Annotated in this window: 41 protein-coding genes and 2 tRNA genes (2 of these 43 only partly in view); 17 read left to right on the forward strand and 26 right to left on the reverse strand. The window is 70.0% G+C overall.

Going from position 1 to position 57,671, the window contains the following annotated elements; translation table 11 throughout:
• Positions 1-847 carry the 5' portion of a PAS domain S-box protein gene (locus QHF89_RS10525; RefSeq protein WP_136965553.1) on the reverse strand. The gene continues 62 nt to the left of window position 1, outside the view, so 847 of the gene's 909 nt are visible here — the first part of the coding sequence; it begins with the start codon at positions 845-847; its stop codon lies beyond the left edge, outside the window.
• A 411-nt stretch (positions 848-1,258) separates the two neighbouring features.
• Between QHF89_RS10525 and QHF89_RS10530 the strand changes: the two genes are divergently transcribed.
• On the forward strand, positions 1,259-1,987 hold the full coding sequence (locus QHF89_RS10530; protein WP_136965552.1) for a hypothetical protein: 729 nt from the start codon (positions 1,259-1,261) through the stop codon (positions 1,985-1,987).
• A gap of 54 nt (positions 1,988-2,041) precedes the next feature.
• On the opposite strand, the gene alaS is transcribed toward QHF89_RS10530, so the two are convergent.
• Both alaS and QHF89_RS10540 read right to left on the reverse strand, forming a co-directional pair.
• The gene (gene alaS, locus QHF89_RS10535) at positions 2,042-4,774 is read right to left on the reverse strand and encodes an alanine--tRNA ligase (protein ID WP_136965551.1); all 2,733 of its coding nucleotides are present in this window, start codon (positions 4,772-4,774) and stop codon (positions 2,042-2,044) included.
• A 30-nt stretch (positions 4,775-4,804) separates the two neighbouring features.
• Positions 4,805-6,880: a TIGR04551 family protein gene (locus tag QHF89_RS10540; RefSeq protein ID WP_284720337.1), complete on the reverse strand. Its 2,076-nt coding sequence runs from the start codon at positions 6,878-6,880 to the stop codon at positions 4,805-4,807.
• Between the two features lie 515 nt (positions 6,881-7,395).
• Here QHF89_RS10540 and QHF89_RS10545 point away from each other — a divergent pair.
• The 3 genes from QHF89_RS10545 to QHF89_RS10555 all read left to right on the forward strand — a co-directional run bounded on the left by QHF89_RS10545 (position 7,396) and on the right by QHF89_RS10555 (position 18,729).
• Entirely contained in the window at positions 7,396-9,381 is a 1,986-nt protein-coding gene (locus QHF89_RS10545; RefSeq protein WP_136965549.1) for an OmpA family protein, read from the forward strand.
• Between the two features lie 172 nt (positions 9,382-9,553).
• A complete protein-coding gene (locus QHF89_RS10550) occupies positions 9,554-14,194 on the forward strand; it encodes a VIT domain-containing protein (protein ID WP_284720338.1) in 4,641 nt (1,546 codons plus the stop codon).
• Complete coding sequence (locus QHF89_RS10555; protein WP_136965547.1) at positions 14,191-18,729, forward strand: VIT domain-containing protein; 4,539 nt, start codon at positions 14,191-14,193, stop codon at positions 18,727-18,729. Before QHF89_RS10550 ends, QHF89_RS10555 begins: the two co-directional genes overlap by 4 nt.
• Positions 18,730-18,813: 84 nt before the next feature.
• On the opposite strand, the gene QHF89_RS10560 is transcribed toward QHF89_RS10555, so the two are convergent.
• From QHF89_RS10560 to QHF89_RS10585, 6 genes are all read right to left on the reverse strand, one after another.
• Positions 18,814-19,674 (reverse strand): SIR2 family NAD-dependent protein deacylase, encoded by an 861-nt coding sequence (locus QHF89_RS10560; protein ID WP_136965546.1) that lies wholly within the window; start codon positions 19,672-19,674, stop codon positions 18,814-18,816.
• Between the two features lie 156 nt (positions 19,675-19,830).
• On the reverse strand, positions 19,831-20,484 hold the full coding sequence (locus QHF89_RS10565) for a hypothetical protein (protein ID WP_284720339.1): 654 nt from the start codon (positions 20,482-20,484) through the stop codon (positions 19,831-19,833).
• A gap of 356 nt (positions 20,485-20,840) precedes the next feature.
• Positions 20,841-21,575, reverse strand: coding sequence for a ferredoxin--NADP reductase (locus tag QHF89_RS10570; protein ID WP_136965545.1), 735 nt, complete (start codon positions 21,573-21,575; stop codon positions 20,841-20,843).
• Positions 21,576-21,611: 36 nt separating this feature from the next.
• Positions 21,612-23,354: a tetratricopeptide repeat protein gene (locus QHF89_RS10575; protein ID WP_136965544.1), complete on the reverse strand. Its 1,743-nt coding sequence runs from the start codon at positions 23,352-23,354 to the stop codon at positions 21,612-21,614.
• Positions 23,351-24,184 (reverse strand): S8 family serine peptidase, encoded by an 834-nt coding sequence (locus tag QHF89_RS10580; protein WP_136965543.1) that lies wholly within the window; start codon positions 24,182-24,184, stop codon positions 23,351-23,353. The genes QHF89_RS10575 and QHF89_RS10580 overlap by 4 nt, the downstream gene beginning before the upstream one ends.
• Positions 24,181-24,993, reverse strand: coding sequence for a hypothetical protein (locus QHF89_RS10585; protein ID WP_136965542.1), 813 nt, complete (start codon positions 24,991-24,993; stop codon positions 24,181-24,183). Before QHF89_RS10585 ends, QHF89_RS10580 begins: the two co-directional genes overlap by 4 nt.
• A gap of 55 nt (positions 24,994-25,048) precedes the next feature.
• On the opposite strand from QHF89_RS10585, the gene QHF89_RS10590 reads away from it, so the two are divergent.
• On the forward strand, positions 25,049-25,879 hold the full coding sequence (locus QHF89_RS10590) for a J domain-containing protein (RefSeq protein ID WP_136965541.1): 831 nt from the start codon (positions 25,049-25,051) through the stop codon (positions 25,877-25,879).
• A gap of 112 nt (positions 25,880-25,991) precedes the next feature.
• Here the strand turns inward: QHF89_RS10590 and QHF89_RS10595 are convergent, their stop codons facing one another.
• Positions 25,992-27,164: a Kelch repeat-containing protein gene (locus tag QHF89_RS10595; RefSeq protein ID WP_284720340.1), complete on the reverse strand. Its 1,173-nt coding sequence runs from the start codon at positions 27,162-27,164 to the stop codon at positions 25,992-25,994.
• A 102-nt stretch (positions 27,165-27,266) separates the two neighbouring features.
• On the opposite strand from QHF89_RS10595, the gene QHF89_RS10600 reads away from it, so the two are divergent.
• On the forward strand, positions 27,267-27,680 hold the full coding sequence (locus tag QHF89_RS10600) for a PilZ domain-containing protein (protein ID WP_284720341.1): 414 nt from the start codon (positions 27,267-27,269) through the stop codon (positions 27,678-27,680).
• Here QHF89_RS10600 and QHF89_RS10605 read toward each other — a convergent pair.
• The 3 genes from QHF89_RS10605 to QHF89_RS10615 all read right to left on the reverse strand — a co-directional run bounded on the left by QHF89_RS10605 (position 27,667) and on the right by QHF89_RS10615 (position 31,448).
• Positions 27,667-29,418, reverse strand: a complete 1,752-nt coding sequence (locus QHF89_RS10605; RefSeq protein ID WP_136965538.1) for a PAS domain S-box protein — start codon at positions 29,416-29,418, stop codon at positions 27,667-27,669. The two genes, QHF89_RS10600 and QHF89_RS10605, sit on opposite strands and share 14 nt — an antisense overlap.
• Positions 29,419-29,542: 124 nt before the next feature.
• Positions 29,543-30,781 (reverse strand): hypothetical protein, encoded by a 1,239-nt coding sequence (locus tag QHF89_RS10610; protein ID WP_284720342.1) that lies wholly within the window; start codon positions 30,779-30,781, stop codon positions 29,543-29,545.
• Between the two features lie 10 nt (positions 30,782-30,791).
• Positions 30,792-31,448 carry a hypothetical protein gene (locus QHF89_RS10615; protein ID WP_136965536.1) on the reverse strand — a complete coding sequence of 219 codons (657 nt, stop codon included), beginning with the start codon at positions 31,446-31,448 and terminating at the stop codon, positions 30,792-30,794.
• A 475-nt stretch (positions 31,449-31,923) separates the two neighbouring features.
• On the opposite strand from QHF89_RS10615, the gene QHF89_RS10620 reads away from it, so the two are divergent.
• Positions 31,924-33,528: a hypothetical protein gene (locus QHF89_RS10620; protein WP_284720343.1), complete on the forward strand. Its 1,605-nt coding sequence runs from the start codon at positions 31,924-31,926 to the stop codon at positions 33,526-33,528.
• A gap of 43 nt (positions 33,529-33,571) precedes the next feature.
• On the opposite strand, the gene QHF89_RS10625 is transcribed toward QHF89_RS10620, so the two are convergent.
• Positions 33,572-34,426, reverse strand: coding sequence for an alpha/beta fold hydrolase (locus tag QHF89_RS10625; protein WP_136965533.1), 855 nt, complete (start codon positions 34,424-34,426; stop codon positions 33,572-33,574).
• Between the two features lie 81 nt (positions 34,427-34,507).
• On the opposite strand from QHF89_RS10625, the gene QHF89_RS10630 reads away from it, so the two are divergent.
• Positions 34,508-36,319, forward strand: coding sequence for a bifunctional serine/threonine-protein kinase/formylglycine-generating enzyme family protein (locus tag QHF89_RS10630; protein WP_284720344.1), 1,812 nt, complete (start codon positions 34,508-34,510; stop codon positions 36,317-36,319).
• A gap of 84 nt (positions 36,320-36,403) precedes the next feature.
• A complete protein-coding gene (locus QHF89_RS10635; protein WP_136965531.1) occupies positions 36,404-37,678 on the forward strand; it encodes a metallophosphoesterase in 1,275 nt (424 codons plus the stop codon).
• A 1-nt stretch (position 37,679) separates the two neighbouring features.
• Here QHF89_RS10635 and QHF89_RS10640 read toward each other — a convergent pair whose 3' ends face one another.
• From QHF89_RS10640 to QHF89_RS10650, 3 genes are all read right to left on the reverse strand, one after another.
• A complete protein-coding gene (locus tag QHF89_RS10640) occupies positions 37,680-38,618 on the reverse strand; it encodes an alcohol dehydrogenase catalytic domain-containing protein (RefSeq protein ID WP_136965530.1) in 939 nt (312 codons plus the stop codon).
• A 139-nt stretch (positions 38,619-38,757) separates the two neighbouring features.
• Positions 38,758-38,832 (reverse strand) — tRNA-Glu (locus QHF89_RS10645).
• A gap of 42 nt (positions 38,833-38,874) precedes the next feature.
• Positions 38,875-38,945, reverse strand: a tRNA-Gln gene (locus QHF89_RS10650).
• Between the two features lie 438 nt (positions 38,946-39,383).
• Here QHF89_RS10650 and groES point away from each other — a divergent pair.
• The 4 genes from groES (at position 39,384) to QHF89_RS10670 (ending at position 42,984) form a co-directional block, all read left to right on the forward strand.
• The gene (groES, locus tag QHF89_RS10655) at positions 39,384-39,689 is read left to right on the forward strand and encodes a co-chaperone GroES (protein WP_136931401.1); all 306 of its coding nucleotides are present in this window, start codon (positions 39,384-39,386) and stop codon (positions 39,687-39,689) included.
• A 42-nt stretch (positions 39,690-39,731) separates the two neighbouring features.
• Positions 39,732-41,426 (forward strand): chaperonin GroEL, encoded by a 1,695-nt coding sequence (groL, locus tag QHF89_RS10660; protein ID WP_136931400.1) that lies wholly within the window; start codon positions 39,732-39,734, stop codon positions 41,424-41,426.
• Positions 41,427-41,563: 137 nt separating this feature from the next.
• Positions 41,564-42,211: a Crp/Fnr family transcriptional regulator gene (locus tag QHF89_RS10665; protein WP_136965529.1), complete on the forward strand. Its 648-nt coding sequence runs from the start codon at positions 41,564-41,566 to the stop codon at positions 42,209-42,211.
• Positions 42,212-42,216: 5 nt separating this feature from the next.
• Positions 42,217-42,984, forward strand: a complete 768-nt coding sequence (locus tag QHF89_RS10670) for an MBL fold metallo-hydrolase (RefSeq protein WP_136931398.1) — start codon at positions 42,217-42,219, stop codon at positions 42,982-42,984.
• Positions 42,985-43,112: 128 nt separating this feature from the next.
• On the opposite strand, the gene QHF89_RS10675 is transcribed toward QHF89_RS10670, so the two are convergent.
• The 3 genes from QHF89_RS10675 to QHF89_RS10685 form a co-directional block, all read right to left on the reverse strand.
• Entirely contained in the window at positions 43,113-43,889 is a 777-nt protein-coding gene (locus QHF89_RS10675; protein ID WP_136931397.1) for a PP2C family protein-serine/threonine phosphatase, read from the reverse strand.
• 178 nt (positions 43,890-44,067) lie between these two features.
• A complete protein-coding gene (locus tag QHF89_RS10680) occupies positions 44,068-45,663 on the reverse strand; it encodes an FAD-dependent oxidoreductase (RefSeq protein ID WP_136965528.1) in 1,596 nt (531 codons plus the stop codon).
• Entirely contained in the window at positions 45,663-47,201 is a 1,539-nt protein-coding gene (locus QHF89_RS10685) for a polyamine aminopropyltransferase (RefSeq protein WP_136965527.1), read from the reverse strand. Before QHF89_RS10685 ends, QHF89_RS10680 begins: the two co-directional genes overlap by 1 nt.
• Positions 47,202-47,318: 117 nt before the next feature.
• Between QHF89_RS10685 and QHF89_RS10690 the strand changes: the two genes are divergently transcribed.
• Positions 47,319-48,794: a DUF4178 domain-containing protein gene (locus QHF89_RS10690; RefSeq protein ID WP_136965526.1), complete on the forward strand. Its 1,476-nt coding sequence runs from the start codon at positions 47,319-47,321 to the stop codon at positions 48,792-48,794.
• A 317-nt stretch (positions 48,795-49,111) separates the two neighbouring features.
• Here QHF89_RS10690 and QHF89_RS10695 read toward each other — a convergent pair whose 3' ends face one another.
• Positions 49,112-50,413: a UDP-glucose dehydrogenase family protein gene (locus tag QHF89_RS10695; RefSeq protein WP_136965525.1), complete on the reverse strand. Its 1,302-nt coding sequence runs from the start codon at positions 50,411-50,413 to the stop codon at positions 49,112-49,114.
• A 58-nt stretch (positions 50,414-50,471) separates the two neighbouring features.
• Positions 50,472-50,822, reverse strand: a complete 351-nt coding sequence (locus QHF89_RS10700; protein ID WP_136965524.1) for a hypothetical protein — start codon at positions 50,820-50,822, stop codon at positions 50,472-50,474.
• A 261-nt stretch (positions 50,823-51,083) separates the two neighbouring features.
• Between QHF89_RS10700 and QHF89_RS10705 the strand changes: the two genes are divergently transcribed.
• Positions 51,084-51,710, forward strand: a complete 627-nt coding sequence (locus tag QHF89_RS10705; RefSeq protein ID WP_136965523.1) for a GNAT family N-acetyltransferase — start codon at positions 51,084-51,086, stop codon at positions 51,708-51,710.
• 47 nt (positions 51,711-51,757) lie between these two features.
• Here QHF89_RS10705 and QHF89_RS10710 read toward each other — a convergent pair whose 3' ends face one another.
• Complete coding sequence (locus QHF89_RS10710) at positions 51,758-52,495, reverse strand: lysophospholipid acyltransferase family protein (RefSeq protein WP_136965522.1); 738 nt, start codon at positions 52,493-52,495, stop codon at positions 51,758-51,760.
• A 97-nt stretch (positions 52,496-52,592) separates the two neighbouring features.
• On the opposite strand from QHF89_RS10710, the gene QHF89_RS10715 reads away from it, so the two are divergent.
• Entirely contained in the window at positions 52,593-52,982 is a 390-nt protein-coding gene (locus QHF89_RS10715; RefSeq protein ID WP_136965521.1) for an OsmC family protein, read from the forward strand.
• A 331-nt stretch (positions 52,983-53,313) separates the two neighbouring features.
• On the opposite strand, the gene QHF89_RS10720 is transcribed toward QHF89_RS10715, so the two are convergent.
• From QHF89_RS10720 to QHF89_RS10730, 3 genes are all read right to left on the reverse strand, one after another.
• Entirely contained in the window at positions 53,314-53,559 is a 246-nt protein-coding gene (locus QHF89_RS10720; protein WP_136965520.1) for a hypothetical protein, read from the reverse strand.
• Positions 53,537-53,698 carry a hypothetical protein gene (locus QHF89_RS10725; RefSeq protein ID WP_284720345.1) on the reverse strand — a complete coding sequence of 54 codons (162 nt, stop codon included), beginning with the start codon at positions 53,696-53,698 and terminating at the stop codon, positions 53,537-53,539. Before QHF89_RS10725 ends, QHF89_RS10720 begins: the two co-directional genes overlap by 23 nt.
• A gap of 144 nt (positions 53,699-53,842) precedes the next feature.
• Entirely contained in the window at positions 53,843-55,486 is a 1,644-nt protein-coding gene (locus QHF89_RS10730) for a L,D-transpeptidase (RefSeq protein ID WP_136965519.1), read from the reverse strand.
• Between the two features lie 147 nt (positions 55,487-55,633).
• On the opposite strand from QHF89_RS10730, the gene QHF89_RS10735 reads away from it, so the two are divergent.
• On the forward strand, positions 55,634-57,671 hold the 5' portion of the coding sequence (locus QHF89_RS10735; protein ID WP_136965518.1) for a PAS domain-containing sensor histidine kinase. 170 nt of this gene lie beyond the right edge of the window; the window shows 2,038 of its 2,208 coding nt (coding positions 1-2,038); its start codon is at positions 55,634-55,636; its stop codon lies beyond the right edge, outside the window.

The raw sequence follows: 57,671 nt of genomic DNA on the forward strand, positions 1-57,671 counted from the left end.
CGATCCCGTCCTTCAGGCTGCGCACCGAGATCACGCCGTGCACCTCGATGCCCATCGTGATCAGCGTCTGCGCGACGTGGGGCTGAATGCCGGTCAAGACGGCCTTGGCGCCGAGGAGCTTGACCGCATGCGCCGTGCGCACGAGCGCCTCGGCGACCTGGGTGTCGACCGCCGTGATGCCCGTCACGTCGAGCAGCACCGTCTCGGCCGCCATTCGCACGACCCCTTCGAGCAGCGTCTCCAGCACGAGCTGCGCGCGTTTCTCGTCGATGCGCCCGACGAGCGGCATGGCGAGCACGTCGTCGGCGATGGGGATGAGCGGCGCCGCGAGCTCCCTGAGCGCCTGCTCCTGCGCGTGAATGAGTTCCGCGCGCAGCACCTCGTTCCGCTCCGCGTGCTCTTCGGCGCGCCGCCGATCGGTGACGTCGATTCCGACGGCCTGGAGCGCTGCAATGTTGCCCGCTTCGTCGAAGATCGCGCGATCGATCCAGTTGAGCCAGCGCACCTCGCCCCCGGGCGTGAGCACCCGGTGCTCGAGTTCGATGACCGGCTCCTTCGGCCCGAGCCGGGCGAGTACGTCGGCGATGAGGACCCGATCCTCCTCCGGGACGAGGGGCGTGAAGTAGTGACCGACGAGCTCTTCGCGTGTCTTGCCGAAGAAGCGGCAATACGCGTCGTTCACGAACGAGAGCGTGCTGTCCAGGTTGAACTTGCAGATGAGCTCGCGCTGGTCCTCCACGAGCGCGGCGTATATCTGCGTCTTCAGGTGCAGCTCCCGCTGGAGCTCGGCGTTGCGACGCTGGAGTTCCGCGACCTGTGCAGCGAGCGAATCCGTGTCCTGGTTCATCCCCTCGACCCGTGGAAATTGGGCGACGGTAACGCGTCTTCCTTCGCCGGGCAAGACCGGTGTACGGGGGAGCCCTAAGGACGTTTAGGGAGACGCCGAGGGGGAGCGGCGGATGACCGCACCGCGTCAAGCCGTCGCGAGGAGTGCTTTCGTTGCCATTTGCAGGAGCACGGATCCGAAGAAGGACGAATTCGACGACGCCCCCCCGCGACAGCCTCCATGAATACGTCGGAAAGAGGATTGGCGCATGGGCGCGAATCGACGACAGCCCAGGCACGGCTCCTTCCGCAGATTCACCTCGATGCGCTTCGGGTGAGGGGCTGGAGAAACAGGCGTGTGGTGCGGGAGACTTGTGACGCCAGATGCAGTTTGGTAGCTTGTAGCTCAACTCTCTATCCAGGACGGATGAGCATGCGCCGAATCAAATGGGGCCAGGCGGGCTCCGTGTGTTTGCTCGCGCTTTGCGTGACCGGCTGCCTGTCGACGGGGCGGGTGCAGACCGCACAGACGCTCGGGCAAGGCAATTTCGAGGTCTCCGTCGACCCGGGCGTCATTGGTGTCGTCGGTCTTCCGACCGTGGGACCGATCCTGCACGCGGCGTTTCGGTACGGTGTGACGGACCGTATCGATCTCGGCGTGCGCGCAGGCAATCTCCTGGGCGAGATCCAATCGAAGTTCCTGCTCACACAGCCGGAAAACCCGAACCTGGCGATATCCATCGCGCCAGGGGCAGGCGTGCTCTTCAGCATCAGCCCCGTCGTGAACCTCTACGTGCCCGTGCCCCTGCTCGTGGGCTTCAAGTTCGGTGGCCCGCACGAGCTGACGCTCGGCCCGCGCATCGAAAACACCGTCACCTTCGACATGTCGAACACCGTCAGCGGCGCGCTCTACACAGGAGGCTTGGGGCTGTCGATCGGCTTCGCCGGGCAGGTGACGGATACGTTCCGCATGTTGCCCGAGCTCTCGGCCGTCGCGCCGCTGCTCATCATCGGGAGCGACGACGACGGCAGCGCGGACACGAACTCCCTCGGGGTCGTCCTCTACTCGTTCAACCTGGGGTTCCAGTTTGGCTCGCCGAGGAAGAAGTTCTCAGCGCCCGCCGCACCCCCGACGGCAAGCGCCGAGGGCGCCCGCCAGTAGCGTCCCGAGGGGGACGTCTCGCCGTCCCCCTTCCGCGCATCGAAGGGCCGGCCGTCAGCCCGTCACGAGACGCTCGACCTCGCCATACGTGGCCGCGATGGCCTCGTCGAGCTTGCCGACCTCGGGACCGCCGGCCTGCGCCATGTCGGGGCGGCCGCCGCCGCGCCCACCCACGAGGGCGGCCACGTTCTTGATGACGTCGCCGGCCTTCACCCGGCTCGTCGCGGCCTTCGAGACCATCACCGCGAGCTGCGCCTTGCCCGCTTCCACCGCGCCGACGAGCACGAGGCTCGACTCGCCGAGTTTGTCCCGAAGCTTTTCCGCGATCTCGCGCAGCGCCGCCGCCTGCGTGCCGTCGGGCATACGCCGGGCGAGGACCTTGATGCCCGAGATCTCGCGGGCCTCCGCGAGCATCGCGTCGATCCCGCCGCCCCCGCCGCCGCCGGGGCCGCCGCCCTCGATGAGCCGGCGCTCGAGCTCGGCGACCTTCTTCTCGAGCTCGCGCTCGTGCGCGACGATCTTGCCGATCTTGTCCGCGAGGTCGCCGCCCTGCGCCTTCGCGACCTGGCGCGCCTTCTGGATGTCGTCTTCCAGGCCGCGCACGTAGCCGAGCGCGTTCTTGCCCGTCGCCGCGAAGACGCGACGCACGCCGGCCGCGACGCCGCCCTCGCCCGTGATCTTGAACAGGCCGATGTCGCCGAGCGCGCGCGCGTGCGTGCCGCCGCAGAGCTCGATCGAGTCCTGGGTCATCGTCAACATGCGGACGACGTCGCCGTACTTCTCCTCGAAGATCGCGACGGCGCCGCGCTTGCGCGCCTCGTCGACGGGCAGGACCTCCGTGAGCACCGGCGCGTTCTCCAGGACCTTGCCGTTCACGAGGTCCTCGATGCGCTCGATCTCGTCGCGCGTGAGAGGCCTATTGTGCGCGAAGTCGAAGCGGAGCATGTCCGGGCCGACGCGCGAGCCCTTCTGCTGCGCGTGCTCGCCGAGCACCGTGCGCAGGGCCCAGTGGAGCAGGTGCGTCGCGGAGTGGTTGCGCCGCGTGGCCGAGCGCGCGACGTGATCGACGGTGAGCGTGACCTTCTGGCCCACGCTGACCTCGTCCGCCTCGACCACGCCCTCGTGCACGACGAGCCCGGTGAGCGGGCGCTGCGTGTCCGTGACGCGGATGCGCAGATCGCCGGCCGTGATGACGCCGAGGTCGCCGACCTGGCCGCCGCTCTCGGCGTAGAAGGGCGTCTCCTTCACGACGACCTCGACGCGCGCGCCCGCGCTCGCCCGGTCCACGAGCGCGCGGGTGAGTTTGTCCGATCCGTCCTTCGTTTCGACCGCGATGATCGCGACGACCTCGCTCTCGCCCGCCTCGCGCTCGTAGCCGGTGAAGGTCACGGGCGAGCCGAGCTTTTCGCGGGCCTGCCGGTATGCCGGGTCGACGGCGGCCGTCGGATCGATCGGCCCGTCGGCCTCGTCCGCGCCCTTGACGATCTTCTCGGCGCCCTCGAGATCAACGGCAAAACCCTGCTCGCCGCAGATGACCTGCGTCAGATCGAGCGGGAAGCCGTATGTCGTGTAGAGGTCCGCGGCCGCCGGCGCCGAGAGGGCCTTGTCGCCCTTCTCGCGCATCTCCTCGAAGCGCTCGTCGAGGATCTTCATGCCGCGCTTCAGCGTGGCGCGGAAGCGGATCTCCTCGTCCTCGGTGACGCGGGCGATGAGCTCGCGCCGATCGCGGAGCTCGGGGTAGACGTCGCCCATGCGATCCACGACGAGCAGCGCGACCTCGTGGAGGAAGGGTTTTTCGATGCCGAGCCGGTAGCCGTGCCGGATCGCGCGGCGCATGACGCGGCGGAGCACGTACTCGCGCCGTTGCTTCTCGGGCATCACGCCCTCGGCCACGAGGAAGGCGGTGGTGCGGGCGTGGTCGGCGATGACGCGCATCGAGACGTCGTCGGGCGCGAGGCTCGCGCCGTATTTCTTGCCCGCGATCTCGGCCGCGCGCTCGACGAGCGGGCGCAAGAGGTCGGTGTCGTAGTTCGACGTGACCCCTTGGAGCACGAACGAGATGCGCTCGAGGCCCATGCCCGTGTCGATGCTCGGCGCCGGGAGCGGCGTGACGGGCGCGTCTTTCTCCGCGCGGTCGTACTGCATGAAGACGAGGTTCCAGATCTCGGTCCAGCCGGAGCCGTCGAGCCGGGGCTCCTCGCCGAACCGCGCGAGGTCGACCTCGTCGCCCGTGAAGAAGTGGATCTCCGAGCAGGGGCCACACGGGCCGGTGTCGCCCATGCTCCAGAAGTTGTCCGCCATGCCGAGCCGGAGGATGCGATCGTCGCCGAAGCCCGTGACCTTGCGCCAGATCGCGGCCGCCTCCTCGTCTGCCGGGAAGGCGTTCTCGCCCTTGAACACGGTGACGACGAGCCGCTCCTTCGGGACGCCGTAGACCTTCGTGAGCAGCTCCCAGGCGCTCGTGATGGCCTCTTCCTTGAAGTAGTCGCCGAAGCTGAAGTTGCCGAGCATCTCGAAGAACGTGTGGTGGCGCGCGGTGACGCCGACGTTCTCGAGGTCGTTGTGCTTGCCGCTGATGCGGATGCACTTCTGGCTGCTCGCGGCGCGCGTGTACGCGCGGCGGTCCTTGCCCGTGAAGACGTCCTTGAACGGGACCATCCCGGCGTTGACGAACATCAACGTGGGGTCGTTTTGCGGGACGATCGGCGCGCTCGGGACGACCTCGTGGCCGCGAGAGGCGAAGAAATCGAGGAAGGTGCGGCGGATCTGATGGCTCGAGGCGGACATGGCGCCCGCCCATCTACCATGTTTCGCGCCTCAGAACATGATCCCGAGGTACCAGCGGAGCGTCATCGCCGTCTCGGTGTCGAGCGCCGGCGCGTTGCGGTTCTCCGGAGCGCTCTCGTAGCGGCTGGCCTCGCCGGGCAAGTAGTTGAAGCCGCCGAGGGGGAAGAGCACGCCGTACTGGAGCATCGTGTAGAAGCCGCCCATCTGATCGGGACGGTCGTTCAGCGCGCCGTCCTTCGCCTGGAAATACAGCGAGACGTCGAGCTCGACGCCGAGATCACGCTTGTTGCCGGGCGTCTGAATGAACTCGCTCGCGCGGCTCCAGATGAGCGCCGCGCTGCCGCCGAGGCGCTGTCCGTTCGGGTCGCGCGCGAAGTCGTACTGCACCGAGGGACGGAAGTAGTACGCGCCCTGCACGCGGCTCATGATGTTGCGCCAGAGGATGAGATCGACGCGGTAGTCCTGGTGGAAGCGACCCGTCGAGAACGTCCGATCGGCCGTGAGCTGTCGCTCCAGGCCGCCGCGCGGCGGCGCGAGGCCCTCGACGTCGGGATCCCCCGAGGCCCAGCCGAAGCCGAGGTCGAGGCGGAGTTTGTCGTCGAGGGCGCGGAACTCGGACTGCGCCGCGACGATGAAGCTCCGCACGGTCCAGCCGGTGTCCTCGGCGTCGAGCGGGTTGCTCTCGACGGTGGTGCCGCCCGCGGTCTGGAGGTTGTCGATGGTGCCGTAGGTCATCGAGGCCTCGGCCTCGAAGCGGAACTTCTTGTAGAGGAACTGGAACCAGAGGTCGGGCGTGAAGAACTGCGCGCCGCGGCGGGAGTAGCCGGCGCGGATGTTGTTCGAGGCCTGGCCGAACGTGGCGCTCGTCGCCGGATCCGTGGTGTCGTTCGCGAGGGCCTGGTTGCGGTAGGCGAAGTAGAGGCCGCCGTTGATGACCGGCAGCCCCTTGGCGAGATCGAGCCGCGCGAGCTCGGGATCCCGCCTGCGCGCGGCCATGAACACGTACTGGCTCACGTCGTCGAACTGGCCGAGATCGTAGGGCTGGCCTTGTTGCTCGCGGAGCGCGGCGCTCGTTGCTCCCTCGCTGATGAAGTCCCACGCGCCGGCGAAGTAGAGGTCGTACTTCTTGATGCCGGTCACGAACATGATCCGGTCGACCGTGCTCTGGTAGTCGGAGTCGTAGCCGTTGCCCTCGTTGTTGAGGATGCCGAGGCCCCACTGGTTCGGCATGCGACCGAAGCGGAGGAGGCCGACGGGCGTGACGTACTCGCCCCAGGCGCGCTTGACGATGATGCTGTCGACCGTGCTCGTTTGACCCGCAACGGGCGCCCACGAGGTGGTCGCGAGCGCGCCGATCGGCGCGTAGCCGCCGCGCTGGCCGACGGTGTAGCCGCCGCCGGCTGCGGGGTTGTTCCAGTAGCCCTCGGGCGTCGAGCCGAGGACGAAGTTGTCGAGGATGTCGATCTGCGAGAGGACCCGGAGGTTGTCGCTGATGTGCAGCTCCGGCGTGAGGCGGAAGCGCATGTTCGCGCCGGCCTGCGTGTGGTTCTCGCAAGGCGTGGTCCCCGTGGGATCGTCGCCGCAGAGGGTGACGGTCTGCACCTCGCCCGACATGGGGTAGTAGGCGTTGTCCGGCGGCTGCGGCCAGAGCGCGCGATCGGGCAGCTCTCGACGGCCGAGATCGAACGTATGGAAGAGCTCGGCGCGTACGCGGAAGAGGCCGTGGATCTCCAGGCTTGGTCGCGCCTGGGACCACCAGTCCTCCGCGAAGACGTCGCTCGGCCGCACGCCCACGTCGCCCGTGGGCGCAGGACGATCGGCGCCCTGGCGCGTGAGAGCGCGCGCGTCGCGATCCGGATCCGGCGTGGCAGCGACGGGCGCGGCGGGCTTCTGCGCAGGCGTGGTCGCGGGCGGCGTCGCAGGCGTGGTCGCGGGCGGCGTCGCAGGCTGCGTCGTGCCGTTCGGCGGGACGAGCGGCTCGTCTGCGGGCGCTGTCGTCGGTGCTGTCGTCGTGGTCTCCGCGGGCTTGGGCGGAGGCGGCGCCGCGGGCTGGGCGAGGGCGGACCCTGCCGCAGAGAGGCCGAAGGCGAGCGCCGCGAGCGACACTGCCGTTCTCGTTCCCGATCCGTACGAGGAGCCTAGGTACCGCGACGAAATTCGCATGGCGCGTTTGCTGCGTGTGTCGCGCCGGACGGGGCCCCGCCTTGGAATCCGCGTGCCGCGCGCTTTGGGTGTCGTAACGAGGTTCGTCTCGCCGTGCCCGCGCACGGATCGTCCGGGCGCTCGGGCAGGGGCGATGTCTCACGCCGAGCGGGTGTGGTCAACGTGGATCGGTGTTGGCCGCCTGGCCAAGGGACAGGTTCCGAGGTCCCTCGGGGAAAACCCGGCCTCCGGGTCGTCCGCGTCGTGGACGGCCCCTCCGCGACGGCCTTTCGCGCCCCCGGGCCCGCCGCGCCGGCGCAAGCCGGCCCGCGGATCGCGTCCAGTACGACCAGAACGGCTCGAAATTTCACCCGAATCCAGGATCCCCGTTGCGGCGCTCTGGACGGTCTTCTATTCCTGCAATTCTCGTGTACCGCCGTTCCCAACGTGCCGGTCTGCTGTCCGCGCCAAGAGGGTTGATGAGAACGCGACTATCGCCAAGGCTGCTGACTCTTCTGGGACTTCTCTCCGTCTCGCTCGTTCCGACCGCCGCGCTGGCCCAGGAGAGCTCCGCGGGGGGCGCCAAGGAGGGAGAGTTCTCCGTCCAGCGGTTCGAACCCGTGCCGGGCTCGAAGAACTACCTCACGGTCGCGGGCGCTCGCATGGACGCCGCGATGGGCTTCACCGCGGGCCTGATGGTGAACTACGCGAACAAACCGTTCGTGGTGAAGAGCTGTAGGGCGCAGGCGGACTGCGCCTCGCCGAACGCGCAGCTCCAGGACGTCGCGGTCATCAGCGACATGTTCACGGCCGACGTGCTCGCGTCGCTGACGCCCGTGCCGGTCGTGCAGATCGGCCTGCGCCTGCCCGTGATGTACGTGAGCGGCTCGGGCATCAACCTCGACACGGGCGGGCCCGATCCGAACGGGCTCAAGGCGTTCGGCGTCGGCGACGCGACGCTCGAAGGCAAGTTCCGCTTCTACGGCGACCCGAAGAACAGCGCCGTGGTGCTCGGCGGTGCCGTGGACGTGTCGGCGCCGCTCGGGACGATCACGGCGAAGGACAAGTACATCGGCAACAGCACGCCGATCACGGCCGGCGGTCGGCTGATCTTCGACGGCTCGTTCGGCGCGTTGTCGTTCGGCCTGAACCTGCGCGGCGTCTACCGCCCCGAGGCGCGGCTCGGCACGACGACGGTCGGTCCCTTCGAGTTCCGCTACGGCGCGGCGCTCGGCTACCGGGTGAGCCCGACGGTCCGCGTGATCGCCGAGGGCTTCGGCGGCACGAAGTTCAGCTCGCAGAACGGGACGAACTCGCTCGAGGTCGACGGCGCCCTTCAGATCACGCCGCTCAGCCTGCCGCTCGCCTTCACGGTCGGCGGCGGCGGCGGCGTGTTGCAAGGCGTGGGCGTGCCGCTCTTCCGCGCGCTCGGCGGCATCGCGTTCGTCGCGGAGGTCGGCGACGAGGACGGCGACGGCATCAACGACAAGGACGACAAGTGCCCGTCGATCGCCGAGGACATCGACGGCTTCGAGGACGACGACGGCTGCCTCGAAGACGACAACGATCAGGACAAGGTCCCCGACGTCAAGGACAAGTGCCCGCTCAAGCCGGAGACGATCAACGGCCTGAATGACGACGACGGCTGTCCCGACGAGCTGCCGGATCGCGACAAGGACGGCATCGGGGACGCGGACGACAAGTGCCCCGACGACTTCGGCAAGATGCGCGTGAAGGAGTTCTACGGCTGCCCGGACAAGGATCAGGACGGCGTCGCCGACAAGGCCGACGGCTGCCCGGATCAGCCGGAAGACACCGACGGCTTCGCCGACACCGACGGTTGCCCGGATCCGGACAACGACGGTGACAAGATCAACGACGATTCCGACGAGTGCATCGATCAGCCGGAGGTCTACAACGGCTTCAAGGACGAGGACGGCTGCCCCGACGAGTCGCCGGACTCGGACAAGGACGGCATCCCGGACGACAAGGACAAGTGCCCGAAGCAGCCGGAGAACCTCAACGGCTTCGAGGACACCGACGGCTGCCCGGACAAGGGCCCGTCGCTCGTCACGATCACGGACGACGACATCAAGATCCTCCAGCGCGTCGAGTTCGCCACGAACAGCGACAAGATCCAGGGCGCGACGAGCTTCGCCGTGCTCAACGCGGTCGCGAGCGTGCTCGAAATCCACAAGGAGATCTTCCTCGTGGAGGTCGCGGGCCACACGGACAACGTGGGCAAGACGGAGGAGAACCGGGCGCTGTCGCAGAAGCGCGCGGATGCCGTGGTCAAGTACCTGATCGACAAGGGCATCGACAAGACGCGGATCCAGGCGAAGGGCTACGGGCCCGACAAGCCGGTCGCCGACAACAAGCAGTCCGCTGGCCGCCAGAAGAACCGCCGCGTCGAGTTCAACATCCTGAAGTCGGCGAAGAAGAGCCAGGCGGCCCCCCCGCCCTGAGCAGGCTCGACGAGGAGCGGGGTGACGTCTTCGCCTCGCTCCTCGCCCCTCCCTCGCGATCCCATCTCAAAAGGAACCAAATCCCAGCTCGGGTGTCCTGGTAGAGTCTTCTCGACAGGATCGGGGGCGCGCCTGTGCCTTCGCATTCCTTTCGATGTGGAGGCACCCCAGGATGTCCTCGTACCGCGCTCGTTCGCGCCTCGCCCTCGTGGTGCTGGCGTTCTTCGCCTTGGTTTGTCCGGGGCTGCTCACCGCGTGTCGTGAACCGGAGCGCCCGCTCCTGCCACGATCCCAGACCTGGGCCGAGCTGCGGACGGTCCGCCGCGACGTCCTGGTCGCGCCGCCCGGCGAGCCGGAACGGCCTCCGTACCCGCGAGAAAGGCTCGTGGACGGCGAGGTGGTGCGGGTGCAGGAGAACGGGCTCGCGTGGCTCCGGCGCGACGGGGGCGCGACGCTGCTCATCCGAGGCCCCGCGGAGCTCGTCCTCCACGCCGACGTGATCGACATCAAGCACGGGCGTGTCTTCGTGGACACGCCCGCGACGATCACGACCGAGCTGCGGACGCCGACCGGGCCGCTGCACCTCGCGCACGTGCGGGCGAGCATCGACGTGGCGCAGAAGGACGGCGCGTCGGACGTGTACGTGCTTGCCGGCGAGGTGCGCACGGACGGCGCGGGGCGCGCGACGGCCGGCGAGCGGCTCACGCTCGAACCCCACAAGGGCGAGCCAACGGCGAAGACGTCGCCGGTGCTCACGTGGGAGGACTGGACGGGCGGCCTCGCGACGACGGATCGCTCCGCCGAACCTTCGCCGTACGGCGTGGGCACGGTGGGCGCGCGTCGCCCGGGCGAGCAAGGCGCGCCGCGCTTCCCGCTCGCGATCCAGAGGCTCGACGTGCGTGTGTCGATCCAGGACGACTTCGCGATCACCGAGGTCGACGAGGTCTTCTTCAACCCGAGCTCGGCGACGGTCGAGGGCGTGTATCGGTTCCGCACGCCCGCGGGCGCGACGCTGCACAAGTTCGGCGTGGATCGCGACGGCGTGGTGTTCTGGGGGTACGTCAAAGAGAAGGCGGCCGCCGCCGCGCAGTACCAGGCGAACGTCTACGAGGGCAGCAAGGAGGATCCGGCGCTGCTCGAGTGGGAGGCGCCGGGCGTGTACAAGGCGCGGCTCTACCCGCTCTTGCCCGGACAATCGCGGCGTGTCGTGGTGCGTTATGCCGAGTGGCTCGGACGCACGGGCGCGCGCGGTGAACGCCGGCTCTACGTGTACCCGATGGCCGCCGAGGGCGCCGAGGGGTCGCTGCCGCACATCGAGGAGTTGACGGCCACGATCGATCTCGCGCGGGCGGGCGCGCGCGAGGTGCGCACGGGCATGAGCGGCGTGCGCGAGGGCGGGACGATCACGGTGCGCGCGCAGGACTTCGTGCCGAGGGCCGATCTCGCGATCGAGCTCTTCGACGACGGCCTCGTCGCGCCACGCGGCTACACGGCGCCGCACACGATGGATCCCGAGACGGTGCCGCCGTCGGAGCGCGCGGACGCGATGCAACGCGCGAAGACGGAGGCCGACTACGTCATCGTGCCGGTGCGATCCGCGGACGTGCCGCTCGCGAAGGGCGGGCTCGATCTGGCGATCGTGATCGACACGTCGGCCGCGACGGACGCGCCGTCGCTCGCGATCGCGCGCGCGACGACGGCGGCGCTGCTCGCGCACCTCGGCAAGGACGATCGGGTGGGCGTGTTCGGCGGGGACACGTCGCTCGTGCCGGTCGTGCCGGGCAAGGAGGGGCTCGCGCCGATCGACGAGGCGGGGCGGCGCGAGGTGCTCGCGCGGATGTCGCGCATCGAGCGAGGCGGCGCGACGGATCTCGGGGCGATGTTGAGCCAGGCCGCGGCGCTGCTCGATCCGGCGCGGCGCGGCGCGGTGGTGTACGTCGGCGACGGCGCGCCCACGGTCGGCGAGCTCAGGCTGCAGGAGCTTCGCGATCGGATGGCGAAGCTGCCGAGGCCGGTGCGGATGTTCGGCGTGGGCGTGGGCGACGAGGCGGATATGGCGTTGCTCGAAGGCCTCGCGCGGGGCGGGTTTGCCGAGCGCGTGGCCGACGCGAACGCCGCGGCGCGCGTGGCGCTTCGGCTGCTCGAACATGCTGAGCGTCCGGTTTGGCTGGGCGCGCAGGTGGATCTCGGTCCGACGGTGGAGCGCATTTTCCCGCGGGATCTCGGCGCGCTCGTGGCGGACGAGAGCATCGCGGTGATCGGCCGCGTGACGACGGCGGGGCTGCCGACGTCGGTTTCGCTGACGGGGCCCGCGGGTACGGTCAAGACGAACCTGCAGGTGACACGGATCGAGGACGAGGGGGATCTGCGGCGTCGCTGGGCGGAAGGGCGCCTGATGCAGATGATGGCCGAGGCGACGGGGCGCGCGGCGATGGTGGATCTCGGCTCGCGGCACGCGATCATCACGCCGGTCACGTCGCTCTACGTGCCGACGAAGAACGAGATGACGCCGGAGGAGCGCGCGGAGCTCGAGCGCAAGAAGGGCATGGCGCGCAGCCTCGTCGAGACGAAGCGGCGGATGGGCTGGACGCCGATCATCAAGGCGGACGTCGACGACGAGGAAGAGGAAGTCAGCGTCGCGGCCGCGGAGGTCGCGGCTGCGCCGAACGCCGACAACAAGGAAGGCGGCACGGGCACGCGCGCGAAGGGCGAAGAGGGATCGATGGGGAACCCGGTCTCGCGCTCGACGGGCAACCGCTACGGCGTGCAAGGGCCCGCGGACAACGCCGATCCGCACATCGCGCGGCAAGCCGCGCTGCGTGACGCAGCCGAGTTCGGGATGATCGGCATGCTGAACACGGGCGCGGGCGGCGATCCGAACGCGCCGACGGCGCCGTGGGGGCGCGACGACTCGCTCGCGAGTGAGCCGACCTCCGCCGTCGGCAACCAGTGGGGCAACACGATCGGCGACGGGTTCGGCGCCGGCGGCCTCGGGCTTTCGGGCGTCGCCGAGGGTGGCGGCGGACGAGGCGAAGGGATCGGACTCGGTTCCATCGGGACGATCGGGCACGGCGCGGGCACGGGCACGGGGCAAGGCTTTGGCTCGGGGCAGGGCCGGCTCGGTGGACAGCACAAGAGCGCGCCGCCGAAGATCATGGAGGCGCCGATCGCGATGCCGAGCGCCGCGGCGACGGCCGCGCCGGCGGCACGTCCGCCTGTACCGCAGCCCGCGCCGTCGCTGCCGTTCGGCTCGACGAAGCAGTCGAATGCACCAGGGGATCCGCTCGCGGGCGGGGACCTGAGTGGCAAGCCGTCTGCCGGGGAGGACATCCCCAAGGCCGATGAGGATCAGAAGCCCGCGGAGAAGGCCAAGCGCGCCTCCGGCCTCACGGGCACGACGATCGTGGTGCACGTGGGCGACGTGCCGCATCAGGCGTCGCCGTGCAGCGGCGCCGCGCTCGTTCCGTTCGAGGAGCGCGTAGGCTTGTGGCGCGAGCGGTTCGGGCGCGCCGCGGGTAACGCGCAGGGCGTGCGATCGGTTTACCGCGCGGCGCTCTCGGCGTGCGAGGCGCCGACGTGGCGGGAGAGGTCGAAGCTCGTGTCGCTCATGCTCGACGCGATGCCGTCGATCGGCGCGAAGGTGTCGCTCTGGCGCGTGATGTTCACGGATCTCGGCGTGGCCGACGCGCTCTACCGCGGGATCCTCGCGCGGGTGCGCACGGCGCAGGAGATGCGCGAGCTGCACGCGGCGCTCGGCCTGAAGACGATGGATCCGAGCCTCCTCGAGAAGCTCATCAAGGACACGAAGTCTCCCGACGAGCGGGTGAAGAAGGTGCGGGAGCTCGTGGCGCAGTGGCCGGACGATTTTGCGCTCGCGCTGCGCCTGCTCGACATGCTGGAGGATGCGTCGGACGACGCGGGCGCGCGTGAGCTCGGCAGGACGTTGCGGTCGAGGCCCGACGCGGACGCGCGGGTGCGGACCGCGGTCGGCGAGCTCTACATGCGCCTCGCGGCGAAGGAGGCCGACGCGGGCAAGAAGGCCGCGTACGAGGCCGAGGCGCGGCGGTCGTTCGGCGAGATCGTGGAGTTCGCTCCCGACGATCCGGTCGCGCGGCGCAGGCTCGGCGATCTTTTGAGGGCCCACGGTTGGTACGCGGACGCGGCGCGGCAGTACGAGACGCTGGCGCGGCTCGCGCCCGACGACACGAGCGTCTCGCTCCTGCTCGCGGCCGCCGCCGAGGGCATGGGCAAGCTCGAAGAGGCGATCAAGTGGACCGAGAAGGGCGGCGCGGCCGGCGCGCCCGACGCGGAGCAGAGCCCGGCCGTGACGGCGCGCGCGTTCGCCGCGACGTACCTCGCGTGGGGCCGGCTCCTCGCGCAGAAGAACGGCAAGAAGGACGAGGAGCAGACGCTGCGCGCGCGGCTCCTGCGGGTGATCTCGACCGAACGCGCGGCCGGCAAGGCGCCGCGCGGGGCGCGGGTCTCGTTGACGTGGTCGCACCCCGAGTTCCACCCGTCGCTCTGGACGAACGGTCTCGGCACGCAGATGCCTGCGCCGGAAGGCGACGTGACGCTGGGCATCGCGCAGGTGCTCCTGCCGATGCGCCCCGACGCACGCGTGGAGGTGCGGCTCGAAGGGGAGGACGTGGAGCACGCCGCGCGGCTCGGCGCGGAGGCGATCCTGACGATCGTCTTCGACGAAGGGGAGGACGGCGAGACCATCGTGAAGCAATCGATCCGCTTCGCGCGCGGCGGCAAGCCGGTGCGGGCGTTCGCCATCTCGAAGGGTGAGGCCCGGGAGGTCGAGCCGTGAGCGACGAGCGACGAGAAGAGCAAGACGTGAACAGCACGCCCTCCGAGGAAGCGAGCAAGGCGGCCGGAGAGGCAGCCGTTCGTCCCGAAGAACCCACGGGCAGCGCAGAGGAGAGCGCGCGCGCGAGCGAAAGCGGAGACGAAACTGCGAGCGCAGGCGGAAGCGGAAGCGGAAGCGGAAGCGAAGGCGGAAGCGGAGGCGGAAGCGGAAGCGGAAGCGGAAGCGAAGGCGGAAGCGGAGGCGGAAGCGGAAGCGGAAGCGGAAGCGGAAGCGGAAGCGGAAGCGAAGGCGGAAGCGGAAGCGACGACGACGATGATGAGCACGACGACGACGCGCCCGCGGCCGCTGCGCCTGAGCCTCCGCGCACGAAAGAGCGTCGGATCATCGTGGTCACGCGCGGCGAGAAGCTCGACACGGCCGAGTGGCTCCCCGTGAGTGATCCGCGCGCGCAGGAGCAGATCCGGCGGACCCCGCCTCCGCCCCTGCCGTCCGGAGGCGGGAGCATCCCGCCCGCGCTCTTCGCGATCGTGAGCTCGATCGTGGTCATCCTTGTAACGGTCGTCCTGCTGCGCGGGCAAGGCGAGCGGATGCCGAGCCAGCCGCTCGTGCCGACGGTGGCCGATCTGCAAGCGGTGCACGCCTCGGTGACCGCCGCGGGCGCGCCCGTGCACAAGACGCGGCGGCTCTCCGAGGGAGACGTCGTCAAGACTGATGCCGACGGCCGCGCGCGCCTGCGCCTCGACGACGGCACGGGCCTCGTGCTCGATCGAGCGACGAGCCTGCGCATCACGCAGAAGGGCGTGGCCCTCGAACACGGGCGCATCTTCGTGCAGGGCGCGCTCGGCGCGCGGACCGAGATCGAACTCGGCGAGGCGACGGGCATCGTCAGCGGAGCGAACACCGGCATCGAGCGCTCGCGCGAGCGCCCGGCGAGCGCGAAGCTCTACGCGGCGACCGAGGAGATCACGGTGCGCGCGGGCGGCGCCGAGAAGACGGTGCGCGCGGGCGAGACGGCCACGGTGGACGGCAGCAAGGTCGAGATCGCGCCCGAGCGCGGTTACGACGACTGGACCGGTGGGATGGCCGCGCCGTGGGGCGCGAAGGGCGCGCCGCGGAGGGCCGTCGGTGAGCTGTGGGGTCGGCCGGACAAACCCGGAGACGCCGGCTCCCCGCTCACGATCCGCGCGCACGACGTGGAGGCGACCGTCGCGCGGGAGCTCGCCGAGACCGAGGTGCGGACGACGTTCTTCAACGCCGGCAGCACCTCCGTGACGGGTGATTATCGCCTCGCGATCCCGCCGGGCGCGATCGTCGCGCGTTTCGCCTCCGTGCGTGGTGGCAACGTGAACGAGGGCCACATCGCGCTCGCCACGCGCGAACTGCGCGGCCCGGGGAGCTCCAGCTCGGGCGGCGAGGTGCTCGAGTGGGCCGGCGAAGGCTGGGTCCGCGCGACGATCCCGAGCATCTCGCCCGGCGCGACGGTGCAGGTGATTGTCCGGTACGTCGAGTGGCTCTCGCCCCGGCCGAAGGGCGACGGGACCTGGGTCGTGCAGTACCGCTACCCCATGGTCTCGGACGCCGCGCCTCCGCTCATCGGCGAGTTTTCCGCGAAGATCGACGCGACGCAGTCGAGCCCGAAGTCGATCGGCGCAGGGCTCGGCGCGCGCGTGACGGGCAGCACCGTCGAGGTGCGGCGGCCCGATTATCGGCCGACCGCGGACCTCGTGGTGGACGTCGCGATCGAGCCTTCGTCGGCGCCCGCGCGGCTCTTCGTGGCGCCGCCGTTCGAGGGAGACGAGGACGATCCGGCCTCGACGATCCTCGTGCGCACCGAGGTGCCCGAGGCGCGCGCCGAGGACGGGGTCACGCTCGCGCTCGTGCTCGATGTCTCGTCGAGCGTGGAGCCGGCGCTGCTCGATGCGGAGCGTGCGCTCGTCGACGCGGTGCTCTCGGGCCTCGGGGCGCGCGACAAGGTGGTCGTGCTGGCCGCCGATCAGACCGTGCGTCCCCTCGGCCCGGCCGCGATCGGCCCGGTGGACGAGGCGCGCCGCAAGGCGATCCGCGATGCGCTCGGGCAGATCTCGACAGGCGGCGCGACGGATCTCGGCCGCGCCCTCGAAGCCGGTGCGGACGCGCTTCCGGCCGACGCGCCTGCGGGCATGGTGATCTACGTGGGCGACGGCTGGCCGACCGTTGGAGATCCAACGGTCGATCGAATCCAGGCGCGGCTCGCGCGCCGGCAGGGCGGGGCGCCGCGCCTCGGGGCCGTGGGCGTCGGGCCGCTCGTGAACCGGTTCGCGCTCGCGAGCCTGGTGCGCGGTTCGGGGCCGCTGCTCGAGATCGCGGACACGACCGACGCCGCGCGCGTCGCGACCGAGCTCATCGCCGAGGCGCTCCAGCCTGCGGTGGCGGGCGTCGAGGTCGTGTTCGGGACCGAGGTCGATCGCATCTACCCGCGCTCGGCCCGCGCGATCACAGCCGGCGAGACGGTCTTCGCGGTGGGGCGCGTGCGCGGGGATCCGCCGCGCTCGATCACGCTTCGGTACCGGGATGCGCGCGGCGTGCACGAGGAGAAGCGGCCCGTCGTCGTGGAGCGCGCGCTCCGCGAGCAGGACGTGGCGCGGCGCTGGGCCGCGGCGCGCGTCGAGGAGATCGCGCTGAAGGGCAAGGGGCGGGAGGCCGCGACCGACGTGGCCCTGCGTGCCGGCCTGCTCACGCCGTGGACCGGCTTCGTGATCGGCGGCCCGCGCGTCTACCCGCCGTCGCTCTTGCAGACGCGCATCCTCGACCTCTCGGCCGGGCCCGAGTCCGGCTTCTCGGCGGCGTTTGCCACGCCGCGCGCGGCGGCCGGGACGCTCATGAACGTCCCGCAGGAGACCGAGTCGGCCGAGGACAAGGACGACGAGGCCGCCTACAAGGCCGCGGTGGCCGAGGCCGCTGCGAGGCTCCTCGACGAGGCGGGCCCTTCGGTCCGCGCGTGTCGCGACTCGCGCGCGGCGCTCCGGCCGGAGCTCTCGGGCAAACTCGACGTGAACTTCTCGATCGACGGCGAAGGCCGCGCCGACAAGGTCCGCGTGAAGGGCGTCGCCGGCGCGGACGACGACGCGCTCAACCGATGCGTCGAGGTCGTCGTGCGCGGGATGATCTTCCCCGCGAGTGGGCTCACCGTGTTGATCGAGGTGACGCGCACGCTCGGCTTGCCGCCGCCGCGCGCGACGCTGCGGGGCCGCAAGTGCTCGCCGACCTCGTTCCTGCCGATGCCGCTCCGCCGCGGCGTGTGGCGCGAGCGACTCGAACGCAGCCAGGCCGACGTGGTGTACGTCGAGGCGAAGCAGTCGTGCGAGCTGCCCACGTGGACCGATCGCCGTGCGCTGCTCGAGCTCATCCTCGTGAACGAGCCGAACGGCCTCGCGCGTGTAGGCGTCGCGGGGCGGCTCGAGCTGCTCGGCGAGAGCGACGCGGCCGCGCTGCTCCGGCGCGAGGCGATCCGCCGCGCGCAGAGCCCCGAGGAGCTCTACGCGATCAAGCGCGAGCTCGTGGGCAGCGAGCGGTACCCCGTGGGCACGTTCCGGAAGCAGTACCGCGCGGCGGACGGCGACAAGGGGCGGCTCGCGGTCGTGCGCCGCTTCCTCGGGATTGCGCCGCACGACGCGCGGCTCCGGCGAAGGCTCTTCGCGTTGCTCGAAGCGCTCGATATGAAAGCCGAGCTCTCGGAGGAGATCCGCCGCGCTCGCCGTGATCCGTTTGCCGACGCGGGCTTGCTCGCGGACGCGGCGTCGGCGCTCCTGCGCATCGGCGACGAAGCGGAGGCGCGCCGGACGTTTGGCGAGCTCTCCGAGCGCGCCCCGCGAGACCCCTGGGCGCGCGCCTTCCTCGGGGATCGCCTTCGCAACGAAGGCTTCTTCGACGACGCCTCTCTGGCCTACGCGGTGCTCGAAGAGCTCGTCCCCGAGGAGCCTGCGGCCGTGATCCGCCTCGCGCTCGCGCATGCGGGCGCGGGTCGGCTCGACATCGCGCACCGCATGCTCGCGCGGGTCGCGCAGACGGGCGGCCGCGCGGGGGACGAGACGCTCGGCAGGCTCGCGGGCTACCTCGCGCATGTCCTGCTCGCGGAGGGGTGCGGCCAGCAAGGGCTCTCGGAGTCGGACACGGATCGCCTCGCGCGCGCCTCACTGGAGCTCCCGTACCCGAATGCCGCCGTGGTCGCGCTCGTCCGTGCCCCTGCGGGCGCGCTCGCCCTCGACGTGAAGCTCCTGCGCGACAAGACCGAGGACCCCCTCGGCCCCGACGTCGCCGCGGCGGGCGTGGGCCTCTACGCGCTCCGCTTTGGCCTCGCGGAGAAGTCGCCGATCTCCCTCCGCCTCGCGCGCCCCGAAGAGCTCGCGCCCGCGCGCGCGACGAAGGTTCGTGTCGATGCGCTCGTGCCCGACGGTGAGGGCAAACCGCCGAAGCTCGTCTCGATCGACGTCGAGCTCCCGCCGACCGGCAAACCCCTGACGCTCCGCTGGACGGGCAGCGCGTTCACGCCGGGTTGAGGTGAGCGGTGGCGTCCCCCGGGATGCCGCCGCTCGTTCTTTTGAGCTCCCAACAATCGCGCCATCGAATGCGCGTCGCGCAGGTCAGCCCTTTGCGTGGGGCTTGATGCGCGCCAGGATCTCGGTCAGCGCCGCGCGGGCCCCGAGGGGCAGGCCCACGTGCCCCGCGGGGACCTCGGGCTCGCGGACGTTGATGCGTACGAGCAGGCCGCCGAGGCTCGTGACGATTCGTTCGCTGAAATGACGAACCGTGGGGATGGCCGTGCCGGCGCCGCATTCGATCACGACCACGCGACCGCGCGCCTCGCCCCGGATCGACACGAGCCACGCCCCGAGCCTCTCCTCCTGCGCGTCGGTGCGGCTCGCGTCCCAGCCTCCGTCGCCGAACATGAGCACGTTGGGCCGGGCCATCGCCCCGCAACGTGGGCAGACTGGAAGCGGCTCCTTGGCGCGGAATGACGTCGGATCCACTTCGACCGTGTAGGGATCGGCGGGGAAGACTCCGGCGCCGCAGGCGCGCGTGCATTGCATGAAATCGATGGCGCCGTGGCACTCGACGATGCGCGCGGGGTCGAAGCCTGCGCGCTGGAACTGACCGTCGACGTTGGATGTGAAAACGAAGCAACTGTCGTCCATCCTGCGCGCGAGCCGCGCGAGCACCCTGAAGCCGTCATGCGGCTGCGTCTTGCGGTAGAGCTCGAGGCGGTGACCATAAAAACCCCAGGCGAGGGTGGGATCCTTCGCGAACCAGCGCGGATTCGCGAGGGACGAGAAGCCGAGGCCGAGGTCCTTGTACGGCGGGTACGCACGCCAGAATCCCTCGTCGCCGCGAAAATCTGGCAGACCCGAGTCGACGCCCATGCCCGCGCCCGCCGCGATGACGAGCGCGCGCGCGGTTTCGAGGGCACGAGCGGCTTGCTCGTAGAGGGAATCATGCGGGGTCATGGGAACTCCTCGTGCGCCCCCCGGTCGTGAGCGGCGCTCGTCATCGAATCATCGGCCGGCGCGGAGGCGGTATAAAAACGCCTGCCCCTTCGTCGACGCGCGGCGGGGGCGAAGACGAAGGGGCAGGGGAGCGCGGCAGGGAGGTGCCCGGCGCTGTCAGGGCGTGACCGGCGTGCAGGCGCCCGTGGTCGGGTCGTTTTCGTTCGCCGTGCACTTGAACTGGGGCATTGCCGGGCAGGGAATCGGGGGGCAAGCCGCGTCGCAGTCGGCGTTCTCGTACTTGTTGAGCGCCTCCTTGTAAGCGACGACCTCGGGCAGATCCTGGGCGAGCACGCTGATGGGGCAGCAGGGGCCCGCGATGATCTCCTGGCACTGTGCGATTTCGGGCTGCAGCGGGTAACATTTCGTCGCTTCGACGAGCTTGAGGTCGACGTCGGCCTTGAGCGGCTCGCAAACGGCCGCATTTCCGCCACTTCCGCCCGAGCCACCCGCGCCCGCGCCGCCGGAGCCATTGCCACCCGCGCCGCCGGAGCCATTGCCGCCCGCGCCGCCGGAGCCATTGCCGGCGCCCGCGCCGCCCGCGCCATTGCCGCCTTGCCCGCTGCCGCCTTGCGCGGTGCCGTTGCCCGAGCCGCCGGCGCCGTCACCGCCGTCACCGCCGTTGCCTCCGCCGCCGCCCGTCCCCGGGGGACAGACCTGGCCGGCCGGGCAGCCTGTCGCGCCGCCGGTGGGTTCGACCTGCTGATCCCCCGGGCATCCAGCCAAAAACAACGCCGCACCCGCCACCTGAGCCAGCAAGACGAAACGCATGACCCCTCCTCGCATAGAGAAAGCTTCGCCAAGATCCAACATTGGACGTAACATGGAAATTTTATAGCTTCGGGGCCAGCCTTCGTCCACCGAGCGCGCCGCATTTCGGCGCGCGTCTGCGCGCTCGGTCGAGGATCCCTACGGGCGGCCCCTCAGAGCTCGTTTTGGCGCGTGATTCAGCGTCGCGCAGGCAGCGGCGGCGTTTTCGGGGTCGATATTCCAGTCAGGGGCGCCGAATTTGCCGTCGATGCACACCATACAGAAACGGCTGTCCAGTGGCTCGACCCGGAGCGTGGGGAACGACTTGAACACGCGCGTAGGTACAGGTTCGTCGCGCCACACCCGAAAGGGCTCGATCAGTCGTACCGCTCGGTGTGCACGTGCTTGCGGTCGACGCCGAGCTCGTGACGACAGAGCTCGCGCACGGCTTTCACCATGCGTTCGAGGCCGCAGACGTAAACGTGCGGCGCAGCAGACGCGCCCGCCGCTTCGAGCTCGCGGAGCAGGGCAGGGACGTGCGTCTGGACATACCCGCTTTTGCCCGTCCAGGACTCGCCCGGTCGCGAGAGCGTGATCGTGTACCGCACGTGCGGGTGCGCGCGGGTGAAGGCCTCCATCTCGGTGCGGTAGAGGATGTCCTCCTCGAAACGCGCACCGAAGAGCAGCCAGAGCGGCGCCTTCGAACCCGACGCGAGCGCGGCCTGCATCATCGCGCGGAGCGGCGTCACGCCCGTCCCGGTGCCGACGAAGAGCGAGGGGCTCGGGTCGTCCGGCGCGCGCGTGAACAGGCCGTGCGGGCCGATCGCCGAGAGGACGGAGCCTTCGGAAAGATCGTGCAAATACGTCGAGCCCGGGCCGCAGGGGACACGCGTGACGGCGACCTCGAAGCGGCTCGATCCGTCGGGCGCCGACGCGATCGAATACGCGCGGCGACACTCTCCCTCAGGGAGCGGCAAGACGAGGTTGATCCATTGCCCCGGGTCGTGATCGAGAGGCCGATCGTCGACCCGTTCGAACACGAGCTGCCGCACCGTCGGCGCGATCATCGTCGCCGACGCGAGCCACACCTCGAACGTCTCGGGTTTTTTCATCCGGCGACGCGGAACATAGGGGGAGGCGCCGTTACGTCAAGCGGGCCCATCCGTGGGATCCCTGCGCACCGCGAAGCCCGCCATCACCGCGCGCCCCTCGGCCTCGGGATCCCACGCGACGCTCGCGCCGACCTCGAGCGTCGCCGGCGGCAAGGAGAGCGCCGCAGCCACGATCGGGCCTAGATCCAGCGCCTCGACGAGAGGCCCGACCTCACCCGCGAGCGGCGCCGAGAGGACACGCGCCTCCGCGACGCGGGAGAGCCTCGCCCGCGCATCGCCGCCGAGCGCGACCTTCAGCGAGGCGAGATCACGGCCTACCTCGACGATCGGCGTGCTCGCGAGCCAGGCCCACACGACGATCCCGGGCATGTCTGCGATCGCGGCCGCTGCGCTGCGCTCGGAGGGCAACGAGGGCCGCCCCGTGCCCGCGCTCGGGCTCGCCACGGCTGCCACGAGGAGGCCTGACGGGGCGAGGCAAAAGGAGGAGAGGCGGGCGAGGTTGCGTTGCGCGGTGGTCTTCGCCTCGGCCAGGCGCGCGAGCTCGTCGGGCGCGGCGTGGAGGAGCTCCACCTCCTGGGCCACGGAGAGGTGCGGCAACCCCTGCGACGCGGCCGCGATGGCCTTTTCGGAGGCGCGCGCGCCTCCCGCCGAGAACGTCCGATCGTCCCGCAACACCTCGGCGACGCGGCCCGAGAGGCCGAGCGCGGCGAGCTGCGAAGCCGGGCCGAAGAAGCTCGTGGGCGCCCGAGGTTCGGGCACGGAGGCGCTCGTGCGTGCCTCGATCCTCGCGCGATCCCAGCTCGTGAGCGCGGCGCCGAGCGGGTTTCCCACCTCGCCGAAGAGCGTCGCCGCGGCTTCGAGATCCTCGCGCGCGTTCGTATCGCCGAGGTCCATCCGGGCGCGGCCGATCGCGCGTGTGGCGTAGGCGATCCACAGGCGGAGCGGCGGGCGCGCGGCGGCGGCGATCTCGCGGGCGCGGGTCGCGAGGGCGAGGGCGTCGTCGGGGCGGCCGCGCGCGCTCGCCACGTCCGCGAGGAAGTTCAGCGCGCGGGCCTGGCCGAAGACGTCGCCGACCCGCGAGCAGAGCCACTCCTGTCGCTGCAGGAAATGCCGCGCGCGTTCGAGGTTGCCGAGCGCGAGCGCGGCCGAGCCGAGCTGCCCGAAGGAGATCGCCTCGCCGATGATGTCGCCGTGCTGGTGGTGCAGCTCGGCCGCGTGCTCGAGCAGCTCCCGCGCCGCGCCGTGCGCGCCCATGACCACGTAGAGCGTCCCGAGCGAGTTCAGGATTTTCGCGCGTTCGTCGAGGAACGGCTGCGATCGTTCGAGCGCCCAGAGCAGGCTGCGCTGCGTCGCCGCCGCGTCGCCGAGCAGCCGCTCCGCCGCGCCGCGGTAGTGCGTCGCGACGACCTCGACGAGCGCGTCGCCGTCCGCTTCCCGCGTGAGGGCTTCGAGCATCGCGATCGACTCGCGGTACACCGCGCGCGGGCCGCGCCGCACCGCTGCCAGGATCGCCTCGCACCGCGCGATCTTGCTGGCGCGCGTCTCGCCGAGATCCGCGAACGCCGCGGCCGCCGCGGACAGGCTCTCGCGCGCCACGTCGAGCGCGCCTTCCCGCTGGCCGAGCGCGCCCTTCGCGAAGAGGCGCGCGGCGGCGCGCAAGGGATCGAGGCCTTGGGCTTCGAGGCGCGCCATCTCGGCGTGCGCCTCCTCCGCGGGCGCGCTCTTCAGGAGCCGCGCGATCGAAGAGACCTCGTGAAGGGGGTCCAAGGGACGGATCATGATGAGAGCGCGCCTCCGTGATCGATCTGCGCGGGGGGGAGCGAGACACGCGGAAGGCCTGCTTCGCGTTCGAGCCGCCGGGCCGCGAGCGCGTGCAGCGCGGCCTTGATGTCCTGGATCGAGAAATCGGATCGGTCGCGCCGGAGGCGCGCGACGTGCGCCGCCACGTGGGGCGCGGCGAACGAGGTGCCCGTCCACCTCCGCTCGCCGCCACCGAGCGCGGGCGCGAGCACGTCGTTGCCCGGCGCGAGGATCTCCCAGTCGGCCGTGATCTCGGTTCGCAAGAACTCCGGATCGTCGGACGACGCGCGTCCCACGCCGATCAGGGATTTGAAGCGGCCCGGGTAGGTCCGGAACGCCGACGCGTTGGGCCCCGACGCCACGAGCACCACGCCGGCCGTGTACGCGATGTCCGCGATCTCGTAGAGCTCGACGATCGATTTGTAGTCGGTCGGCCGGAGCGGCGCGCCCTTGGGCACGTCGATGCCGAGGCTCAGGTTCACCACGTCGAAGCCCTCGCGCACGCAGAAGCGCGTCGCCGCGAGCAGCCCGTCGCGCGAGCATCGGCCCTCGGGCGAGAGCACGCAGACGCTCGTGATCTCGGCGAACGGCGCGAGCCTGTGGATGATGCCCGCGCACGCCGTCCCGTGGCCCGAACGATCGACAGGTTCGTCGGGACCGACCGCGTATCCCTCGCCCTTCCGCTCGACGCGCAGCGAGCGAAGCGCTGCGTTCACGAGCCACGGGTGCGACGTGTCCACGCCCGAGTCCACGAGGGCGACACGCACGCGGCGCGCCTCGTTCGTCGCCTCTGCGCTCGTCTCCGTCATGGCGTTCCGTCGTAGGACGCGATGCCGCCCATCGAGGCCGCGTAGGCGTCGATGCGGCCGAGCACCTCGGCGCAGAGCATGGCCTCGGCCGGCCCGCGATCGCAGAGCTTGCCCACGGCGAGCGCGAGCTGGAGCCGCTCTTTGTACGTCGGCCCGAGCCGCAGCGCGTGGATGTACTGCGCGAGCGACTCGCGCAGCGACGTGGGCGCGTCCGCGCCGAGCAGGTCCGGCAGCGCGCGCGCGAAGAGCGAAAAGATCATCTGCTCGGTGCGGAACGACTCGACCGTCAACGCGAGCACCTCGGCGAGGCGCTCGGCCATCTCCAGGTGATGATCGCCGAGCGGCGTGTCCGCCGCGAGCAGCGCGGCGCCGCCGATCGTGGACTCGCCGATGCGGATCGGGACGAAGATGCCCGCCGTTGGCTTCGTCGCGAGCGCGGGGCGCAAGGCGGCGATCATCGGATCGTCCGGGCCGAGCTCCGCGGCGTGCGCGCCGCCGCCGCCGAGCAGGTAGGCGAAGGGCGTCCCGCTCGGGAGAAACTCCAGCGTGGCGCGGCGATAGCCTTGGGCATCGGCCACGACGGGGACGCTGAGCCGGCCGAGCGTCTCGACTTCGAGCGCGACGAGCGCCTCGGCGCAGGGGAGCGCGAGGCAAGCGAAACGCAGGTGCTCGCCGAGCCCGCGCATGCGCACCTCCGATTGACCCACGAGGGCGGCGGACTCCAGCGTGGCGAGCAGATCTCGCAGCCGGCTCGAGAAGCCGAGCAACGAGGCTCGGGCGACGTCGGCGGCGGGCGCGGGAAGCGTCATGGCCGCATCCTACAAAAACTTGGCCACGATCGGAGGCTTTGGGTAACCGACGCCCATGATCCTGCCCAGCCGGCTCTCGGCGACGACGCTCGGGGATCTGCTCGGGAGGCTGTATCGCCAGCGGACAACGGGCACGCTCGAGCTCTCCGATCTATGGGCGCCTCCCGGCGCGGTGTCGTCGAGGCACAAGATCCACCTGGCCTCGGGCCTCGTCTCCGGTGTGGAGTCGAGCTTGCCCGCGCCGCCTCTCGGGGAGCTGCTCCGGCGCGAAGGGTTCCTCGGTGAGCCGGCGTTGCGCGCGCTCCTGCGCCGCCTCGGGGACGGCGATCCGCGGCCGAGCGGGGAGATCCTCGTCGCGGAGCGCCTCGCGGATCCGTCGACCGTTGAAGCCGCGCTGCGCGTGCAGCTCCGCATGAAGCTCGACGCGCTCTTCGAGCTAGAGGACGCGGCCATCGCGTTTCACACGGCCCGGCCCATGAAGATCGCCGCGCGCCGCATTCACCCGCTCGAACCACGTGATTTTCTGGTGGGCCGGCCGCGTCTGCGGGATCTCGTCCCCGCGTCCGAGGTCCGCTACCGCCGCGCGCCGGCGCGCGCGCAAAGGTTTTACCCCGGCGCGCCGAAGGCCGAGGAGGAGACACGGAGGGAGCCGCCGCGCGCGTCGTCGTCGCGGTTTTGCCACCCGATCCCCGAAGCGAAGCGGCGTGCGCTGGCGAAGCTTGGTCTCTCGGAAGCGGCCAGCGAAAACGAGGTGCGGCGCGCTTTCCGCAAGCTCGCGATCGAGCTGCATCCTGATCGCCACGTCACGGCTCCCGCAGCGACGCGGGATCGGAACGCCGCGCGGTTTGCCGAGGTCAGCGCGGCGTATCACGTGCTCGTGGCCTAGATCAAAGCGGCGCTTCGGCGCTTTGCGAGATCGCGTAGCGAGTTCGCCTCGGGGGGTGAATCGGCCGGGCTCTGCCTGGCCGAGAGGGGGACGCGAGGCGTCCCCCTCGGGACTAAAGCGGCGCTTCCGCGCCCGTATTCGTACGTGTCGACGGATCCGTCCGCCCGCCCCACGCGATCACCGAGCTCTTCGTGTACACGAGTGTCGCCCCGTACCGCGCCGGGAGGTTTGCCTGCGCCGCGATCGGATACCACGTGCCGCCGTCCCGACCCGGCACGTATTGCCCCCCGTCTCCTTCGATGTTGTTCGGCATGCAAGGTGTTTCCCGACAACCTCCCCACACGACGAGGTGATTGCCGGCCCACACGCTCGCGTGATCGGCGCGGATGCCTGGAGCGCCTGTGATTGTCGTCGGCGTCCATTCGTTCGACTCCGCGTCGAGCTGCCCGCCCGTGTTCAAGTTGACGCCGCCGTTCCATCCGCCCCACACGAGGAACAACGGGCCCGTGGCGACCAGGGTCATACGCTCGCGCCGCTCCGGCACGTTGCTCGTTCCCGTCGGGCGGATCCACACGCCCTGCGGCGTGCCCGTGGGATCGAACCACAAACCGTCGTTGAGCCAATCGAAGGCGTCGGTCCCGCCCCAGACCACCATCTGCTGCCCGGACCACGCGGCGCCGTGATACCGGCGCCCCTTCGGGGCTCCTGCGCCGTTCGTGCTCATCCACGTGTCCGTCTCCGGATCGTAGATGCCGCCCGAGCCGAGCACGTTCGCCCCGCTCGCGCCGCCCCACACGATCATCTTCGAGCCCGTCCACACCGCGGTGTGCGCGAAGCGCGGCGGAGGTTGTCCCATCGTGCTCATCGGCGTCCACGTGTCCGTCGCCGGATCGTAGATCCCGCCCGCGGCTTCGAGATCCGCGGCGCCGAAGCCTCCCCACACGATCATCTTCGAGCCCGTCCATACCGCGGTGTGCGAGAACCGCGCGGCCGGCGCGCCCGCCGTGCTCGTGCTCGTCCACGTGCGCGTGGCCGGATCGTAGATGCCGCCCGTGTTCGTCGCGGCCGGGTTTCCGCCGAGATCGCCGCCCCACACGATCATCTTCGAGCCCGCCCACACGGCCGAATGCGCGTACCGCGGCGCGGGCGCGCCGTTCGTGGGCAGCGCGTTCCAGACGATCTCCTTCGGCGGCCCGTCTTGGTCCGGCGGCTCGTTCGAGGCGGGATCACCGCAGGCGAGGCAGGCGAGAGGCAGGAGCGCGAGGACGAAGGTACGCGAGGACATGGCCCGAGCGTATCCCAACGCGGCGCGCTCCGGGGACGTGGGAAAGGCGCTTTCTTGGCCGCGTTGGGGCGGCTCGGTAGGCTTCGCGCGAGGAGGCCACTGATGGAGATGTTGCTTGTCAACGAGCGCCGCGTCCCGCGCCATGCCGTGACCGTCGAGTGTCAAGTCGTGCGCGAGGACGATTTCACCATGCTCGGCGCTCGGGGCGTCGACCTGTCCACCTGCGGGATGCTCCTCGTCGCGGACGTGCCCGCCACCGTGGGCGACGACGTCCTGATTTCGCTGCGAATCCCCGGGCGGGAGCAGTGGATCGACGCCCGCGGCAAGGTCACGCGGATCGCCGACGAGCTCGCCGCGCACGAGGGCCGCCGCGGCGTCGGCATCGCGTTCGAGCTCCCGCCGGGCGGGACGCGCCATGCCCTCGAAGAGGCGCTCTGCGCGTATCCCACGGTCGTGTCGTCGCGCGCGCCACGCGTCGATTACGCCGCCACCGTCGACATGATCAGCTTGCTTTAGGACCGCTGCCGCGCCGCGACATCCCGAGCGCGATCGAGACCGCGCGTTCGAGCGTGCTGCAAGGCCGGAGCACCGCGATCTCCTCGGCGTGGGCGACGAGCTCCCGCGCCACGAGGGCGCCGACGCCCGTGAGGAGCGTCTCGGCGCCGAGCAGCCGCACCGCGCGCGCGGCCCGCACGAGGCCCTCGGCCACCTCCGCGTCCACCACCGGCACGCCCGTGATGTCGAGGATCACCATGCGCGCCCCGTGCGCCGTGGTCCCCGCGAGCACCGATCCGAGCAGCCGTTCGGCGCGCGCCGCGTCCACCCGCCCCACGAGCGGCATCACGAGCACGCCGGGCGCCACGGGCAGGATCGGCGTCTCCAGCTCCTCGATGAGCTTTTGTTGCGCCACGATGAGCTGCTCGCGCAGGAGCGCCCGCTCCTCCTCCGCGCGCCGCTCCTCGGTCCGATCCCGGATGATCGTGCCGAACGACGCGGGCGTCCCGTCCTCGTTCGTCATGACGAAGAGCACGCCTTGCGTGGCGATCTGTGTCCGATCCCCGCGCAGGAGCACGAGATCGCCGCGGTACTGGCCTTCGGCCCGGAGCGCTGTGTCGATGCTCCGGGCCTCCGCGGCCGTCGCGAGCACGTGCGCCACGTTGGTCCCGACGAGCGGACGTCGATCGAGCATGTCCTCGAACGCCGCGTTTGCGTACGTCAGTTCGCCGTCGAGGCCGACGATCGAGATCCCGTCGGGCGCGCGGTCGGCGAGCGCCTTCCAGCGCCGGAGTTCGTTCACCTGCGCGCTCACCTCGCGCGCGAGCCGATCCCGCTCGGCTTCGGCCTGCACGCGCTTCGTGACGTCCCGGATCGCGACGACGACCTCGCCCGTGCTCGACCGCGAGAACATGGCCTCGAAATGCATGGGGCCGTCGGGCGTCTCGACGGAGTACCTGTCCATCCTCGGCTCGCCGTCCTCGGCCACGTCGCGGATGATGTCGGCTTGCCGTCGCGACCAGTCGGTGCCGAACACGTCGACGAGGCGCCGCCCGAGGAACTGCGCCGGCGAGACGAGCAGCGGCACGTCCCGCGCGGGCTTGCAGTCGAGGAACCGCGTGTCGCGGCCCATCACGAAGAGCAGATCGGGCACGGCGTCGAGGAGCGCGCGGTTGCGCGCCTCGACCGCGCGCACCGACGTCACCGTCGTGCTGAACTCCTCCTCCGCGTCCTTCAGCGATCCGTACGACGCGATGATCTCGCCTTGCTCGTTCCGCACTACGCCCGTGAACAGGCGCGCCCACATCCAGGTCCCGTCCTTGCGGCGGTAGCGCTTCTCGAACTCCACGAAGGGCCGCGTCCCGCGCGCGAGCGACGCGAAGAGCGTCCGCTCGACGGGCAGATCATCCGGGTGCGAGATCTCGTCCGGGGAGCGTCCGCGCAGATCGTCGAGCGTGTAGCCGAGCAGGGCGACGAAGGCCTCGTTCATGTCCACGAAACGCCCGGCGCTGTCGGTCAGGATCATGGCGGTCGGGACGCCGTGGAAGAGCTCGCGGTAGCCCGCGGCGAGACATCTCTCTCGCTCCCGCGCCGCGCGGGCCTCCGCGAGCTCTGCTCGGAGCGCGCTCACCTCGGCGCGCAGCGCCTCCACCTCGTCCCGATGCTCCATCGCCCGCTTCGTGTCCTTGATGAGCCAGCGCGAATCGCGCTTGTTTGGGGTCGCATCCTCGCACGACGCGCGCGCGCCCGTCGACCGCATTGGAGGCGCCGCCTCTGCGCTGCGCGCGCGGATTTCCAGTCCACCCGAAGAATGGGGAAGACGGACGCGCGAGCCAAGAGGTCGCCGTCGGTACGCCGCGCCTCGTGTTCGAGGTCCTAGCGTTTCATTTCGAGGAACGATCGAGCGCTTCGGGCGGGAAGCCGAGCAAGCGTTCGAACAGCCGCGGATAACTCGGCGCGCGTTCTTTCAAGGAGCGCGCGAGCAGCGGGCCGTCCTCGGCCTCGATCGCTCGCTCCACGGCGGGGATCCGGTATCCGCTGCCCGTCGCGATTGCGCGCAGCGCTTCGAGCGCCTCGGCGCGCTCCTCCGGACGGCGATCCATGGCGAGGATCCGGAGCGCGAGCTCCGCCGCGAGGGGCACGTCGCCGAGCGACGTCGCCGCGGGAAGCGTCGTTCGGCAGAGTTCGGCCGCGAGCGGATCTCCGAGCGTCGCGAGCAGCCGCGACACGCGCGCCGCGATCGTCAGATCGAACAGGGTCGCGGGTCCTGCCGCGAGGCGTGACTCCACGCGCCGCACGCATTCCTCGGTGATCGCGTGCGCCCGCACCGGGTCGCCGAACGCGGCGAGCGCCTCGGCGTGGCGGATCTCGAAGATCGGCCGCCGGATCGGGTGCGCCTCCGCGGCCCAGAGCGCGGCCACGAGCAGCGCTTGCTCGCCGCGACCGAGCCGGCAGAGCGAGACCAGGTACGCCTCGCGCCGCATCGCTTCGAGCACCGGATCGGCCGGCGCCGGCGCCTGGCTGCGCGCGATCTCCAGCGCCGCTTCGTGACGACCCGAGCCGAGCAGCGTCCGGAGCGTCTCGATCGCCACCATCGACGCGAGCGCGCCCTCGGCGCCGCCTTCGCCCGGCCCGATGCGGGCCCAGGTCGCGGGGGAAACCGTCAGCGCCCCGAACACGAGCCCCTGGCCTCGCAAGAGCCCCGACAAACGCTCCAGCACGCCGAGCGCCTCGTCGGTCCGCCCGAGCCGCGCGTCGAGCCGCGACAGCTCCACGAGCGGGCCGAAGCCGAGGAGCAGGACGGACGTATCGCCCGACGTCTCCGCCTGCTCCGCCACGCAATCGAGCCCCGCGTGGCAAATGAGCCGCGCCTCGTTCGGGCGGCCCAAGGAGCTCGCGAGGAGCGCCGCGTCCTGGTGCGCGCGGGCGAGCGCCGCGGCGCGCTCCATCGGGTCTTCGGGCGCCGTGTCCAGCCTTTGCAGCACCTCGGCCGACCAGCTCGCGAGTTCGCGCCGCACGTGACGATCGTAGGGCGCGAGCGGCTCGTCCGTGATGAACCGCCCGTCCACGCGCCGCCGCGACGACGCGGGGCCGTTCGCCGATTGCAATGCATTTCGTCGCACGGGCACCTCTTCAAGCAAGGACACGGAAACCCTCCTCGCCCCAGGCCGTCGCGAGCTCCAGCAGTTCGCTGTCCTCGAGCTCGGCGAGCGCGGCGAGCTCTTCGTCGCTCAGCGCGTCGATATCCTCTTCCAGGGCCATCGCGGCGACCTCCTCGATATCGCGATCGTCGAGGTCGCCCATTTCGGTGTCGCACTGCGCGAGCAGATCGTCGATGTCGCTCGGCGTGAGCCCGAGGCCCTCGTGTTCGGCCTCGTCTTCGGCCGCGCCGAATCCCGTCTCGAAGATCCCCATCCCGCGGCCCGAGATGCGGAAGATCGGCGTGCGCTCGGGCTTGTCCCCTTGCGCCCGGCAGAGCGCGTTTTGCAGAGACGGCCCGCCCGGCTCGCATACGATGACCGCCACGCGCCGGACGCCCGGCCGCGCGCGGAGCGCCTGGATCGCCGCGGTCACCGCCTCGTCGCCGGCCTCGTCGTCCTCTTCGAAGCAATACGTCTCGGGGCCCGCGCCGCGCGTCCAGAGCGCAGCATAGATCCAGGCCGCCGTGCGCACCGAGGAGCGATGCGAGCAGAGGAGCACGGCCGTTCCCTCGTCGATTCGCACGTAAGTATTCAGGAAGACGTCGATTCCTTGCATGGCCAGGTCCGAGGAATGGTTCGAGTCGTTCATCGTTCGCTCAAAAGGAGGGGGCGCGCCCACGTTCGGACGCACCTCCGCACAAAAAACGGCCCTCGCCGCGCTTCCTGCGCGAGCGGACCTCCCCCGAGCGCCGGCTCATGTCCCGCGAGCCGTGAACCCATGCATACGCAATCTCCGGGTTCGCCGCAATGGAATCGATCCCGCGATCGGACATTCTCCGTCCGCGAACCGAATTCCTGGAAAAAAGCCGGAAGCCCTTGTTTCATGCGGGATCCGGCGCGTTCGTGGTTGTCGAGAGGAATGTCCGGCGATAGGACTGACAATGTCCATATCCCCCTGCCGCGGCCCACGGCGCACCGCGTCGTCGTATTCATGCGAGAGCGGACATTTTCGGTCCGATCTGGAGCCCCGACGCTCGCCCGGTTGCTCTCGGGACAGCACCGGATGGACGCCGCGCCCCGATCATGGGAATTCCCTGGGCCCCCTCGTTCGTCCATCGGTCCGCATGCGCTGGGCACTCCTCTCGACCCTCGTCCTTCCGCTCCTCGGCCTCGCCTGCGACCGAGGCCCGCTCCCCGCGCCCGCGCTCGCCAGCACGGCTGCGCCCACCGCCTCCGCGCCCGCGCGGGCCGCCCCGAACGTCGAGGACGAGGCAAACGCTTGCCGCCGTCGCGTCGCGGAGGTGCTCGCTTCTCCCGCGGCCCCCGGCGCGCCCGCCTTCGACGCCGCCCGGATCGAAATCCTCGGCCGCGCCCGCGGCGAACCCCTCGTCTTCGTCCGCGAGCCCGCACCCACGCCCGAGGACGCCCTCGACGCGCGCCTCGTCCCCTCGGCCCGCCTGTTCGCCAAGGAGCGCGTCGGCGGCCGCGTCGGCGGCTTGCGCAAGCGGCACCGCGGTGATCCGCGCGCCCTCCGCGCCCTCGTCCTCCGCGAGGGATACGTGTATGCATCCGACCCGCAGGACGCCCTCGCCCTCGTCACGCAAATCACCCTGACCGACCTCTTCGACGAGCCCCGCATCCACCTCCTCCGAGGCCACGAGATACGCGCCCTCGATCGCGTGGAGGTCCGCCGCGAGGTTCGTTATCAAGACGCCGCGGGCAAACCCGCTGACCTGCTCTTCGGCGATCGGGTCGCCGTCACGGAGGCCGAGCTCGAACGACCGCTCCATCGCGATCTCGCCGTCCTCGCCGACGAGATCGGCTTCGAGCGCGCGCGCCTCCGCCACACGACCGAATCCGCGATCGTCGCCGATCTCCGCTTTGGCGAGACCTGGGCCGCGGCGCTCCTCCGCGCGGACGGCGCGCGCCTCTCGTTCGATTGCCTCGCCGAGGATCCCCCCGCGCGCGAAGCCGTCCGCGCCTTCCAGGACAAGACCGCGCAAAAACGCCGCGCGATGCAGGCGATCCGCGGCGCCGTGAGCCGCGCCGTCGACGAGGCGCTTCCCTTCGATCGCCCCGACGCCGAGCCCGACCATTTCCGCGACGGCACCCTCCGGCCGCAATGGATGACGGCCTATCTCCAGGGCCGCGACAGCTTTTCGTTCGAGGAAAAACGGTACGCGGTCTTCGATTCCTGGGGCCGCCCACGCCCGCCCGAGGTGTGCGTCGATTTCGTCCTCGATACCTACGAGCGCGCCGCGGGCACCTGGTACCGCGCACGCGGCGACAAACCCGGCCGCGCCGTGGGGCGGCTCGATTTCGACGAATCCGGCATCAAGAACCGCCGCGGCGTCATCTCGTTCGGCGAGTTCGCCGAGGCGAAGCCCGAGCTCTTCGAGGTCCGCCGCTTCCGCGGCGAAGAGCGGATCCCCTTCGGCGAGCGGTCGCGTTTCTTCGCGGAGCTACATGATTTTGCGGACGAGGTTCGTCCGGGCGACGTCATCTCCATCCAGGGCGAGAAGCGCGACAAGCACATTCACCAGCACGCGATCTTCGTCGAGCGCGCCGACCCCGTGACGGGGTTTCCGTTTGGCCTCGCCGATCAAATGAAGCGCCCGCGTCGCCGCACCTGGGAGGGCATCATGGCCGAGGCGCCGAAGCGCAGCCTGTTTTACCGCGCGCGGCCGCGCGACGAGGTCATCGCGAAGATCGACCCTGGCGCGCCCTGAAACGAGCCCGTCTCGCGCGAGCGCGCCTGGCTGCTGCGGCGGCTCACGAGGCGCGTTCGAGCGCGCGGAGCACGAAGTCCGCGAACGCCTTCGGGTCCTCGGTGTGCGGCGAGTGCCCGATGCCCTCCGGCTCCAGGAAGACCGTGTGCGGCGGCAGGTTTTCCTTGAAGAAGCCGAGGCAGCACGGCGGGATCACGCGGTCCGATTGGCCCCAGATCACGTGGATCGGCATGGAGAGCGACGCGAGCTCGCCGGGCGCGAAGAAGTGCTTCGGCTCGAGCCCGTCGAGGATCGAGCGCACGGACGGGTTCTTGAAGATGCGCACGAGATCCGGCGCGACGAGCGGCCCGTACCACGGCACGGCGTGGTTCAATCGCCCGAGGAAGTCGCGGGCGTCGCGCACGTTCGAAAGGACGAACCCGCGCAGGAAGCGCTCGCGCTCCTCGGGATCCTCGACCGGCGCGCCGCCCGGCGACGTGAGCGCGAGGCCTGCGACGCGCTCGGGGCTCCGCAGCGCGTACCGGAGCGCCATCGCGCCGCCAAGCGAATTGCCCACGACGACGGACGGCGCGTCGAGCTCGTGATCGAGCACGTACGACAGGGCCTCGAACAGGCGCTCGGGCCCGAGCGTGACCCAGGGTGCGCCCGAAAGTCCGTGCCCCGGCGCGTCGACGGCGACCACGCGACGGCTCTGTTTCCGGAGCCTCGCGAGGGTCGGCGCGAACACCGCAGAGGACGCGGCGATGCCATGCAGGAACACGACCGGCGGGGCCGCTCCCTGGCCACGCGCGTCGTACACGTGCACGCGCCCGACGGGCGTTTCGAGGAAGCGGCTCTCGACGCCGCGGCGCACGAGCATCGCGCGCGTCACGTGATCGAGGACGGACAGAAGAACCATGGTCGCTTTTTACCACGCAGGGTTCGGGCGCGACGATGTCTTGCCTCGTGCCCCGACGATCTGCGAAGCTCTGCCGCCCCCATGGCCACGGGCGAGCCCTCCTGCCGGCGTTGCGGCGCCGTGATCGGCGAGAAGGCACGTTTTTGTGCCGATTGTGGCGCTCCTGTCGCTGCCGCGTCCGATCCCACGGTCCTCTTCATGAAGGTGCCGAGCGCGCTCGCACCGACGACGCCTGTCGAACGCGAGCCGACGCCTGCGTCGGCCCAGCCGAACAGCCGCTTGCCGCCCATGCGTATCCCGTCGGGCACCGTGCTCTCGGGCGTGTACGCCGTGCAGAACGTGCTCGGCGAGGGCGGCATGGGCGTCGTCTATCGCGCGCACGACGGCGCGCTCGGCCGCACGGTCGCGATCAAGTGCCTGCACTCGAACCTCGCGGGCGACGCCGAGATCCGGCGCCGCTTCGTCCGCGAGGCCCGCGTCCTGCGCACGTTCTCGCATCCGCACGTCGTCTCCGTCTTCGACCTCATCGAGCACGAGCACCTGCTCGGCATCGTGATGGAGCACGTCGAGGGGCAAACGCTCGCGCATCACCTCGTGAAATGGCGCGGCCGCATGCCCTTCGTCGAGATCCGCGAGATCTTCATGGCCGTGCTCGACGCGATGGACGCGGCGCACCGGCAGGGCATCATCCATCGCGATCTCAAGCCCGACAACGTGCTCGTCATGCGCGGGCCTGCGGGTGAGCTCGTTCCGAAGGTCGTCGATTTCGGCATCGCGCGGATCCTCGAAGGCACGACGTACACCGTGAGCGGCGCGCTGCTCGGCACCTGCCGGTACATGTCGCCCGAGCAGGTCAAGGGCGACAAGACGGCCGATCATCGCTCGGACATCTACTCGCTCGGCGTCTCGCTCTACGAGCTCGCGGCGGGCCGGCCGCCTTTCCCCGAGGACAACCATTTCGCGCTCATGATGTCGCACGTCCAGGCCGAGCCCCCGAAGCCCTCGCAGCACCGCGCCGAGATCCCGACCCTGCTCGAAGACCTCATCCTCTCCGCGCTCGCGAAAAACGCCGCCGAGCGGCCGCAGACCTGCGCAGAGTTCCGCGAGCGCCTGCTCGCCGCCATTGACGAACCCACGCCGGGGCACGTCGCCGTGCGCCCGACCAGCACCTCCGTTCCGCCGCTCGCCACGGTCCTGCGCGACACCGACGGCGCCGAGTCCGTGCTCGTACCAGCGGGGTCGTTTCTCATGGGCCCGGATCGCCGCGAGGTCTTCCTCGACGCGTATTACATCGACCGCGCGCCCGTCACGAACCGGCAATTCGCGCTCTTCGTCCAGGTCACCGGATACAAGCCGGTCGACGAGAGCGGCGGTCGGTTCCTCGCGCATTGGGCGCGCGGCGTCGTGCCTCGGGGGCTCGAGGATCACCCCGTGGTGAACGTCTCGTGGGACGACGCGTGCGCGTATGCCTCGTGGGCCGGCAAGCGTTTGCCCACGGAGGCCGAATGGGAGAAGGCCGCGCGTGGCACGGACGGCCGTCGGTATCCCTGGGGCAAGGCCGAGCCGACGCCTTCGCGGGCCCATTACGGCGGAAAACACCGCGGCACCTCGCCCGTCGGCTCCTACCCCGAGGGCCAATCGCCGTACGGCGCGCTCGACATGGCCGGCAACGTGTGGGAGTGGTGCGAGGACGTCGACGATCCGGCCTTTTACACGGACGGCCCCTCGCGCAACCCGAAAAACACGGCGCGGCCGCCGCACCCGCTCTACGTCATGCGCGGCGGCTCCTGGCTCTTCGGCGCGCAATCGCTGAAGACGTATTCGCGCACCCGGTTCGAGCCGCATTATCGTTTCGCTGGCGGCGGCTTTCGTTGCGTGCGCTCGGCGCGCTGAGCACCGAGCCCGAACTCTTCGGGCGGCCCCCTCCCGCGAGCGCCGGGCGTGCGCTACGCTTCGCGACCGAGGGCACGGCATCCCATGGGAATTCCGCGGATCGTGATCTTTTTCGTCGTCATCTCGCTCGTCCTTTTCGCCGCGAGTTTTTACGTGGGCCGCCGCTTGAAGCAGGCGTTCGGGCTCTCCGTGCGGGCCGAGCGCGCAGGCCTCTTCGTGGTGCTCGGGTCCGTGGTGGCGATGATCCTCGCGCGCGCCGTCGGCCTGCGCCCGCTCGGCGAGGTCGCGTTCACGCTCCTGCTCGCGCTCCTCATCAGCACGGGCCTGCTCCTGCTCGTGGATCTCGCGAAGCTCGGGGCCCTGCCTTTCACGTGGCTCGCGTCCCGCGTGAAGCCTGCGCCTGCGCCCGAGCCCGTGCTCGCCCTCGCGACCGAGTCTGCCGCGCCCGCGCCTGCGTCCGCGGAGGCGCCGGCCCCGGCGCCCGCGAACGCCGAGGCCGCGCCCGCCTTGCCCACGCGCCGTGACTTTCTCACGCAGGCGGTGACGGGATCGGCGCTGCTTGTGGGCTCGGGCAGCTCGTTTTATGGCGCGGTCTTCGGCCGGCACGATTACGTGATCGAGGAGGTGCCCGTCCGGATCCCGGGGCTTTCGAAGCGCCTCGACGGGTATACGCTGGTCCAGCTCTCGGACATTCATTTCGGCACGTTCGTCGGCGACGCCGAGATGCGCGCGGCCGAGGAGCTCGTGCGCAAGGCGCGGCCCGATCGGATCGTGCTCACCGGCGACCTCCTCGACAACGACGCGAGATATGCGGAGATGCTCGGGCGCTTCGTGCGGAACATCGCGCCGCTCGCGCGAGACGGCGTCGTGGCCATTCCGGGCAATCACGATTGGTATGCGGGGATCGACGAGGTCGTGGCGGCCTTGCAGGCGGCCGGGGCGCGGGTCCTGCGCAATGACGGCTTCGTGATCGGCGACGAGAAAGATGGGTTTTCGCTGCTCGGCGTGGAGGACGTGTGGGCGCGGCGGCTCGCGCCGGGGAATGGGCCGAACCTCGACGCTGCGCTCGCCCGGGTCCCGAAGGACCTGCCGCGTGTCTTGCTTTGCCACAACCCCGTGTTTTTTCCGGAGGCCGCGGGCCAGGTGGCCTTGCAGCTCTCGGGGCACACGCACGGCGGGCAGGTGAACCTCGGCGCATTGCAGCCGGGCAAGCTCGTGCTCCCGTACGGGTACGTCGCGGGGCTTTACGAGCGGAATGGATCCCGGCTGTGGGTGAACCGCGGGTTCGGCACGGCGGGACCGCCGGCGCGGGTCGGCGCGCCGCCGGAGGTGACGCGCGTCGTGCTCGTGTCGGCCTGATTCAAGACGGCAAGACGAGCACCTTCAAGACGCCCGGCTCGGCGGCGCGTGCGAACGCGCGCGCGGCGTCCGCGAGCGGATACCGCGCCGAAAGGAGCGGGCGCGGGTCGACGCCGCCGCGGGCGAGCACGTCGATGGCGCGCTGAAAATCGCCGCAACGCGAGCCGATGATCTTGTTCTCGTTGATGACGGCGGGCGCGAGGTCGATGTTCGCAACGCCTGCATACGTGCTCTTGAGGATGATCGTGCCGCGCGGCTTCACGATGGCGAGCGCGCGGGCGAGCCCCGCAGGCTGGCCGGTCGCCTCGACGACGAGGTCGAACCCCGCCTCGGAAAAATCGGATTCGAGCGCGACGTCGAGCCCGGCGGCTTCGAGGATCGCGAGTTTGTCCCGGTGCCGGCCGACGGCGACGGCGCGGCCGAGATCCCCGCGCCGCGCCGCGAGGGCGAGCCCCGTGAGCAGGCCGAGCTTGCCGTCGCCGAGCAGGCAAACGCGATCCCCCGGCCGGGGCGCGGCCTCGTCGAAGGCATGCAGCGCGGCGGCGAGCGGCTCGATGAAGGCTGCGCTCTCGTCGGGGATCACGTCCGGCAAGACATGCAGGTTCTCCTCGGGGATCCGTACGAATTCGGCGATTCCGCCGTCACGGCCGAGGATCCCGAGCACGGTGCGCGTGGGGCAATGGTTGCGCCCGCCCGCGCGGCAGGTCGCGCAGCTCCCGCAGGCGCAATTGATCTCCATGACGACACGCTTGCCCGCGTGCAGGCCGAGGACCTCGTGGCCGAGCACGCCGCGAAAGCCCATGTAGCCGCGGGCGAGCTCCTGGTCGGTATTGCAGATTCCGGCCGACAGGACCTTGACGATGACCTCGCCCGGCGCGGGCGCGGGATCGGGGACGTCGGCGAGGACGACGCCGTTTTCTGTGCACTGGAGCGCCTTCATGCGTCCTCTCTCTCAAAAGAGGACCGCGTGCGCAACCTCGCGTCTTTTGCGCCGACCGGGCCGAAGCGAGGTCCGGAAACAAAGGCACAAAACGAAAACGGCACCCGAAGGTGCCGTTGTTCGCTGTTTCTGTTTTACCTGGCGATCCCAGCGGGAATTGAACCCGCGTTACCGACGTGAGAGGCCGGCGTCCTAACCGCTAGACGATGGGACCAGTTTTCAAATCCGTCGGCGACACTTCTTAGCCGACTTCGGGCTGGGGGACAAGGATTCGAACCTTGATAGACGGTGCCAGAAACCGTCGTCCTGCCATTAGACGATCCCCCAAAGGATCGGCTCTCCCCAGGCCCTGCGGACCAAGGGACCGGCGGAACACCGGAGCAATCGCTCCGTCGTCCACGGGCCGCGCAAATTAGCCGAACCGTCGGTCCTGTCAAGCGCTTCTTGTCGTTTGTTCGGAACAGCTTGAGATCGCTTGGAAATTCCGTCCGTCTTGGCCGGGCTCGTCCTCCCGCCGTCCTCCGTGCACCCCGAACCAGGTCGTTCGGGGTGCTTCCGGGACGTACGCCGCCCTCCGGAAAAACGACCGGCCGGCCCAGGGTGGGCTTGACGGTGGAAAGGGGGGATCTATTTTCCGGGCCGGTTTTAGCCACCGGCATAGCCGAGTGCCAGCGGCGTTGGTGCTCGACACCCTCCGTGGCCAAGAGCCACGGCCGGGGGGAGTCGGCCCGCCGGGGCCCGCAACAGACGATAGAGGAAGCCATCATGAAGATCAGGCCGCTGCACGACCGCATCGTGGTCAAGCGTCTCGAGAGCGAGACCCAGACGAAGGGTGGGATCATCATCCCGGATTCGGCCAAGGAGAAGCCCATCGAGGGGCGCGTGGTGGCCGTGGGCAACGGCAAGCTGCTCCGCGACGGCAAGCTCCGGCCGCTCGACATCAAGGTCGGCGACGTCGTCCTCTTCGGCAAGTACGCCGGCAACGAGGTGAAGATCGACGGCGAGGACTACGTGCTCCTGCGCGAGGACGACCTGCTCGCGATCACCGGCGGCGAAGGCGCCGCGAGCTGAACGCCCGCCCTCTCCTCACCAACTCCAAAGGGAAGAAGATCCATGTCCGCCAAGCAGATCATTTACAGCCGTAGCGCGCGCGCCGCGATCCTCCGGGGCGTCAACACGCTCGCCGAGGCCGTGAAGGTGACCCTCGGGCCCAAGGGCCGGAATGTCGTCATCGAGAAGAGCTGGGGTTCGCCGGTCGTCACGAAGGACGGCGTCACCGTGGCCAAGGAAGTCGAGCTGCACTCGAAGCTCGAGAACATGGGCGCGCAGATGGTCCGTGAGGTCGCCTCGAAGACGAGCGACAAGGCCGGCGACGGCACGACCACCGCGACCGTCCTCGCCCAGGCCATCTACAACGAGGGCCTCCGCCTCGTCGAAGCCGGCCACAACCCGATGGACCTGAAGCGCGGCATCGACGCCGCCGTCAGCGCGATCCTCGGCGAGCTGAAGAAGCAAGCCGTCCCGACCAAGGACAAGGGCCAGATCGCCCAGGTCGCCACCATCAGCGCCAACGGCGACAAGGAGATCGGCAACATCCTCGCCGAGGCGATGGAGAAGGTCGGCAAGGAGGGCGTGATCACGGTCGAAGAGAACAAGCGCATGTCGACCGAGCTCGACACGGTCGAGGGCATGCAGTTCGACCGTGGCTACCTCTCGCCGTACTTCGTGACCGATCCCGAGAAGATGAAGACGGTCCTCAACAACCCGCTCATCCTCGTGAACGAGAAGAAGATCTCGGCGATGGCCGATCTCCTCCCGGTGCTCGAGCAGGTCGTGAAGAACGGCCGCGAGGTCCTCATCATCGCCGAGGACATCGAGGGCGAGGCGCTCGCGACGCTCGTCGTGAACAAGCTGCGCGGCACGCTCAAGGTCGCCGCCGTGAAGGCCCCCGGCTTCGGCGATCGCCGCAAGGAGATGCTGAAGGACATCGCGACCCTGACGGGCGCGACGGCCTTCATGGAGGACCTCGGCCAGAAGCTCGACACCGCCACGCTGCGTGACCTCGGCACGGCCCGCCGCGTCGAGATCGACAAGGACAACACCGTCATCGTCGACGGCGCCGGCGACAAGGTCGCGATCAAGGCCCGCGTCGAGTCGATCCGCAAGCAGATCGGCGACACGTCGAGCGACTACGATCGCGAGAAGCTCCAGGAGCGCCTCGCGAAGCTCGCCGGCGGCGTGGCCGTCGTGCGCGTCGGCGCGGCGACCGAGGTCGAGATGAAGGAGAAGAAGGCCCGCGTCGAGGACGCGCTGCACGCGACGCGCGCGGCCGTCGAAGAGGGCATCGTCGTCGGCGGCGGCGTCGCGCTGCTCCGCGCCTCGGCCGTGCTCGACACCCTGAAGTTCAAGGACGAGCGCGACGTCGGCGTGCGCATCGTGCGCAAGTCCGCCGAGGCGCCGATCCGGCAGATCGCCACGAACGCCGGCATCGACGGCAGCGTCGTCGTCGAGAAGGTCCGCACGGGGCAAGGCTCGTTCGGCTACAACGCCGCGACCGACACCTACGAGGACCTCTTCGCCGCCGGCGTCATCGACCCGGCCAAGGTCGTGCACCACGCGCTCGCCAACGCGTCGAGCGTGGCGGCCCTGATGCTCACCACCGAGGCGCTCGTCGCCGAGAAGCCCAAGAAGGAAGCGGCTGCTGCGGCTGGCGGCGGCGGCATGGGCGGCATGGGCGGCATGGGCGGCATGGGCGGCATGGGCGGCATGGGCGGCATGGGCGGCATGGGCGACTTCGACATGGGCTGATCGCCCCGCGAGCCCACAAGCCAACACGAGAGCCTCGGGCGCCTGCTGCGTCCGGGGCTTTCGTTTTTCGAAGACCACGGCGTCCAGGCCTCCGGTTTTTGACCCGGCCTGCCGTATGGCGGTAAACTCCCCCCACGATGTCGGACCCGCTCTTCGCCCGGTTTGGCCGCGAGTTCTCGGCCGGGGACATACTGTGCCGCGAGGGCGATCCCGGCGATGTGATGTACGTGATCCAGACCGGCTCCGTCCGCATCACGAAGATGATCGCGGGCGAGGAGCGCGTGATCGCGATGCTCGGTCCAGGCGAGTTCCTCGGCGAGCTGGCGATCCTGAACGGCAAGCCGCGCAGCGCGACGGCGACGGTCGTCGAGACGACGCGGTGTCTGCTGGTCGAGGCGAGGACGCTCGAGAAGATGGTCGCGGTCAACGCCGAGATCGCGATGCGGCTGATCAAGAAGCTCGCGAAGCGGCTCGACTCGGCCGACGCGTTGATCGAGGTGCTGATGCACCGCGATCCGAAGGCCCGGATCATGCTCGCGCTGGCGCGGAACGCGGAGGCCTTCGGCGAGAAGACGGCCGAAGGGATCCTGATCCGCACGCGGGCGGAGGATCTCGCGCGTGACGTCGGCGTGGACGCGGTCGCGGCCTCCGACGTGATGCAGCGGCTGCGCAGGTTGCGCCTCGCCAGTGAGGTCCCGGGGGGCATCGTCGTCGCCGACGTCGGCAGGCTCCAGGACTTCGTCGAGTTTCTCGAGATGCCGCAGAAGTTCGGCGGGGAAGGCTGAGCGACGTGGATCTCCGCGTCATCGGTTGCCACGGCGGCGAGACTCCGAAGCACCGCACGAGCGCCTTCATCCTCGACGAGCGTCTGGCGATCGACGCGGGATCCCTCACGAGCGGCCTCGAAGTCGAGGGGCAGCTCAAGCTCGAAGGGTGCCTCGTCAGTCACGCGCACCTCGATCACATCCGCGACCTCGCGACGCTCGCGGACAACCGCTGTCAGATGGGCGCGCCTCCGCTCATCGTCGCGGGCACGCGCGAGACGATCCGCATCCTGCGGCAGCACTTCTTCAACAACGAGCTCTGGCCTGACTTCGCGACGATCCCGACGCCGGACAACCCGACGATCCGCTACCTCGAGCTCTCGCCGGAGACCCCGGCGCCGCTCGCGGGCTGCAATGTCCGCGCGATCATGGTGAGTCACACGATCGAGTCGGCCGCGTTCGTGATCGAGACGCCGGGCGGCGCCATCGCGTACAGCGGCGACACGGGCCCCACGGATCGGCTGTGGCAGGTGCTCGACGAGCAGCCGAACCTGCGCGCGCTCTTGATGGAGGTGAGCTTTCCGAACCGGGAGCAGCGGCTCGCCACGGTGAGTGGTCATCACACGCCGCAGACGCTGCGCGCCGATCTGAAGAAGCTACGCCGCCCGCAGGATTTGCCGACGCTGCTCTACCACATCAAGCCGGTGTTCCAGGCCGAGGTGGAGCGCGAGTGCGCCGCGCTCGAAGGCGTGAGCCTCGAAGTGATGAAGATCGGCGATCAGTTCTTGCTCTAGGGCACGAGCGTCTCGCGCTGCGACCGCTGCAAGCACCGCTGAAATGCAAAGCCCCTCTCCCGCTTGCGGGAGAGGGGTTGGGGAGAGGGCGGGACTGAGGAGAGGGGCGGGACTGAGGTGAGGGTCGATCAGCCCTGCTGCTCGGGCTCCACGCGCGCGAGCACGACCGTGATGTTGTCGAGTCCGCCGTGGAAATTCGCGCGCTCGATGAGCACGCGGCACGCCTCGTCGAGCGACGGGGCCTTCGTGACGATGTCGCAGATCTCCGGGTCCTTCACGAGACCCGAGAGCCCGTCGGAGCAGAGCAGGTAGATGTCCCCTGCGGCTGTCTCCTCGGTGAGCAGATCGACGAGCACGTCCTCGCGGATGCCGAGCGCGCGGGTGATCACGTTCGGCGGCAGCCGCTTGATCTCCTCCTCGGTCATCCACGGCGCCATGTGCAGGGCGTCGCTGACGAGCGAGTGATCACGGGTGAGCTGTGTGATCTTCTCGCCTCGGATGCGGTAACAACGGCTGTCGCCGACGTGACCCACGGTTACGCGCGTCGCGTTCTTGTCGAACATCGCCGTCACGATCGTCGTGCCCATCCCGAAGTCCGCCATGGTCTTGAGCGAACGGTCGAAGATGCGACGGTTGGCCAGTCGCAGGCCCGTGACGACGTAGTTCTCCTCCTCCGTCAGGTTCGGATCGGCAGGAAATGGCCATGTACCGTCGCGACCGACGGTGACCGAGAAGAAGTCTGAGAGGGTGGAGACAGCCAGCCGGCTTGCTACATCGCCAGAGCGATGCCCGCCCATTCCGTCGGCAACGGCGACGACATGGTACTCGGGCATCACGAGGAGGTTGTCCTCGTTGTGCTCCCGCATCAGGCCGACATCGGTCATCCCGGCGAACCGGGTTCGCATGGCCGAACAGTAGACGCGTAGGGGGGGGGCCGTGCAAGGTCGGTGAGCAGATCCCGTCACCTTTCCCGCGCAGACCCACCCCCACGCCCCCCCCGGAAGGCAAGCAAGCCCACCAGAACCCCGAATTTGCGGGGAACAGGTGTCGGTTATGTGCTTGTGGCTACGATTTTCCTGGATTTCACAACCAGGTCGAGCCGAGCGCGATCCCGAGCGCAGGCGCGACGGCCTCGGCCGCTCGAACACCGGACGCCTGCGACTCTTCGAAGAGCGCCATGCCAGGCTGATCCGCGTGCGCCCAGGCCACGCGCTCGTCGAGCAAGACGAGCGGTTCGAAGGGCTGTTCGCCGAGAAATCCAGGGCGCGGACGCGGCATCGCGTGACCCCACACGCACACGTCCATGCGTGTGATCTGCTCACGCAGCTCCGGATGCGCAGGTGCGAGATCAAGCAGCACGTCGTTCGCGATCTGCTCCCACGGCGCGACGACGAGGCCTTTTCGAGCGCCCACGACGTCGGGCCCGCCGTACGCGCGGTAGTACGTGAGCACCGTGCGCGCGGAGAGCTCCGTGAGCTGATGGCGCGCGTCGACGTAGCCGAGGCCCGCCGCATCGTAGAGGACGGAGTCCCACGCCATGTCGGGATCGATCGGGCGCTCGACGTGCATGTTCGCGACGACCCACGGTGAGCTCGTGCGCGTGGGCAAGCGCGCCGCAGCCGAAGGGAAGAGTCGACGGGTGACGAACGCGGGCGCCGCGACGACGACAGCCCGCGCGTGCGTGCGCCGCGGAGCGCGATCCCGCACGTCGAGCCAGCGCACTTCGACACGACCGCCTTCGATCGTGTCGAGGCCCGTCACGAGCGCGCCGTGCGTGACCGTCGCGCGTGCACGTTCGGAGAGCGCTTGGACGAGCTTTCCATTGCCCTCGGGCCACACGAGGAAGTGGCTGCCGTCGAGCTCGGGTGTCTTCAGCTTGCGCCCCGCGAAGTAGTGCAGCGCGGCCCAGGCCGAGACCTCCTCGGGCTCGGCGCCGAAGTCGTCGAGGCACGCGTAGCGCACGTACCAGCGCAAGAACGGCGAGGTGTAGCCCTCGCGATCGAGCCACGCGCGCATGCTGATCCGATCGAGCGCGAGCGTGTCCGGATCCCGCGACGAGAACGCGAGCGGGATCTGGAAGACGGGCTTGCCGTCGGCGCCGACGCGCTCGGTGAGCTCATCCTCGAAGCGGGAGAAGCGCTCCATCTCGGCACGATCGTGCGCGTCGAGCTCGTCCTGCGGCACGAGCCCCGGATGCCACGCGCCGCGGTAGAAGATCCGCTCTTGCGGCGCGTGGCAGAGCACGCGTGGATCGAAGCGCGGGCGACCCGCCGCGTCCCATCCCTTCACCACGCCCATCTGTTCGAGCAGGCGCAGCGCGGCGCGCGCCTCGGGGTTCGGCGCGGCGAGGTAGTGCGCGCCCCACGGATGCGGCGCGGCGCCGTCGTCGCCCCACGTGCTCGTGCCACCGAGGAACTGCTCGAGCTCGAGCACACGCACGTCGAGCCCCGCAGGCGCGAGCCTCCACGCCGCGGAGAGGCCGGCGATGCCCGCGCCGACGATGACGACATCCGCACGATCCGGCGGCCCGCTCGGCGTGGGCGCACCGCCGTCGCGCACGAGGTGACCCACGCCGTGCGAGGCGCCGATGATGCGACCTGCGAGCGGCGCCTTTCCGGGGAGGATGGTGTCGACCATCCAGCCCGCCGCGACCGTTGTGAGGAAGGCCCGTCGGTCCATCAGCGCGTGAAGACGCCCCACTCGCGCGCGTAGGTCGCCACGAGCTTCTGATCGTTCAGCCGGTTCACGGGCGCCTCCACGCGGCCGATGTCGCGCGGGAAGCGGAAGAGCTCGGGCAGCCCCGAGGACTCGAGCCACCGGAGCTTCGTGGGTTCGATGCGGAGCGCGCCCGGCGCCGCGAGCTCTTCGCCGCCCGCCAACACGAAGCCCCAGTCGCCGAAGCTCGGCACGTACACGTGGAGCGGCGCCGTCTTCCAGCCCGCGCTTTCGAGCGTCTGCACGATGGTCCAGAACGACTCACGCGCGTACTGCGGCGAGGTCGCCTGCACGACGGCGACGCCGCGAAAGGAGAGGCGCTCGCGCAGGAGGTGGTAGAACGCGTCGGTGTAGAGCTTGCCGACGGCGTAGTTCGAGGGATCGGGGAAGTCGACGATCGCGAGGTCGAACGAATCGCGTGAGTCCTCGAGGAACTTGTACGCGTCCTCGTTGCGCACGGTGACGCGTGGATCGTTCAAGGCTCCGCCGTTCAACTCCAGCGCGACGGGCAGCGTGCGGAACGCGTCCGTGACCACGGCGTCGAGGTCGATGAGCACGATGCGCTCGATCGAGGGGTAACGAAGCAGCTCGCGCGCTGCGAGCCCATCCCCGCCGCCGAGCACGAGCACGCTGCGCGGATCCCGGCCGAGCGCGGCAACGGCGGGGTGGACGAGGACCTCGTGGTAGCGCTGCTCGTCGTCCGAGGAGAACTGGAGGTTGCCGTTGAGGAAGAGGCGCGTCGTGCGCGGAGAGCGCGTGATCACCACGCGCTGGTAGGGCGACTGCGCCGTGTAGAGGATCGGCGCGCCGAAATAGACGGTCTCGGCGCGATCGACGAACCGCGTGACGAACCCGAACACCGCGGCGAGCACGCCGAAGATGAGCAAGCACTGCGCGCGCAAGCGGATCGTGACGGCGCGATCGAGCGGGAAGAGGAACGTCGCGAGCATCGCCACGGCCGCGTTCAGGAGGCCGAAGAAGAGGCTCGTCTGGTGCACGCCGAGCTTCGGCAGCAGCAGCGACGGGAAGAGCAGGCTCGCGATCAACGCGCCCACGTAGTCGAGCGTGAGGACGCGCGCGACGAGCTCCTTCAGGTCGACCGAGAACTGGAGCAGCCGGATGAGCAGCGGGATCTCCAGGCCCACGAGCGTGCCGACGAGCACCACGACGCCGTAGAGCGCGAAGCGAAACGCCGCGGCTGCCGTGTAGACCTTGAAGAGCAGCGGCGCCGAGAGGCCCCCCGCGAGGGCGAGGCAAAGCTCGATCTCGACGAAGCGCTCGAGGAGGCGATCCTCGAGGAACTTCGACAGGTATGAGCCGATGCCCATCGCGAACAAGTACAGGCCGATCACCAGGCTGAACTGGGTGACCGAGTCGCCCAGCACGTAGCTCGCCAGCGTGCCCGTCACGAGCTCGTAGACGAGCCCGGAGGTCGCGATCACGGCCACCATGGCGAGGAGCGCAGGGTGGACCCAGCGGCGCGGCAACTGCGGCTGCGGCATGCCGCGCCTTCCTAGCACCGGGTCGGCGCGGCCGGTGAGCCCGATCCGAGACGCCCACGTCGGAAGCCGTCCGACGAGAGAGCACGCCCGCGACGAAAATGGGCTACCATCCGAGGCGTGACTAGCCCGTTCGACCGCCAGGCGGCGTGTCCGTCGTGCGGGGCGCCCATCACGTTCCGCTTCGCCGGCGCCGCTGCGCAGGTCTGCAAGCATTGCAATTTCGTCGTTGCACGCACGGACCGGAACCTCGTCGCCGTCGGCCGGATGGCAGACCTCGTCGACATCCCGTCGCCCCTGCAGCTCGGCGGGACAGGCCGCTGGAGCGGCGGCGAGCCGTTCGCGGTCGACGGCCGCGTGCAGCTCGATCGCGCGAGCGCGCCCGGCGCGCCATGGCAGGAGTTTTTCATCACGTTCCCGATGAGCGGGAAGTGGTGCTGGGTCGCGAGCGCGCAAGGGCGCTGGTACTCGACGAGCGAGGTGCCACTCCCGCCGGAGCTCCCGCCGATCCACGCGCTCCGCGCAGGCCAGCAAATCAGCCTCGGCACCTACGGCGTCTGGACCGTCGCCGAGGTCGGGCAGCGTCGCGTGATCTCAGGCGAAGGCGAGATGCCCGCCGTCGCATCGCCCGGCGTGCCCACAGGCTACGCAGACATCGCCGCGCCCAACGGCGCCTTCGGGACGATCGACTACGGCGACGGTCGCATCCCGCCGAAGCTCTACCTCGGCCGGCAGATCGATCCCGCGGTGATGGTGCTCGACTCGGGCGCGCCGGTCGAAGCCGCAAAGGCCGAAGTCACGAGCGTCGCGTGCCCGAACTGCGGCGGCAACCTGCCGATCGTCACCCCGGGACAAACCGAGCGTATCGTCTGCCGGTACTGCGGCATGGCGAGCGATCTCAACCAGGGCGCGTTGCGCGCGCTCGGCCCCGCGCCGAAGCCGCCGATCGAGCCCTTCATCCCGCTCGGCGCCGAAGGCAACCTGCGCGGCAACCGCGTCATCTGCATCGGCTTCACGATCCGCGGCTGCACGGTGGAAGGCGAGCGCTACCGATGGCGCGAGTACCTGCTCTATGCAGGCCCGCGTGTCGGCTACCTGTGGCTGATGGAGGAGGACGGCGCGTGGTGGCTCGTCACGCCCATCCCACCCGGCGAAGTCAGCGTCTCCGGCGGCGCCGCGATGTTCCGCAGCCAGCACTACAACTGGAAGCAGAGCGTCCGCGCCGAGACCGAATACGTGGTCGGCGAGTTCTACTGGAAGGTCGAGATCGGCGAAGCCGTCCAGGCAACAGAATACGAAGGCCCCGGCGGCAAGGTCAGCGTCGAGCAGACGCCGAAAGAGGTGACCTACTCGTTCTGCGAGCGCCTCTCGTCCGGCGACATCGGCGCAGCCTTCGGCATCAAGCCCCCCGCAGGCTCCCTGCTCGCCTCCGGCGAAGGCGGCAGCGGCTGCGCAACCAGCGGATGCGGCACGATGCTCATCATCGGCGTCATCGTCCTGTTCGTCCTGATCATCGTCTTCAGCGACTGCGGCGGAAGCAGCGGAGGCGGCGGCGGCGTCTACATCGGCGGTCCAAGCTTCGGCGGTGGCAAGTAGCCGTCGCGCCGGGGCGCTGCCCCGGACCCCGCGGGGGGCTGTCCGCCCCCTCGACCCCGGACCAGGCACAGCCTGGACCGAGGTTTGAAAAACTGCGCTCCGCGCAGTTTTTCAAACGGGCCGACGAAGAAGCCGGGGTGCCAGCCGAACCCGCAACGCGGCTGTCTTGGTGGGCAAGGTCGTTGCTGGTCTTGACCGGGCCTGTTCGATGAACTGCGCATCGCGCAGTTCATCGAGCCTGGGTCCAGCCCCTGGCTGGTCCGGGTGCAGGGGCGGACAGCCCCTGCTGGGGTCTGGGGCAAAGCCCCAGCTCTGCGTCACCCGCGGCCGATGCCGGTGTACCAGAAGCCGAGGGCGCGCAGATCTTCGGGGTCCCAGATGTTGCGACCGTCGAAGAGGGACGGCGTGCGCATGAGCCGCTTGATGCGGTGGAAATCGGGGCGACGGTATTCGTGCCACTCGGTGACGAGTGCGAGGGCGTCGGCGCCTTCGGCTGCGGTGTACATCGTGTCCACGAAGGTCACGCGATCGCCGAAGAGCGGGCGGACGTTCTCGATGGCTTGTGGGTCGTGCGCGCGCACCGTCGCGCCTGCTTCGAGCAGGTCCTCGATCAACGTGAGCGCGGGTGACTCGCGGATGTCGTCTGTTTGTGGCTTGAAGGCGAGACCCCAGACGCCCACGACGCGCCCGGCGAGTGCGCCGTCGAAGTGTTGCTTCACCTTCGAGCCGAGCACGTGCTTTTGCCGCTTGTTCACTTCCTCGACGGCGCGCACGACTTCGAGGTCGTGGCCCATCGCGCGCGCGGTGTGGATCAGCGCGGAGATGTCCTTCGGGAAACACGAGCCGCCGAAGCCTGGGCCGGGGAAGAGGAACTTGGGTCCGATGCGCGGGTCGGCGCCCACGGCTTTGCGCACGCGATCGATGTCGGCGCCGAGCTTCTCTGCGAGCAGGGCGAGATCGTTCATGAACGAGATGCGCGTCGCGAGCAGCGCGTTCGAGGCGTACTTCGTCAGCTCGGCCGAGCGCGCGCCCATCGCGTGGATGCGATCGCTCGTGCGTACGAAGGGATCGTAGAGGCTCCGCAGCACCTCGAGCGCGCGCGTGTTGTTCGAGCCGATGACCACGCGGTCGGGCTTCATGAAATCGTTGATCGCGTCGCCTTCCTTGAGGAACTCGGGGTTCGAGGCGACGCCGAAGGGGTGGGTCGTGTGGCGGGCGATGATCGCCTCGACCTGATCGGCTGTGCCGACGGGTACGGTGCTCTTCGTGGCGACGACCTTGAAGCCGTTCATGTTCTTGCCGATGGTCTCGGCGACGGCGTAGACGGCGGAGAGATCTGCGGATCCGTCGGCTGCGGAGGGCGTGCCGACGGCGATGAACACGACCTCGGCGTTGCGGATGGCGCCTGCCACGTCCGTCGAGAACGACAGGCGTCCGGCCTTCGTGTTCTTCGCGATGAGCGTGTCGAGGCCCGGCTCGTAGATGGGCACCTCGCCGCGCAAGAGGCGCGCGATTTTGCCCTCGTCGACGTCGACGCATGCGACGTCGTTGCCGAAATCTGCGAATCCGGCGCCGGCCACGAGGCCGACGTAACCCGTACCAATCACCGCGAGCTGCATGGGGCGCACCCTATCATTTCGCGCGCGCTCGTGTGTACGTGGCGCGCCCCACGCGCCGTCAGGGAATCACGATCTCGGAGGCGCGTCCGTCGCATCCGCGCAGCACGAAGCCGAAGCGGTCGCCCGAGCCTGCGCGCTTCTCCAGCGTCTTGCACGTCGTGCGTGTCACGCCTGGGGATCCGAAGCGGTCGCGGCTGTCCTCGGTCACGTCGACGATGGGACCGGGGCGCACGCGCATCAGGTACGAGATCGGATCGCCCTCGACGGTGTGCATCGTGATCATGAGCCCTGCGGTGCTCCCGTTCAGCCATGCGTCCCAGAGGCACGCGCGCGCCGCGGCGTCGTAGCCCGTGCCGTGCACGTTGGTCTCGCGACCACATGACGACGCGCCGTTCTCTTCCGAAGGCATGAGACCGGGCTCGACGACGGAGGTCGACCGCGTATCGCCTTCGGCGGGGCTCTTCGCCGCGCCACATCCGGAACAGCCAGACAGGGCGAGCAGGAGCCACGCGAGGTGTCCAAGACGGCGAGCGGAATCGTGCGAACTCAAAGGGGATTTGAAGCGATGCATGATCGCCCAGGGTAGGGCGCGCTCGGCCGTCGGCAACCACGCGCGACACGAAGGTGGAAGCGTCGTTCGGCACGGACGACGGCGCTGTATGCTGAGGGCGTGCGTTACGACCGGGAGTATCACGAGACGCGGGAGCTCGCGGACGGTCGCGTCGTACGGCTGCGATGCATTCGCGCGGAGGATCGTGACGCGCTCGTGCGTGCGTTCGGAAAACTCTCGCGCGAGTCGCGTTATCGCCGCTTCCTCTCCGACGTGCCGTTCTTGAGTCCGTCGATGGCGCGGTACCTGACGGAGGTCGACGGCAAGGATCACGTGGCGATCGTCGCGATGACGGACTCGCACGACTTGAAGGAAGAAGAGGGCGTCGGCGTCGCGCGGTTCTTGCGCCTCCCCGACGCGCCGCACATCGCCGAGGCGGCGGTGACGGTGATCGACGCGTACCAGGGCAAGGGCCTCGGCCGTGTCTTGCTCGATGCGCTCACGCGCGCGGCGCGCGAGCGCGGCATCTCGATCTTCCGCTCGGCGGTGCTCGTCTCGAACACGCCGATGCGGCGGATCCTCGACGAGGCCGGCGGCGTCGTGCACCACGACGAGGGCGACACGCTCGTGGTCGACGTGCCGATCGGCGAACCACGCCCGCACTGGTCGGACCTGCCGATCTTTCGCGTGCTGCGCGCTGCTGCGGGGTTCGGGGCGAAGGGCGCCGCTGGCGACCCGGAGCCCTGAGCGTAGACCGAAGCCACCCGTGCGGCGTTCCTCGGGGACGCGGACGATCAACGCGCGGACGACGTGAGCTCTGCGCGGTAGGGATCGAGCACGCTGCGGATCGCCTCCTCGGTGGCGCGCCGGACGCGCTCGACGTCGCCTTCGCTCCGCGGATCGCCTGACGTGTCGATGGGCGGGAGCAGGTAGTAATCGAGCGGCACGCGGCGCGGGCGCAGGCCACTCGGCAGCGGGATGTCGTACCGCGACGAGCCGCCGATCCAGCGACCGAGGAAGTGCTCGCGTCGATCGAGGCGGTAGAGCTCGTCGACGCCCGTGGCGGCGAAGGGCACGAGCGGGACACGCGCGCGCATGGCCACGCGTGCGAAGCCGGCGCGCCCTTGCCAGCGCAGCGTGTACGCGTCGCTCGAGAGCTTGAACGAGTCGTCGACGCCGCCCGGATACACGACGACGATCTCGCCGGCTTCGAGGAGAAAGGCGGCGTCGTCGGGCGTGCCTGGGATCGCGCCCATGCTGCGGAGCACCTCGCGGAGGCCGGGGATGCGGAAGAGGTTTCGCTCTGCGAGGAAGCGCGGGAGCCTGCCCGTCTGGAGGAGCAGGAGCGCGGCGAGGGCGAAGGCGTCGATGCCCATGAAGGCGTGGTTGCCGACGAGCAGCGCGCCACCTTTGCGGGGCACGTGCGCGTCGCCGTGCAGCGTGGCGTGGAGCTGTTCGGTGAGGCTCTGCGCGAAGCGGCGGCCGGACTCGGTCTGCGCGAGGAGCCAGCCTGTAGGAGCGAGCGGGACCATGGCGAGCCCCTAACGTCGGACAGCCCCGCCGTCGCGTAAAGCGTCACGCGCGCGCCGCGACTTTCTTGCGAAGCGGGATTCTGCGATACGAGAGGGCATGCGAAACGTCACGGTGAAGACGGCCGAGGGGAAGTTCGGGCAATCGATCCACGTGGGACCCCACGAGCTCACGGGCGACGAGCTGCCGGAGGTGGGCGGCGACGATCGCGGACCCGATCCGTTCGAGTTCGTGCTCGCCGGCCTCGGCGCGTGCACGTCGATGACGATCAAGGTCTACGCGGACCGCAAAGCGTGGCCGCTCGCGTCGGTGGAGGTGGAGGTCACCGGCGAGAAACGGGATGGCTCGTTCCTCGCGCGGAGGTCGATCCGGCTCGTGGGAGACCTGACGGAGGAGCAACGCGCGCGGCTGCTCGACATCGCGAACAAGTGCCCGGTGCACAAGATGCTGACGGGGAAGATCGAGATCGAGAGCTCGCTCGTGGGGTGAGAACGCAGGGAACCGACGACCGAGGGGGTTGGAACGCGGCGACCCTCACGCGTCACGTTGACCCGCGGGTGTCGCCACGCGGTCGACCCCCACGCGCAACGATGACCGGCGGGTGTCGACACGCGGCGACCCCCACGCGCAACGATGACCGGCGGGTGTCGCCACGCGGTCGACCCCCACGCGTCACGTTGACCAGCGGGTGTCGCCACGCATCCACCCCCCACGCGTCACGTTGACCCGCGGGTGTCGCCACGCGGTCGACCCCCACGCGCAACGATGACCGGCGGGTGTCGACACGCGTCCACCCCCTCGGTCACGCACGACGCTTCGCTCAAGGCTGCATCTTCGAGCTCTCGTCCAGCGTCGCAAGCAGCACGGGAAGAACGGCGCGATCCTTCGCTCGACCCGTCTTCGACTTCACGTCGATGAGCTTGGGCAGGTCCAGCACGCGGAGGGTGAGGTCGCCGTCCGTCATCACATGGTGTGAGGCCGCTCCACCGACGACGATGAACTCCACGCCCGCGGCCGTCAGCTCCGCGAGGAACGCCTCGGAGTCAACGACCTTGGGGTGCTGCACGGAACCTCGCTGCCAAGCGCGCGAGCGAAGCGCCTGCGCGCAGCCGCTCCCGCAACGAGCGGCCGAGCGCGAGCTGGATCAACGAGCGATCGACCTCGCCCGCCGCTTCGACGATCTCCAGGTCGAGGGACCCGAACACGAACGCCACTCTCTCGGAGTCGGAGCGCCCTTCGCCTGCTCGATCCACGGACCGCGGCTGCCTCACGGAGAAGAGCTTACCAAACGCCGCGCCAGATGGCACGGCGGCGGAAACCGCCCACGGCGCCCGCTCGCTCCGAGCCCCTCACGGATGAATGAACACCACCGTCCCCGTCAGGCTCCGCGCGGCTCCGTGCCAGCCGTGCGGCACTTGGGGCTCCGTCCAGTGGAACAACCTTCGCGCGTCCTCCGGCGCGAGGTTCACGCAGCCGTGGCTCTTCGGCTGGCCGAAGCGGTCGTGCCAGTAGGCGCCGTGCAGCGCGTAGCCGTCCTGGAAGTACTGCACGTACGGCACGTCGCGGAGCTCGAACTCCTCGCCCACCGCGTCCGAGTCCATCGTCACGCTCACGTGTTTCGTATGGATCCGGAAGATCCCTCGCTTCGTCGACTTGCTCGTCTCCGGATCCTCGAGCCCGCTCTCCCCGCTCGACACCACCGTCGCGAACACCGCCTTCGTCCCCTCGTAGGCGACGAGCACCTGCTTCGTGATGTTGATGTCGAGCCACTTCTCGCCGTTCTTCCCCCACGCCGGCATCTTCTTCGCCGGATCGACGCGACCCGCGTGACGGTCGTCGATCCAGCCGCCGTCCTTCATCTCGTAGTGCAAGACGCCGCCCACGAACTTCTGCTTGCCCGTCAGATTCACCGCCGCGCGGTACGGGACCTCCCCGTTCGCGACGAGCTTGTTCTTCCCTTCGTCCCACACCCAGCGCTTGGCCCCGGGCCTGCGCACGAGCGCGAACGGGAAGTCGACGTCCTTGCCGATCTCGTAGCCGTGGAAGTCGCTGCCGCGGATCGGACGGAACCGATCGGCGGGCATCACCCGCAGATCCGTCGATAGGTTGTAGCGCCGTCCCTCGTGCAGGAACGTCTCCACGAAGGCCACCCCGTTGCGACGATCGACCTGGCCGATCTTCACGAGATCGTTCGACTTCAAAAGACCCGACAGGTTCGGCACGCGGCCGCCGTCCTTCAGGAAGAACGGGATGTCCTCGTCCGTGAGCTTCTGCTCCATCGCGTCGAGCGCGGGCGGAGAGGGCGAAGACTTCCACTTCATCCACACGTCGAGCCCGTACGTCGCGCCGCTCTCCTTGTCCTTCTCCCACTTCGCGATGTGCTTCTTCAGCCCAGGCTCGTGCGCCTTCAGATCCTCGGCCGTGGGGATGCGCGCGTAGACCGGGCCGCCGCGCGTCACGATGCCGTACATGTAGGGGAGCTTCTGCGTGATGTCGGGGCGCCGCGTCGCGGCCTTCACGATCGGGTGGTTCAGATCGAGCGTGGCGTCGGGGCCCACGCAGACGTAGCCGTACGGCTTGATCTTGCGCCATCCGTCCTTGCAGCCGGCCGTCCCCGCGACCTCGGGATCCATCTCGACGATCGCGCCGGCGCGAAGGAAGCCGACGCGCGCCGCCTTCGGATCCGGCTTCGCCACGACGTCGGTGCGCATCGCGATGCTCGCGAGCCGCGGCGCGCTCTCCGGGATCGGGGGCGGCAGGTGCGCGATGCCCGCGAGATCGACGAGCAAGGGCCCGCTCGGTTCGGGGGGAGGCGCTTCCGCGTCCGCCGCGTCCGCGGAGGGCGTGCCGTCCGTGTCGGTTTTCGGGGTCGTGGCAGCACCGGCTTCGGACGGAGCGTCGGCGAGGAGGCCAGGAGCCGATCCCGGTTTCTCGCGGCAGCCGCCGAGGCTCACCGCCGCGAGGACGAGCAGCGCGTAGCAGGGGCGTCGCATGACGTGAGGCCCGTTAGCGCATGCCAGGGCGCTGATGTCCAGTTTTCCGCAGCGCCTCGCGCCTCCTCGTCGCTCGACTCTTCCGCCTTGCTCCTTTCGTCGAGTTGCACCGCCCACAAGCCCACCCTATGAAAATCGAGAGGGGAAGTGGCGAAGGCAGACGGAGAGCCCGGTCGACTCGTTACCGACAGCGCGGCGCCGCTCGAGAGCACAGCTTCGTTCCTCGACTCGATCGTCGAGAACCTCCCCCACATGGTCTTCGTCAAGGACGCGGCCGAGCTCCGCTTCGTCCTCTTCAACAAAGCAGGCGAAGACCTCCTCGGGCTGCACCGCGACGCCATCCTCGGCAAAAACGACGACGACCTGTTCCCCCGAGAACAGGCGATGTTCTTCGTGGCCAAGGACCGCGAAGTGCTCTCGGGCAAACGCCTCGTCGACATCACCGAGGAGCCGATCCAGACGCGGCACGGCCTGCGCGTCCTGCACACGAAGAAGATCCCCATCGTCGACCACGCGGGGCAGCCGCGTTTTTTGCTCGGCATCTCCGAGGACATCACCGAGCGAAAGCTGCTCGAAGAGCGGATCCGCCGCGCCGACGAGCGGCAGCGCGTCCTCGCGCAGACGACCGCGCCGCTCGCGCCCGCCGGCGAAGATCCGCTCCCCGCGGCCGCGCGCCTGGCGCTGCCCGTCGGCGGCGACGGATGCATGTTCCTCGTCGAGCTGGCGAGCGGCGCGCCCCGCGCCGTCGTCGCGCACGTGGATGCTGCGCGGGAAGAGCGCTGGCGGCGGCTCGTCGAGACCTCGAACCTCGTCGAGCGCTTCTCGGGCTCGTCCCGCGCCGTGCTCGAAGCAGGGCAGCCGCTCGTGCTGAACGAGATCGACCCCGCGACGCTCGCCTCGTTCTCGACGGACGCGAAGGCTGCCGAGGAGCTCGCCGCGCTCGGGCCCCACGCGCTCCTGCTCGTCTCGCTGCGCGGGCGTGCTCAGCAGCTCGGCACGCTCGTGTTTCTGCGCGACGTGACAGCGCGCGCCTTCGACGAAGACGACCGCGCTTTCGCCGAGCGGTTCGCGCAGCGCCTGGCCGGGGACCTCGACAATACGCGCCTCTACCGGGAGCTCGAGCGCGCCGAGGCGGCGCAACGTTTCCTCGGCGAGGCCGCCGAGCGCCTCGCGGGCTCGCTCGACTTCGACGAGCTCGTCGGCCTCGTCCCGCGCCTCGCCCTCCCGTTCCTCGCCGACTGGTGCGTGATGTTCCTGCTGGAGGACGACGGGCAGATGCGACGCTTCGCGGTGGCCCACGTGGATCCGTCGCGAGCTCCCATGCTCGTCGAATCGGTGGGGCGGTATTCCCCGGGGAGCAAGCAGCCAGGCCTGGAGCCCGCGCGCACGCAGGAGCCGATCTTGAACTCCGTGGTCGATGATGCCCTGCTCGACCGCGTCTGCGTGGACGCGGACCACAAGGACCTCGTGCGCCGCATCGGAACGGCGACGGCGATGGCCGTGCCCGTGCGCGCCCGCGGGCGTGTCCTCGGCAGCATCAGCCTCGGGCGCGGCAGCGGAGGACCTCTCTACCAGAGCCACGATCTCACGCTGGCGGTCGCGCTCGCCGATCGCGTGGGCATCTCGCTGGACAACGCGCGCCTCTACCAGGAGGCCCAGGCCGCGCTCCGGGCGCGCGACGAGTTCCTCTCGATCGCCTCGCACGAGCTGCGGACGCCGCTCACGACCGCGTGCCTCTCGGTCGATCTGCTCGCGCGCGGCTTGCAGAGCGGGTGGACCCACAGCGCGTGTACCGCGCGTGCCGAAGGCACGCAAAAGCAGCTCGCGCGCTTGAAGCGCCTCGTCGACGGCCTGCTCGACGTCTCGCGGATCGCCGCGGGGAAGCTCGTCCTCGAGCTCGGAGAGATCGATCTCTGCGCGCTTTGTACCGAGCTCGTGGATCGCTTCGCCGAGGAAGCGCGGCGCGTGGGCAGCGAGGTGCACCTGCGCGTGAGCTGCGCCCGCCGGATCCGCGCCGACGCGATGCGCATCGAGCAAGTGCTGACGAACCTCCTCGCGAATGCGCTGCGCTACGCAGCCCCCGCCCCGATCCACGTGCAGGTCGAGGTCACGGAGGGCGGCGCGCGTCTCTCGGTGCGGGACGAGGGCAAGGGCATCGCCCCCAAGGATCTCGCGCGGCTCTTCG

The organism is Polyangium sorediatum (genome assembly GCF_029946465.1).
Classification (GTDB): domain Bacteria; phylum Myxococcota_A; class Polyangia; order Polyangiales; family Polyangiaceae; genus Polyangium; species Polyangium fumosum.

What these genes read in the sequence shown, in the direction of transcription:
- QHF89_RS10595 (WP_284720340.1), bottom strand. Translation starts at nt 27,164, where the DNA reads ATGTCCTCGCGTACCTTCGTCCTCGCGCTCCTGCCTCTCGCCTGCCTC.
- QHF89_RS10615 (WP_136965536.1), bottom strand. Translation starts at nt 31,448, where the DNA reads ATGAACGACTCGAACCATTCCTCGGACCTGGCCATGCAAGGAATCGAC.
- QHF89_RS10575 (WP_136965544.1), bottom strand. Translation starts at nt 23,354, where the DNA reads ATGATCCGTCCCTTGGACCCCCTTCACGAGGTCTCTTCGATCGCGCGG.
- QHF89_RS10640 (WP_136965530.1), bottom strand. Translation starts at nt 38,618, where the DNA reads ATGAAGGCGCTCCAGTGCACAGAAAACGGCGTCGTCCTCGCCGACGTC.
- QHF89_RS10695 (WP_136965525.1), bottom strand. Translation starts at nt 50,413, where the DNA reads ATGCAGCTCGCGGTGATTGGTACGGGTTACGTCGGCCTCGTGGCCGGC.
- QHF89_RS10565 (WP_284720339.1), bottom strand. Translation starts at nt 20,484, where the DNA reads ATGCGTTTCGTCTTGCTGGCTCAGGTGGCGGGTGCGGCGTTGTTTTTG.
- groL (WP_136931400.1), top strand. Translation starts at nt 39,732, where the DNA reads ATGTCCGCCAAGCAGATCATTTACAGCCGTAGCGCGCGCGCCGCGATC.
- QHF89_RS10570 (WP_136965545.1), bottom strand. Translation starts at nt 21,575, where the DNA reads ATGAAAAAACCCGAGACGTTCGAGGTGTGGCTCGCGTCGGCGACGATG.
- QHF89_RS10730 (WP_136965519.1), bottom strand. Translation starts at nt 55,486, where the DNA reads ATGCGACGCCCCTGCTACGCGCTGCTCGTCCTCGCGGCGGTGAGCCTC.
- QHF89_RS10605 (WP_136965538.1), bottom strand. Translation starts at nt 29,418, where the DNA reads ATGCGGTCGACGGGCGCGCGCGCGTCGTGCGAGGATGCGACCCCAAAC.
- QHF89_RS10550 (WP_284720338.1), top strand. Translation starts at nt 9,554, where the DNA reads ATGTCCTCGTACCGCGCTCGTTCGCGCCTCGCCCTCGTGGTGCTGGCG.
- QHF89_RS10530 (WP_136965552.1), top strand. Translation starts at nt 1,259, where the DNA reads ATGCGCCGAATCAAATGGGGCCAGGCGGGCTCCGTGTGTTTGCTCGCG.
- QHF89_RS10580 (WP_136965543.1), bottom strand. Translation starts at nt 24,184, where the DNA reads ATGACGGAGACGAGCGCAGAGGCGACGAACGAGGCGCGCCGCGTGCGT.
- groES (WP_136931401.1), top strand. Translation starts at nt 39,384, where the DNA reads ATGAAGATCAGGCCGCTGCACGACCGCATCGTGGTCAAGCGTCTCGAG.
- QHF89_RS10620 (WP_284720343.1), top strand. Translation starts at nt 31,924, where the DNA reads ATGCGCTGGGCACTCCTCTCGACCCTCGTCCTTCCGCTCCTCGGCCTC.
- alaS (WP_136965551.1), bottom strand. Translation starts at nt 4,774, where the DNA reads ATGTCCGCCTCGAGCCATCAGATCCGCCGCACCTTCCTCGATTTCTTC.
- QHF89_RS10545 (WP_136965549.1), top strand. Translation starts at nt 7,396, where the DNA reads ATGAGAACGCGACTATCGCCAAGGCTGCTGACTCTTCTGGGACTTCTC.
- QHF89_RS10685 (WP_136965527.1), bottom strand. Translation starts at nt 47,201, where the DNA reads ATGCCGCAGCCGCAGTTGCCGCGCCGCTGGGTCCACCCTGCGCTCCTC.
- QHF89_RS10715 (WP_136965521.1), top strand. Translation starts at nt 52,593, where the DNA reads ATGCGAAACGTCACGGTGAAGACGGCCGAGGGGAAGTTCGGGCAATCG.
- QHF89_RS10600 (WP_284720341.1), top strand. Translation starts at nt 27,267, where the DNA reads ATGGAGATGTTGCTTGTCAACGAGCGCCGCGTCCCGCGCCATGCCGTG.
- QHF89_RS10635 (WP_136965531.1), top strand. Translation starts at nt 36,404, where the DNA reads ATGGGAATTCCGCGGATCGTGATCTTTTTCGTCGTCATCTCGCTCGTC.
- QHF89_RS10630 (WP_284720344.1), top strand. Translation starts at nt 34,508, where the DNA reads ATGGCCACGGGCGAGCCCTCCTGCCGGCGTTGCGGCGCCGTGATCGGC.
- QHF89_RS10700 (WP_136965524.1), bottom strand. Translation starts at nt 50,822, where the DNA reads ATGCCTTCGGAAGAGAACGGCGCGTCGTCATGTGGTCGCGAGACCAAC.
- QHF89_RS10585 (WP_136965542.1), bottom strand. Translation starts at nt 24,993, where the DNA reads ATGACGCTTCCCGCGCCCGCCGCCGACGTCGCCCGAGCCTCGTTGCTC.
- QHF89_RS10680 (WP_136965528.1), bottom strand. Translation starts at nt 45,663, where the DNA reads ATGGACCGACGGGCCTTCCTCACAACGGTCGCGGCGGGCTGGATGGTC.
- QHF89_RS10590 (WP_136965541.1), top strand. Translation starts at nt 25,049, where the DNA reads ATGATCCTGCCCAGCCGGCTCTCGGCGACGACGCTCGGGGATCTGCTC.
- QHF89_RS10625 (WP_136965533.1), bottom strand. Translation starts at nt 34,426, where the DNA reads ATGGTTCTTCTGTCCGTCCTCGATCACGTGACGCGCGCGATGCTCGTG.
- QHF89_RS10710 (WP_136965522.1), bottom strand. Translation starts at nt 52,495, where the DNA reads ATGGTCCCGCTCGCTCCTACAGGCTGGCTCCTCGCGCAGACCGAGTCC.
- QHF89_RS10560 (WP_136965546.1), bottom strand. Translation starts at nt 19,674, where the DNA reads ATGACCCCGCATGATTCCCTCTACGAGCAAGCCGCTCGTGCCCTCGAA.
- QHF89_RS10665 (WP_136965529.1), top strand. Translation starts at nt 41,564, where the DNA reads ATGTCGGACCCGCTCTTCGCCCGGTTTGGCCGCGAGTTCTCGGCCGGG.
- QHF89_RS10675 (WP_136931397.1), bottom strand. Translation starts at nt 43,889, where the DNA reads ATGCGAACCCGGTTCGCCGGGATGACCGATGTCGGCCTGATGCGGGAG.